The following is a 50800-nucleotide window of genomic DNA, read 5'->3' on the forward strand; positions in this document are numbered from 1 at the left end:
CGTCATTGCGAGCGCAGCGAAGCAATCCAGAATCTTTCCGCGGAGGGACTCTGGATTGCTTCGTCGCTTCGCTCCTCGCAATGACGGGGGATGGAGCGGAATAAGACAAACAAAGGAAACGCCATGATCGAATTCTTCTTCGACTGCTCCAGCCCCTGGACCTATCTCGCCTTCCACAACATCCAGCCGCTGGCGAAAGAGGTCGGTGCCGAGATCATCTGGCGGCCGATCCTGGTCGGCGGCATCTTCAATACGGTCAACCCCAGCGTCTATGCGCAGCGCGAGACGCCGGTGCCGCTGAAGGCGCGCTACATGAAGAAGGACCTCGCCGACTGGGCGCGCTCGGCGGGGCTTGCAATCAAGATGCCGCCGACGGTGTTCCCGGTGAACAGCGTGAAGGCGATGCGCGGCTGCATCTGGCTCGGCAAGGACATGGTGCCGTTCGCCACATCAGTGTTCGAGACCTATTGGGGCGGCGACAAGGATATCTCGCAGGACGCCGTGCTTGGCGAGATCTGCAAGAGGGTCGGCATCGACGAGCAGAAGTTTTTCGCCGGCATCTCGGAGCAGGGCATCAAGGACCAGCTCAAGGCCAATACGGAAGAGGTCGTCGCGCGCGGCGGCTTCGGCTCGCCGACGATCTTCGTGGGCAAGACCGACATGTATTTCGGCAATGACCGCCTGCCGCTGATCCGGGAGGCGCTCAAGCGCAGCAAGGCGAGCGCGGCCTGATGGTGCGCGCTGTCGTCTGCCGCGCGCTCGGCGCGCCCGAAACGTTGCGGCTGGAAGAGTTTCCATCGCGCGCGCTGAAGCCTGGCGAGGTGCGTGTCGCGATCCGCGCCGCGGGGCTCAATTTCCCTGACGTGCTGATGGCAGCCGGGGAATATCAGCTCAAGCCGGAGTTGCCGTTCACGCCCGGCATGGAAGCTGCCGGCGACGTGACCGAGGTGGGCGCGGAAGCGAGAGGCGTGGCGGTCGGCGACAAGGTCATCGTGAAGATGCGCCATGGCGCCTTTACAGACGAAGCCGTGGTGGCGCCTGCGCAGCTCACGCCGATGCCGTCGACCTTCGACTACGCGGAGGCTGCAACCTATCTCGCCGGCCACGGCACCGCCTATCACGCACTGATCGATCGCGGCCGCGTCGAGCCGGGCGAGGTGCTGCTGGTGCACGGCGCCGGCGGCGGTGTCGGCCTTGCCGCCGTCGAGATCGGCAAGATGCTGGGCGCGACCGTGATCGCGACGGCCTCCAGCGACGAGAAGCTCGCCGTCGCCAAGGCGCGCGGCGCCGATCATCTGGTGCGCTACGATCGCGAGCCGTTTCGCGATGCCGTCAAGCGCATCACCGACGGCCGCGGCGCCGACGTGGTGTTCGATCCCGTCGGCGGCGAGGTGTTCGAGAATTCGATGCGCTGCATCGCCTGGGGCGCGCGGCTGCTGGTGATCGGCTTTACCGGCGGCATCGGCTCGGCCAAGACCAACCTGCTGCTGATCAAGGGCGCCAGCGTGCTCGGCGTGCGCGCGGGCGAGGCGGTCCGGAAAAACCCTGTGCTCGGCGAGGTGCGCCTGAAGGCGCTGCTGCAATGGGCGGAGCAGGGCAAGTTGCGCCCGAACGTCTCGCACCGCCTGCCTCTGGAGAATTTTGCGCAGGCGATGCGGCTGTTGCTCGACCGCAAGGCGATCGGTCGCGTGGCGCTGGTGATGGAGTGACGGTGCCGTAGTGACGGTGCCGTAGGGTGGGCAAAGGCGCGCAGCGCCGTGCCCACCACCTTTCAACGATAGCGAAAGAACGTGGGCACGCTTCGCTTTGCCCACCCTACGAGAGCTGTGAAAACGTCACTTGTATTCCCGCTCCGTCCACCACGGAAAATAATCCGGCATATCGCTGGACACCTTGTTCTTGAACTGCGCCGGCCGCTTCTCCAGGAACGACACCACGCCTTCCTTCACATCCTCCGAACGGCCGCGGGCATAGATGCCGCGGCTGTCGACCTTGTGGGCTTCCATGGGATCGTCGGCGCCCATCATGCGCCACATCATCTGGCGGATCAGCGCCACTGACACCGGCGCCGTCTTTGCGGCGAATTCTTTTGCCAGTGCGCGGGCGGTCGGGAGGAGATCATCAGGGGGGACCACTTTGCTGACGAGGCGCCCCGCAAGCGCTTCCTGCGCCGGGAAGACGCGGCCCGAATAGCACCATTCCAGCGCCTGCGAGATGCCGACGATCCGCGGCAGGAACCAGCTCGAGGCGGCCTCGGGCACGATGCCGCGCTGGGAGAACACGAAGCCGAAGCGGGCAGCATCCGAGGCGATACGGATATCCATCGCGAGCTGCATGGTGACGCCGATGCCGACGGCAGGACCGTTCACCGCAGCGATGACAGGCTTGAGGCATTTGAAGATGCGCAAGGTCACCTGGCCGCCGCCGTCGCGCACCTGCGGATCGCTGTAATCGACCTTGCCGTCGGCAAAGCGTTTCACCGGCCCGCGCCGCGCGTCGCGATCGAACGTATCTGCACCCGACGACAGATCGGCGCCCGCGCAAAAACCGCGGCCGGCGCCGGTGACGATGATGGCGCGGACATTGTCGTCCTTGTCAGCGGCATCGAACGCGTCGATCAGTTCGGCCTGCATCTGCGCGTTGAAGGCGTTGAGCTTGTCGGGCCGGTTCAGCGTGAGGGTGAGGATCTGCTCGGCGACCTCGTATTTGATCGTCTCATACGCCATGGTGGTTTCCTTCCTTTGTTTCTTGCTCTTGATTTGTAGCACGTCATTCCGGGGCGCGCCCTCTTGGGCGCGAGCTATGATGCGCAATTGCGCATCTGAGAATCCATACTCACGATAGTGGTTATGGATTCCGGGCTCGTCGCTTCGCGACGCCCCGGAATGACGGTAGATGTTTAGCGCGCCGGCGGCTTGGGCCAGGGCTTCTGCGGCCCGCGCAGGCCCTCGAACGCCTTGGCCATGCCGAGCACGCCGATATCGTCGAAGCGGCGGCCGACGATCTGCACGCCGATGGGAAAGCCGTTGGCGTCGAAACCGCCGTTGAGGGAGACCGCAGGGTTCTCCGACATATTCCACGGCACGGTATAGCAGATGTGCTCGAACGGCCTCATGGGATCGTTGGTCGGCGAGGCCCATTCCGCGGGGTAGTTCACGTTCGGCGCGGTCGGCGAGATCAGATAGTCGAGCTCACAGAACAGCTTTGCCGCAGCGTTGCGGATCGCCATGGTCTGGTTGAAGCCGCGGATGACATCGACGCCCGACAGCTTCGCGCCGGACTCGCCCCACTTGAAAATATACGGCAGCACCTTGGCCTGTTCGGCGGGATTCAGCTTGGCGAGATCGTCCCACATCCGCGCGCGCCAGAAATTATCGAGGCCATCGAGCATCTCGCGGGTCAAGATGCCGTCGACTTCCGTCACCACCGCACCGGCGGATTCGAACGCCTTCGCGGCCTTCACTGCAACGTCACGGACCGGCCGTTCTGCCGGCAGGCCGACGCCGGCATCGAGCATCAACCCGATCCGCAGTTTGCGCGGCGACTTTTCCAGGCCCTTCCAGTTGAGCGGCTCGGCGGGCAGGCTCATGCCGTCGCGGCGGTCGGGTTTTGCGATCACGCTCATCATCAGCGCGCAATCGTCGACCGTGCGGGTCATGGGACCGGCGACGCGGCCGACATAGACAGGATCGATCGGCACGCGGCCGAAGCTCGGCTTCAGCCCGACGAGGCCGCACCAGCCCGCGGGCAGGCGGACCGAGCCGCCGATATCGGTGCCGAGATGCAACGGACCATAGCCGGCCGCTGCGGCAGAGCCTGCGCCCGCGCTGGAGCCGCCGGGATTCTTGGAGAGGTCCCAGGGGTTGCGCGCGAGCGCGTGGAAGCTGGAGAGCCCCGAAGAGAGCATGCCGTAATCGGGCATCGTGGTCTTGGCGAAGATGATGGAGCCGGCCTCGCGCAGCCGCGCCGCGGGCGGGGCGTCCTTCTCGGCCGGCACAAGCTTGACGCTGGCGGCGCCCAGCGGCACCGGAACGCCCTTGGTCGCGATATTGTCCTTCACCGTCACAGGCACGCCGTCGAGCGCGCCTGATGGTTCGCCGCCGCTCCAGCGCGCGGTCGAGGCCTTTGCGGCCTCGCGCGCGCTGTCGGGATCGAATGCATAGAGCGCCTTCAGATGCGGTTCCCACGCAGCGACATGCGTGAGCACATCCTCCAGCACCTCGCTCGGCGAGAACTGTTTTGCCCGATAGCCCGCGATCAGATCGACCGCGGAGAGATCGTGCAGCGAGGTGACCGCCTCTTCGACGCTCTTCTTCTGCATTGCTAGCCCACCGGCATGCGCGTTTCGACGATGCGGGCGAACATGCTGGCGCCGATCGGCAGGATCTTGTCGTCGAGCACGAAGCCGGGATTGTGCACCGGCACCTTGCCGTCATGGCCGACCCAGAAATAGGCGCCGGGAATGGTCTGCAGCATGTCGGCGAAATCCTCGCTACCCATCTTCGGCTGGGCGCGGGTGATGACGTTGGCGGGGTCGACGATGGTGCGCGCGACGTCCTCGACGACCTTGGACTGCTCGACCTGGTTGATCAGCACGTCGAAAGTGTCGCGGATATCGACGTCGATTACGCATTGATATGCGGCCGCGATGCCGGCGCTGATCGTGCGAATGCGTTCGGCGATCAGAGTGCGGACTTCCTTCGAGAAGGTGCGGATGGTGCCGCAAAGATGCGCGTCACCGGGAATGACGTTGTAGGCGGAGCCCGCATGGATCTGGGTGATCGACACGACGGCGGCCTGCAGCGGCTCGACGTTGCGGCTGACGATGGTCTGGATCGCCTGCGCCAGCGTGGTCGCGATGATCACCGCGTCCTTGGAGCGCTCGGGCATCGCGCCATGCGCGCCGTAGCCGGTGATGCGGAGATCGAAGAAGTCGGCGCTGGCCATCGCGGGCCCGGGCAGGATCGCGATCTCGCCGTGGTTGAGATCGGGCGCGTTGTGCAGGCCGTAGAGCTCGTCGCACGGGAACTTCTCGAACAGCCCGTCCTTGATCATGGCGCGGGCGCCGCCGAGGCCTTCCTCGGCCGGCTGGAAGATCAGGTGCACGGTGCCGTCGAAGTTCCTGGTTTCCGCGAGGTAACGCGCGGTGCCGAGCAGCATGGTGGTGTGGCCGTCATGGCCGCAGCCGTGGAAGCGGCCGGGGATCTTCGAGCTCCATTTCAGATTGGTGTTCTCTTCCATCGGCAGCGCGTCCATGTCGGCGCGAAGCCCGATGCGCTTGCTGCCCGAGCCCTTGCCCTTGATGACGCCGATCACGCCGGTGCCGCCGAGACCGCGATGCACCTCGATGCCCCAGCTTGTCAGCTTGTCGGCGACGATGCCGGAGGTGCGTACTTCCTCGAAGCCGATCTCGGGATGGGCGTGGAGGTCGCGCCTGATGGCGGTGAGTTCGTCGGCATAGCCGTCGATGCGTTCGAGCGTGGGCATGTGGTCCTGTCCGGTTAGCGTGAGGGGGGATTGAAAACGGGGCCGTTCGGCTTGATGCGGATGCCCGGACGCAGGCGCGTCCAGGGCAGCGAAGCGGTGTCGGCCGGCATCGCGCCGGGCGCGGCGCAGATCATCAGCTTCTCCGCGATCGGCTCGAAATCGGCGCGGAAGTGCACCGAGCTCTTGTTGACCAGAATTTTTTGTTCGGTCGGCTCGACGCCGACGTAACGATACATCGCCTGGTCGGCGAGTTGCGCCTTGTGCGAACTCACGACCACACGGACATCGCCGATGCGCAGGCACGCGGAGGGGCCCATCTCCATCTCGCGGCCGCCGTAATAGGGGCCGGTCGCGATGAAGCGGCCATCGGAGAGGTTTTCGACGACGAAGGTCCCGCGGTAGGGCTCGTCGCCGGGAATGCCGGACTTGCCGCCGAGCGACAGCGTCACGGTGGCGCCGACGCCGGCCGCATGCGCGGCCTTGGCAGATTCCGGGTCGTAGATCGCGCCGGTCGCAGCGCTCGCCTTGTTGCGCACCAGCGCACGCAGCATGCCGGTCGTGTCGGAGTCGCCGCCGGCGCCGGGATTGTCCTGGGTGTCGGCGATGATGATCGGCTTGTTCGCGCTCTTCGCCAGTTCCATGGCGTGGCGCACGCCATCGTCGGGGGACCAGATCTTGCCGTCGAAATCGTCCTCGTGGTTTTCGATCAGCTTGACGATCGCGTCCGCCGCGCGGTCGGCGTCCGCTTGCGTCTTGCCATAGGCGAACACGCTCGGCCCGCAATCGCGGAAATCGGCGGCCGGGAAGCCCGGCGCGAACGACAGCGTCGGAACCGTGTCGCTTTCGAGCGCCGCGAGCTTTTCGTAGATGCCCTTGGTGGGAAAGTCGTTGGTGCACTGCCAGCTGATCGCGATCAGGAACGGCAATTGCCGGAACGATTTTGCAAAGCGCTGCTTCGTCTTCAGCAGCAGTGCGAGATGCCTTGCCGAGGCGCGGCCGGTCTCGGCCATGTCGACATGCGGATAGGTGCGGTAGGCGATCAGCGCGTCCGCATGTTCCATCATCTCGGGTGTGACGTTGGCGTGCAGGTCGAGGCTCGCGACCAGCGGAACATCCTTGCCGATGACGCGGCGCACGCGTGCCAGAATCTCGCCTTCGCCGTCGTCGAGATGCTCGGTCACCATCGCGCCGTGCAGGTCGAGATAGACCGCATCGATCGGCCCGGCGGCTGCGATGCCGTCGACCATGACCTTCACGATGCGTTCGAAGGCGTCCTTGGTGACATGGGCCGACGGGCTCGCGGCGCAGGCGATCGTCGGAACCAGTTCCCAGCCATTGGCTTCGGCGCTGTCGACGAAGCCGGCCAGCCCGACATTGATGCGCCGCATGACCTTCAGCACATCGGCGCCTTGCGTCATCGCAGGCCAGCCGCCGCCATGCTGGAAGTCGGCGAACGTCGCCTTCGTCGGCGCGAAGGTGTTGGTCTCGTGCAGGAAGCCGCCGACGGCGATACGTGTCATCAACTCAAGTCCGGGCGATTGAAAGTGCGCGACGTTAGCCTTGGCTTCGCGAGGAGAGCAAGGCGAGAGGCCATCGCGCCGCGCATGGCCTCAAGCTGTTTTGGGAATGTGTGCCGCGCACACCGTCATTGCGAGCGCAGCGAAGCAATCCAGAGCCTTTCCGCAGAGGGATTCTGGATTGCTTCGCTGCGCTCGCAATGACGAGGGATGGACCTACGCGCTCGCCGCCACGCCTTCCGACACCGGCCGGAAGTTCGCAAAATCCCAGCCGCGGCCGGGAGCTGCCTCCAGCAAGGCCCTGGTGTAGGCCTCCTTCGGATGCGTCAGCACTTCGGCGGCCGGGCCCTGTTCGACGACACGGCCGTGCTGCATCACCACGACCTCGTCGCAGATTTGCGCCGCGACACGCAGATCGTGGGTGATGAACAGGATCGCGATGCCGAGTCGCTTCTGGATTTCGTCGAGCAGTTCAAGCACCTGGGCCTGCACCGAGACGTCGAGCGCGGAGACCGCTTCGTCCGCGACCAGCACGTCCGGATCGAGCGCGAGCGCGCGGGCAATCGCAATGCGCTGGCGCTGGCCGCCCGAGAACTGGTGCGGATAGCGCGAGACCGCATCGGCGGGCAGGCCGACCAGCTCGAGCAGCTCGCGGGCGCGCTTCATCGCGTCGGCATGCGAGGTGCCGTAGTTGACCGGGCCCTCCGCGATGCTCTCGCCGACGGTGATGCGCGGGTTGAGCGAGCGGTAGGGATCCTGGAACACGATCTGGATCTTCTGCCGGTGCGGCTGAAGCAGACGGCGCGAGATGTCGGAGATTTCGCGGCCGGCCAGGCGCACTCCGCCGGAGGTCGGATCGATCAGGCGGACGATGCAGCGCGCCACCGTCGACTTGCCCGAGCCGCTCTCGCCGACGATGCCGAGCGTGCGGCCCTTGCGCAGCGTCAGCGTGACCTTGTCGGCGGCGACAACCTCGCGGCCTTTGCCGAAGAACGCGCGCTCCTTGTAGACCTTGCTGAGGTCGTTGGCCTCCAGCACCACCGGTTCCCTGGTCTCGGGCCGTGCCGCGCGCGGCACCAGGCTCGGCACCGCGGAGAGCAGATTGCGGGTATATTCCATGGTTGGATTGCGCAGCACGTTGTCGAGCGGGCCGGTCTCGACCAGACGGCCCTGCCGCATCACCGCGACGCGGTCGGCGATCTCGGCGACGACGCCCATGTCGTGGGTGATGAACAGCACGGCCGTGCCGTGATCGCGCTGGAGGTCGCGGATCAGGGTCAGGATCTGCTTCTGCGTGGTGACATCGAGCGCCGTCGTCGGCTCGTCGGCGATCAGCAGCTTCGGCTCGAGCACCAGCGCCATCGCGATCATGATGCGCTGGCGCTGGCCGCCGGAGAGGCGGTGCGGATAGGAGGCGAAGATGCGCTCGACCTGGGGCAGGCGGACCTGCTCCATCATGTCGAGGATGCGCTTCTTGCGCGCCTTGGCATCGAGATTGGTATGGGCGCGCAGCACCTCGTCGATCTGGCGGCCGACCGGCACGACCGGATTGAGCGCGGTCATCGGCTCCTGGAAGATCATCGCCATCCGCGTCGCGCGCAGCTGGCGCAGACGGCGGTCGGTCGCGGTGAGGATCTCCTCGCCGACCAGCTTGACGCTGCCGCCGGTCGGAACCAGCGTGCCCTTCGGCAGCAGGCCCATGGTGGTGAGCGAGGTCACCGACTTGCCCGAGCCGCTTTCGCCGACGAGGCACAGCGTCTCGCCTTCGTGCACCTGGATCGAGATGCCGTCGATGATCTTTGGCCCGCCCGGCTTCTTGCCGACGGAGACGACGAGATTGTTGATGTCGAGGATGGGGGTGGTCGTCACTTGATCGCTCATCACTTGCCTTCCCGCTGCTTCATGCGCGGATCGAGTGCGTCGCGGGCGGCGTCGCCGATCAGATTGATGCTGAGGATGGCGATCGAGAGCAGCAGGCCCGGCCAGAAGATCAGCGTCGGCTTGAGCTGAAAATACTGGCGGCCCTCGGCCATGATGTTGCCCCAGGTCGGCGTCTCCGGCGAGATGCCGGCGCCGAGGAAGGAGAGGATGGCCTCGGTGAGGATCGCGGAGGCGCAGACGTAACTGCCCTGCACGATCAGCGGCGCGATCGTGTTCGGCATCAGGTGCCGCCACATGATCTTTGGCAGGCTGGAGCCGACCGAGATCGCCGCTTCCACATAGGGCTCCTCTCGCGCAGACAGCACGACCGAGCGAACGAGACGCGCCACGCGCGGGATTTCCGGGATGGTGATGGCGACCATCACGGTCCAGATGCTGGCGCCGGACAGCGACACCACCGCGATCGCGAGCAGGATGCTCGGCATCGCCATCAGGCCGTCCATGACCCGCATCAGGACGGAATCGACCAGCTTGAAGAAGCCGGAGACGAGGCCGATCGCAAGGCCAATGACGATCGCCAGGATCGCCGAGCCGATGCCGATCAGCAGCGAGATGCGGCCGCCATAGATGACGCGCGAGAGCAGGTCGCGGCCATAGGCGTCGGTGCCGAGCAGGAACTGCGCCGAAGCGGGCTTCAGCCTTTGCGAGGGTGCCAACTGGACTGGATCATGCGGCGCGATCAGCGGAGCGAGAATCGAGATCAGCACGATCAGCACGAGGCAGACCGTGGCCGCCGCGATGATCGGCGTCGAGGTGAGGAATCCGAAGCGCGGCCGCAGCGGCGACGTGATCGGAATGGACGACTGGGGAAGGGTATCGACCGACATTGTTGTTCTTGTCCTTAGCCCTAGTACCGGATCCGGGGATCGAGCAGCGTGTAGGCGACGTCGATCAGCAGGTTGACGACCACGTAGATCAGCGACGTCAGCAGGATCATCGCCTGGATCACGGGGTAGTCGCGCGCCAGCACCGCATCCACCGTGAGGCGGCCGATGCCGGGGATGTTGAACACGCTCTCGGTGACGACGACGCCGGAGATCAGCAGCGCAAAGCCGGTGCCGATCACGGTGATCACGGGGACGGCGGCGTTGCGCAGCGCATGCCGCATCATCACCGCGACCTCGTTGATGCCCTTCGCGCGCGCCGTTCGCACGTAGTCCTCGCCGAGGACGTCGAGCATGGCCGCGCGCGTCATGCGCGCGATCAGCGCGATATAGATGAAGGAGAGCGCGCAGGTCGGCAGGATGATGCGCTCGAAGAACGGCCCGAAACCGTTAAAGATGCTGCGGAAGCCCTGCACCGGCACCCAGCGCAGATCGATTGCGAACACCTCGATCAGGAGATAGCCGACCACGAACACCGGCACCGAGAAGCCGAGCACGGAGAGGCCCATCACGAAGCGGTCGATCCAGGTGCCATGCTTCCACGCCGCGATCACGCCGAGCGGAACGGCGACAACGACCGCGAGGATGATGGTGGAGAGCGCGATCGAGATCGACGGCTCGACGCGCTGGCTGATCATCTTGATGACCGGCAAATTGGAGATCAGCGACGTCCCGAGGTCGCCGTGCAGCAGCTTGTTCACCCAGGTGATGAACTGCACGATCAGCGGCTCGTTGAGGCCGAGCGAGTCGCGGATGCGCTCCAGCCGTTCCGGCGTCGCGTTGTCGCCGGCGAGAATGGCGGCGGGATCGCCCGGCGTCAGCCGCAGCAGCAGGAACACGAACAGCGCGACGACGCCCATCACGGGCACCGCGGCCAGTACGCGGCGAATGAGATAACCTAGCATGCACCTATCTCCGGCTGCGGAACTTGCGGGGCTCCAGGGCACCCGTGGATTCGATCGTGTCTATCATGCGCGCCTGTCATTCGGGCTGGGAAAGCCGGCCGGAGATGCCGACTTGTCGGGGCAAATTGTGTGCCAAGGGCAGGGCGGTCGCAAGGGGCGGCCCGGTCATCGGTATCGACTACTCAGGATGCATGACGCAGCTCTCGCTCAACCCCAAGTGACGGTGCGGTCGGTGGTGCGTTAAGCCCGCGCCAGCCGTCGATGGTCCCGGCAATCATCTGCGCGGTCGCGGCCGACAGCGTCCAGCCGAGATGGCCGTGGCCGGTGTTGAAGAACACGCCGGGCATCCGGCCCGCGCGCACCACCGGCATCATGTTCGGCATCATCGGCCGCAGCCCGGCCCATGGGATGACGCGCGAGGTCTCGACGGCGGGGAAGTTGCTGCGGACCCAGTCGACGAGTGGCTGCACGCGGTCGGCGCGGATGTCGCGGTTGAAATCGTTGAATTCGGCGGTGCCGGCAACGCGAAAACGATCGGAGCCGAGTCGGCTGGTGACGATCTTGGCGGCCTCATCCAGCAGGCTGACGGTCGGCGTCGCGTTGCGGCTCTCGGGCGTATCGAGCTGCACGGTGATCGAATAGCCCTTCACCGGATAGACGTTGACGCGCTCGTCGAGCAGGACGGCGAAGTGACGGCTGGCGACGCCGGCGCAGACCACGACACCGTCGGCCTTCATCATGCCGCGCGCCGATGCGGCGGCATCGCTCGCGGAGAGATCAGCCCAGCCGATGACGAAGCCGCCGCCGGCCTGGGCAATCGAGTCGATGTTGACCTCATGGATGAAGGTCGCGCCGCGACGCTTGCAGGCCTCGGCGAGCCCGCGGGTAAACTTGTGGATATCGCCGGTCGCATCCGACGGCGTGTAGAAGCCGCCATAATAGCTTTTGCGCAGCGTCGGCTCGATGGCGCGGATTTCCTCCGAAGTCACTGGATGCCGATCAAGTCCGCCTTCCTGCAACAGCCCATTGACGCTCAGGCCGGATTCAAAGCCCTTCTTGTCGTGATAGATGTGGAGAATGCCGCGGCGTTCGAGATCGAACTCGATGCCTTCGCGCGCCGCGATCTCGAACAGATATTTGCGGGCTTCGATCGCGAGCCGCGTGGTCTCGATCGTATTGGCGCGGTAGTTGCCGATATTGGCGACGAACTCGCTCATCCAGGAATATTTGTGCCAGTTCGGCCGCGGGTTCATCAGCAGCGGCGCATCGCGCCGGAACATCCAGCGAAGGCCTTTGAGGATCGTCGCGGTGCTGTTCCACACTTCGGCATTGCTGGCGGAGAGCTGTCCGCCATTGGCGAAGGAGGTCTCCATTGCGGCATAGCGGTGCTTGTCGAGCACCGTCACCTTGTAGCCGCGTTCGAGCAGGGCATAGGCAGTCGTCACGCCGGTGATGCCGGCGCCGATGATGGCGATGTGGGTCATGTGAGTAGCGGGGCTCCCGTGAGTTAGAGTCGGCTAACCGCCGGCCACAAGGCCGTTGGCGGCGCCCCATCTGTCACGGTTACCTGAGAGCTTGATCCGGCGCTCAACCTCGGGCGAGGTCAGCTTTCGGACTATCCCCTTCGGTGGACGTCACGACCACATTGGCCGTGCCGTCTCTCTCCAGATCGTCCTGACGATACAGTCCTTTTGCCTGAGAGTTTCCGGGGCGGTTGCTCCGTCGGCGCCGCAAGGAGGGCCAAAACCCCCATTGCGATCTCTCCCGCATCGTCGCGTGGACGGTCGAGCAGTACGATGCGCCTCATTTTTAGACAAGGCTAAATTTCAATCGCGCCTGCCAACGCATTGTGCAGTGCGAAATTGAATCAATTTATTCCAGTGTCGCCAGCAGTCCCGCCATCAGCCGGCCGCGCTCGACCAGGCTATCCACCTCGATGAACTCCTCCAGCGTGTGGCCGTTGCCGCCGCGCACGCCAAGGCCGTCGAGCGTGGGAATGCCCATCGCGCCCGTGAAGTTGCCGTCGGAGCCGCCGCCGGAGCTCGCATGGGGCAGCTTCGCGCCGAGCTGTTCGGCGATGCCGCGCGCCTTTTCATAGAGCGCCATCGTGCCGGCATCCGGCTCCCACACCGGCCGCGTCACCCCGCGCGTCACCTTGAAGGTCACGTCGTTCGCCGTGCCCGACAGCGCCAGCATCCGCTCGACGCCGCGGTCGAGATCGGCCTGGCGCTTGGCCATCGACAGCGCCTCGCCGGTGGCGGTCGTGGCAACGCAATTGACCCATTGGCCGCCATGCACGACGCCGACCGAGAAGGTGCAATCTTCCGTCGTCATCGCGTCGATCGCGAGAATCTGCCGCGCCATCTCGCGGATCGCCGAGCGTCCCGCCGAGAGCGTCGCGCCGGCGTGACTCGGCCGGCCCGTCGCCTCGAGATTGAATCGCGCGATGGCGTAACGTCCGGTGGTGACGCCGTTGTCGGCGCGGCCGGGCTCGGGCACCAGCACATATTTGTTGCGCGCGGCCTCCGCCTCGATGATGTCGCGCGTCGAGGGCGTGCCGACTTCCTCGTCCGGGGTGAACAGGATGGTGATCGGCAGCGGTGTCGTGAAGGACGCGCGCGCCAGCTGCCGGATCGCTTCGAGCGAGAGGTAGTTGCCGCCCTTCATGTCGTAGATGCCGGGGCCGTAGCACTTGTTGCCCTCGCGCCGCCATTTCAGCTTCTCGATGGTCCCCACCGGGTGGACGGTATCCATGTGGCCGGCGATCAGGATGCCCGGCTCGCCCTGCTTCGGGTGGGGAAAGCGCGCGCGGACGACGCCGCCGAAGCCCTGGCGTCCGCCGATGCGTTCGATCGTCGCACCCATGATCGCCATATCCCGCGCCGCGATATCGAGCATGCGGTTGACCGCGCCCGCATCCCAGGTCGGGCTTTCGCACTCCACCCAGGTGCGCAGACCCTCGAGCATCGCCTCGGAATCGAAGGGAAGATTGGCTGGATTCATCTCAATGTCTCTCAAGCTGCGAAAGATGGAACGCGCATTGCATTGGCGCAGGGCAGGACAACCGGAGAGCCTTGTAGAGCCAAACCGATCTTTGTGGAGCCCGTGCGCGCGCCGCTTGGGCTTGCAGCGAAACCGGATTGACGCGCTCAAGACTGTCTGCAAGTCTCGAAAAGATAAAGGCATTGCATGAGCTTAGTTCGCCTAAAGAACGAACGGCATGCTCAACCAATAATCCGCCTTTGACCAGTTTCACGTCAGGAGAAACTTTCTATGTTCCACATGATGCGCCGGGGGCGTCGCGCGTTCGCCTCCAAACTTGCGCTGTCGGTCGTTGCGCTTTCGACGGCACTGGCCTCGCCCGTGCTCGCGGCAGGCAAGACCATCACCGCGGTGATGCATTCGGATCTGCGTATCATCGATCCGATCTTCACCACCGCCTACATCACGCGTGACCATGGCTACATGGTCTACGACACGCTGATCTCGACGGATTCGAACTTCAAGATCCAGCCCCAGATGGCGGACTGGAAGATCTCCGACGACAAGCTCACCTACACCTTCACGCTGCGCGACGGCCTCAAGTGGCACGACGGTGCGCCGGTGACGGCGGAAGATTGCGTTGCCTCGCTCAAGCGCTGGGCCGCGGTCGACGGCATGGGCCAGAAGCTCATGGACTTCACCGCCAGCATCGAGGCCACCGATGCCAAGACCATCACGCTCAAGCTGAAGGAGCCCTACGGCCTCGTGCTCGACTCCATCGGCAAGCCGTCTTCGCGCGTCGCCTTCATGATGCCGAAGCGCCTGGCCGAGACCCCGCCGGACAAGCAGATCCCGGAGCAGATCGGCTCCGGTCCCTTCAAGTTCGTGCAGTCGGAATTCCAGCCGGGCGTGAAGGCGGTCTACGTCAAGAACACCGACTACGTGCCGCGCAAGGAGCCGGCGAGCTGGGTGTCGGGCGGCAAGGTGGTGAAGGTCGACCGTGTCGAGTGGATCACCATGCCGGACTCGCAGACCGCGGTGAACGCGCTGCAGTCGGGCGACATCGACTTCATGGAAAATCTGCCCTACGACATGCTGCCGTTGCTGGAAGCGAACAAGGAGATCACCATCGAGGTCTCGAACAAGTTCGGATTTCAGACGCTCGGCCGGATGAACTTCCTTTATCCGCCGTTCGACAACGTGAAAGTGCGGCGTGCCGCGTTTCTGGCGATCAACCAGAAGGACGTTCTCGACGCACTGGTCGGCAACGCCAAATATCAGAAGATCTGTGGCGCCTTCTTCGTGTGCGATACGCCGCTGGCGACCGAGGTCGGCGCGGAGACGCTGGTGAAGGGCAACGGCATGGCGGAGGCCAAGAAGGCACTCGCCGAGTCGGGCTATGACGGCACCCCGGTCGTGATCATGGCGCCCGGCGACGTCACGACGCTCAAGGCGCAACCGATCGTTGCGGCCCAGTTGCTGCGTGAAGCCGGCTTCAAGGTCGACCTGCAAGCGACCGATTGGCAGACGGTGGTGAGCCGGCGCGCCAGCCAGAAGCCTCCGAAGGAGGGCGGCTGGAACATGTTCTTCACCAACTGGGTCGCGGCCGACGTCGCCAATCCCATCGCCAATCTCTCGATCGGCGGTCAGGGCAAGAAGGGCGGCTGGTTCGGCTGGGCCGAAGACGCCAAGATCGAGCAGCTCAAGGACGCCTTCGTCCGCGCGCCCTCGATCGACGAGCAGAAGAAGATCGCCGCCGATATCCAGAAGGAAGCCTATGAGCAGGTGATCTACATTCCGCTGGGGCAGTACCTTCTGCCGAGCGGCTGGCGCAAATCTCTGAGCGGCGTGCTCGACGGCCCCGCGACGCCGCTGTTCTGGAACGTGGACAAGTCCGAGTAAGGCGAAGGTGCGCAAGCGCGCCTTCTATCCCGACCAATATGCGGCGCCGCTGTCATCAGCGGCGCCGCTCGCCAACCGCTCGCTCGCCAGGAGAACTTAATGTTCCAACTCGTGCGTCGGGGGCGTCGATCGTTCGCCTCCACATTTGCGCTTTCAATCGCGGCGCTTGCGGCACTGGCCTCGCCAGTCCTTGCCGCCGGCAAGACCATCACTGCGGTGATGCATTCGGATCTGCGCATTCTCGATCCGATTTTCACCAGCGCCTACATCGTGCGCGACCATGGCTACATGGTCTACGACACGCTGCTCGCCACGGATTCGAACTTCAAGATCCAGCCGCAGATGGCGGACTGGAAAATCTCCGACGACAAGCTGACCTACACCTTCACGCTGCGCGACGGCCTGAAGTGGCATGACGGTACGCCGGTGACGGCGGAAGATTGCGTTGCCTCGCTGAAGCGCTGGGCCGCGGTTGACGGCATGGGGCAGCAGATGATGCTGTTCACCGCGAGCATCGAGGCGACCGACCCCAAGACCATCACGCTGAAGCTGAAGGAGCCCTACGCGCTGGTGCTTGATTCGATCGGCAAGCCATCGTCGCGCGTCGCCTTCATGATGCCGAAGCGTCTTGCCGAGACGCCGGTGGAAAAGCAGATCCCCGAGCAGATCGGCTCCGGCCCGTTCAAGTTCGTGCAGGGCGAATTCCAGCCAGGCGTGAAGTCGGTCTACGTCAAGAACACCGACTATGTGCCGCGCAAGGAGCCGGCGAGCTGGACCGCCGGTGGCAAGGTGGTGAAGGTCGACCGCGTCGAGTGGATCACCATGCCGGATGCGCAGACGGCGTTGAACGCGCTTCAGTCGGGCGACGTCGATTTCATGGAGAATCTCGCCCTCGACATGTTGCCCACCATCGAAGCCGACAAGGGGCTCAAGGTCGACATCCTGAACAAGTTCGGATTCCAGACCGGCGCGCGGATGAACTTCCTCCATCCGCCGTTCGACAACGTCAAGGTCCGCCGCGCGGCATTCCTCGCGATCAAGCAGAAGGACGTGCTGGATGCGCTGATCGGCAATCCCAAGTTCTACAAGACATGTGCCGCGGCTTTCATCTGCGACACGCCGTTCGCGACGGAGATTGGCGGCGAGACGCTTGCGAAGGGCGGCGACATGGCCGCTGCCAGGAAGGCGCTGGCCGAATCCGGTTACGACGGGACGCCTATCGTGCTGATGGCGCCGGGCGATGTGCTGACGCTGAAGGCTCAGCCGATCGTGGTGGCCCAGCAACTGCGCGACGCCGGCTTCAAGGTGGATTTTCAGGCGACCGACTGGCAGACGGTGGTGAGCCGGCGCGCCAGCATGAAGCCCCCGAAGGAGGGCGGCTGGAACATCTTTATCACCAACTGGGTCAGCGCCGACGCGTCCAACCCGATCTCCAACGTTGCCGTCGGCGGTCAGGGCAAGAAGGGCGGCTGGTTCGGCTGGGCGGAGGATGCCAAAATCGAGCAGCTCAAGGACGATTTCGTCCGCGCTGCCACGCTCGACGATCAGAAGAAGATCGCGGCCGAGATCCAGAAGGAAGCCTACGATCAGGTGCTGTACATGCCGCTCGGTCAGTTTCAGATTCCGAGCGCATGGCGGAAGTCGCTCACCGGCGTGATCGACGGCCCGGCGACGCCGGTGTTCTGGAACATGGACAAGTCGGAGTAAGGCAAGTTGGACTGAAGGGAGCGTGCCGCACCTTTCGTCGCGATCATCACGCGGCGCCGCTGTCATCAGCGGCGCCGTTTTCGTTGTTGTCTTCGCGTTGGCTTAAAGCGGTAGAGCGCGAGCAGCGGACTGCGGAGTAGCGCCGCGCTTCAGCAACGGCTGTCGCGTAGGCTTTCGAGGCCTTCGCTTGCGAAAGGCACGGTGAATGCGGCCTGCTCGGCGGGCAAGTCGGAACGATCCGCCGCCTGTCGATCGGGGGCGTGGCGGTCTTTGCGCTGTTCGGGTTCCATCAGGCGGCCTTTCGAATTGCTGCAGTACAACATCGATGCCGCCGGGAAGTTCCTCAACTTGTCGGGCGATGATGCGGCTTGAACAGCCGTCCCTTCTCGACCACCAGCACGATGGCGAGCGCGGCCAGCGTCGACAGGAAGAAGCCGACCGAGAAGGGCAGCAGCGTGCCGTCGAAGCTCTGGCCGATCGCCATGCCGACCACGATGCCGATCAACGTCGTGATCGAGCCGTAGAGCGAGGAGGCGGTGCCGGCGATGTGGCCCTGCGGCTCCATGGCGAGCGCGGTGAAGTTGGCGACCATCATGCCGAACGAGAACATCATCAGCGCCGAGAGCGCCATGAACAGCGGCAGCGGCAGCATGCCGAGGCATTCCGTCAGCAGCATTACGGCGGCGACTGCGGTGTACAGGCTCAGCGCGCCGTGCGAGATCACGCGCATGCCGAGGGTTCCGACAAACCGGGCGTTGAGGAAGCCGGCGACGGCGGTGCCGGCCGCGATCGCCGCGAAGGCGAGCGGAAAGTAATGCCCGAGGTGATAGATGCCGGTGAACACCTGCTGGGCCGAGAACACATAGGCAAACAATGCGCCCATGACGCTGCCGGCCGCGAGTGCGTAGCCGATGGTCTGACGATTGCTCACGGTCTGCCAATAGGCCGCGAGCACGTCGCCCGGCGCGAGCGACCTGCGCTCGGAGGCCGGCAGAGTCTCGGGAAGCCGCATCACCGACCACGCCAGCGCGAGCAGCCCGTAGAGCATCAGCACGACGAAGATGCCGCGCCATTGCGTCACCAGCAGCACCGCCTGTCCGAACGAAGGCGCGATCACGGGCACCGCGATGAAGATCATCATCGCCAGCGACATCACGCTGGCCATGCGGCGGCCGACATAGCAGTCGCGGACGATCGAAGTCGCGATCACGCGCGTCGCCGAGGTGCCGAAGCCCTGCAGCGCGCGCGCCAGCAGCAGCGTCTCGAACGAGGGCGCGGCAACCGCCAGCACGCTCGCGACCGCATAGACCGCCATGCCGCCGAGCAGCACCGGGCGACGTCCGAAGCGGTCCGACAACGGGCCCATGACGAACTGGCCGGCGCCGAAGCCGATCAGGAAGGTCGAGAGCACGAGCTGGAGATGGTTGGCGACGGGGATCTTGAATGCCGTCCCGATATTGGGCAGCGCCGGCAGCATCATGTCCATCGCGAGCGGATTGAGCGCCATGATGGACGCGATCACGATGACGAATTCGGGAAAACCCATGGGCCGGTGTCCCGAGGACACCCAACTGTCGGCATTGACGTCGGACAAGAAGCTCACCTCTGATTGAGAGGCATATCTATCTCTGATGCTGCGCCGCACAACCCATGTTTTGGGATGGCTGTCAGGCGGGGTGAAGGGCACCAGGCGCTTTTATCGCCATCTGCCGGTAACAATGTTGTATTCGGCGGGAGTAGAGGTGATCTATCGGGAAGGGGCCTCTTGCAAGCCTTCGCGCGGCGACGTCTGCTGCGTCGTGTAGAGGCTCAGATACGTACCGGTGTAGGCCTCCTTCCAGCCTCGCTCGGCGACGAGGAAGTGCCTCAGCTGTTCGTGCCCTCTGATCCAGAGCACCGCATCGATCCGGTATTTCCTGATCACCGCGTCCCAGGCGGCCTCGTCGATGTCCCACCGGACCAGCTTGAGATAGTCGCGGAGCAGGTCGTCCGGATAGGCGGTCGCCGCCCGGCCGTCGACGAACATGGGCACCGACCCGTGCGTGCGAAAGATCAGGAGCCCGCCGGCGTTCCAGTGGTTGAGCACGCGCGAATGCGTGGAATGCGCCAGGAGATAGCCGGCGTCCTCGTCCGAGAGCATATCCGGCAGCGCCAGCGCCGGTCTCACCTGGATGAAGGCGAGCGGCAGCACCAGCACGCCCACGAGACCCGCCGCCAGCATCGCACGGCGGATGTCGGGCCGCGACAGGCGTTCGGGCAACAGCCGGTCGATGTGAAGCGCCATCGGGACCGCCGAGAAGATGAAGAAGAAGGCGATGTATCTGAACTGATAGAGGCCGAGAGCCAGGAAGAGCCATGCGAGCAGGCGTGGCTCCAATGGAATCGGCTTTGAGTTGCGGTAGCGCAACTCGAGCGCGACGAACGCCAACGCGTAGGCGATGCCGGGAATGCTTCCCGGCAGCTCCATGTTGTGGAAATAGGGACGCCATTCCCCGATATTGGCCTGGATGAAGTGGCCCATCGTCGACATCACGCCATCGTAGATGTGCCATCCCAGCGGATTGACGAAGATCGCGGCGAAGCATCCCACGCCCGCGAAGCAATAGTTCCGGAAGTTCGCCCAATCCCGCCGCAGTAGGGCAACGCCGGCAAAGACGCCGATGATGGGAAAGGCAAGCACGAAGCCGCCATGCAGATTGACCCACAGCACCATCATCACGGGCAGCAGGAACCATCCGCGCCGCCGCAGGCATTCCCCGTAGAAGATGACCGCGAACAGCATGGTCGCGAGGTTCGGTGATGCCGCGAGATAAGTGTTCGGCGCGGCCTCATAGCAGGGGTAGAGCAGGCAGGTGGCGAAGACGGTGATGCCAGCCGCCGCGGCAGATGCGCCGCCGCGCAAGGCAGCGAAGGTGAGATATCCGACGATGATGGCGCCGCAGGCGACGACGAGCAGGACGATCCCGGCGAAGCCCGCGTGTTGATACAGCACGCTGGCAAGCACGTCCCAGAGCCACGATAGATTGTACCACCGCTTGTCACCCAGGGTGAACGACCATGGGTCCTGAAATGGAATCGCGCCGCGCTCCCTGATCAGGTCGCCGGCGGCGATGTGCCAGCCGAGATCGTAATGGCTCAGCTGGATCGGCCCGTTCGAAAGGTAGAACACAGACAGGAAAGCGATCAGGAAGAGGTAGACCTCGCGCCCGTGCAGGTGGCGTCCGAACGCCGTGGGCGCCCCGCCAATCCCGGAGTGGGACCAATTCTCGCGCGCGTCCATGAGAGCTCTCACCATCGAAGCCGGTCGTCCCAAGCCTCGCGTTTCCCTGAGGCCCGCGGTTGCAGGCGCAGATCTCATTCGCTTTAGGGAAAACGGTCTAAAGTGGAGTAAAGGCTGGTTGTGCTTGACGGGTTCCTTACTGCGAACGGCGTGTTGGTAAACGAATGGTTGCGCAGGTGGCGTGCGTCCGTAGCCTTTGTCGCACGGATCACGCCGACAGCAGGCTCAAGGTTCGTGCTGGGCAAGATGTTCGCGCCGGGCAACCTCCCTGTTGAGATTTGCCCGATAGGCCAGATAGGATCGCACGATCTCCCCGACGACCTTGGCATTTGCCCCGTCAGGCTTCTGACCCGTGACTTGGCTGAAAAGAATTCCCGGCGCCTTGGAGTCAATCGAAGCGGTTGCATCCTTTGCCGAAGCGCTGATGCCGCCAGCCGAAATCGCGACGCCGGGAGCGACGGGTTGCGCACCGAGCACTTCCAGGGCGGAAACGACTGCCATGAACGTATCGGCGTTGGCGACCATCTCCTCATATCTTCCCCGACTGAGCGCGCCGTTGAGATAGGCTTCGCAAAGCCGGAAGTAGCCGTCCCGCAACATTTGCACCGTGTGATTCCGGAAGCCGATCGACGCGGCCGATTCCGACATGCCCCCGGCAAGACCGCCGGAGCCGCTGCCCTCGCCAGTCGGCATGGCCACGTTGGCGTTCGCGGACAGCACGGCTGCCTTGGCGACGAGTGCATCCGGACTTGGCTCGGAGCATGTGACCCTTGTCGGGGTCGCGCCGTGACTGCTCTGGCGATTTCCAACCAGCATCATGCGCTGTTTCGCATCGATGCTGAGGGTATCGACGCCGCCGACATTGTCGATGCGGTGAATGACACTGTCGCAGGCGGCCAGCGAAAAACCTGACAGCACGGCCGCGGCGACGGCACTGGACCGAAATGAAAAACGCAATGTCCCCTCCACAGCAATGACTATGGTGGCAAATTCACTGTTCGTGCATAAATGGTAGTTGAAAAATTTACGATCTTAGGATGCTGCACTCTGATTCGTTTTGCAATAGCTTGTGAAGAGACGGGGGAAAGGTTTTTTGGATTTCTGTCGAACTGTTGCTCACACAGCTCAACTGTCATCTACAGCGCCGCGCGCATGGCCGGAGGCAAAGGAGAGACGTGCGGGCCGGCGGGAGGTATCAGCGGACCAGGAGGCCGCTACCACTCAAGGTGGCAGGATTTTTGCTACGCTATCCGTTGCCAGAATGGCTCCGGAGGACTGTGATGCTCTCGACGCAGCGCTCGCTTGCGACGGCCCAGCTCGGCCGCAACAGCTTCGAGGAGATCTTCGAGTCCCGGACGCCCTTGCGCGAGGCGGCGCTGGAATCGTTTCGCCGCAGGAACGCGGTGCTCGACGGGATCTTCTACGACATCGGGAAGGTGACGCATGAGGAGGCCCGCGAAACCGCGCCCTGGCTGGCGCGCGAGGGCGCCATCCTGATCGTGCCGCCATCCCACGCCGGATCGCTCAAGCTCTGCAACACCGTGGAAGATTTCGCCAATGCCGGCGGGTCGAATGTCCATGTGCTGGCGGTGGCCGGCGTCGGCAGTTCGGCGCTGGGCGCGGCAGCCTTCGCACGGAATGTCGCCGACGCGTTCGACGTGACAGTCGCTGCCGTGGTGTCCGGCTACGGTCTTGCGGATCTGCTGACCGAGGCGCTTGGCGGCTGGTTCTGGTTCGGCACGCTCAACCGCCTGCGCCATCAGTTCGAGGAGCTGGACGACATGAGCCGGGCGCTCAACCGGCCCGAGACGCTCAGTCCGCCGACATCGCCACTCGAACTCGGCCGAGTCAGCCTGGATACCAGGACGGTGATGGCCTTGCTGAGCGACGATCGCTTCAGCTTTTCGCTGGTGACCGGACACTCCAAGGGCAATCTGGTGATCTCGGAGGCGCTGTACGAATTGAAGGAGCGGCCTGCAACCGAACAAAGCATTCCAGGCGACAAGTTCTGGATCGTCACGGTGTCGGCCGCGGTCGCGATGCCGCCGCGATACAAGAAGATCATCGACGTGATGGGCACGATCGACGGCTTTGGCGCCCTCAACTCGACGCCGGGAATCTCGATCGAGAAACCGTGCCCCTTCAGCTGGCACCACACCAACACGGATCTGCCTTTTCACCTGCCCGTCACGAAAGTCTTCAGGCAGCTCAGGGACGAGCGGGGTGTCACGGTCTGAGCCGCGCCGCGAAGCGAGATTCCGTCGTGCATTGAGGCGAAAGGCGCCGGGTTTGCGCCATCCGCCGTCCTCGCCCGGTCAGCTTTCGTGGTGCGGGCAGCCGGGGTCGAACCGGCACAGCGCTTGCGCACCGAGGGATTTTAAGTCCCTTGCGTCTACCAATTCCGCCATGCCCGCTTGATCCAACGAGATCAAACACTTAAGTCCAGCTCCGGCCGTCTGGAATTGGTGCTTCGCGGGCCGGGTGGGTGGTTCTTCCTTAAGCGAGCCGGCCGCACAAGGCAAAGCCTCAATCCGGACATCTGTTGCTGCTTTAGGCATTCTCAATCCACGGGGACTATTCATCCGGCATGACTGTTTCGCTTTCCTCATCCCCGCGCGTCCGCGGCGCGCTCGTTGTGCTGCTCGCGGGCTTCGCGCTGTCCGGCTGCGCCGGCATGAGCGAGACGGTCGCTCCGGCCTTCGCCGACCCCGGCAAATACGAATTGTATGACTGCAAGCAGCTCGAGGGCGAGCGCAAGGCGCTGGCCGCCCGTACCGCCGATTTGCAGAAGCTGATGGACAAGGCGGAGACCGGGGCCGGCGGCGCCGTCGTGTCCGAGCTCGCCTATCGCAACGACTATGTCGCGGTGCGCGGCTCGGCGCAGCTTGCCGAAGACGCCTGGCGCCGCAACCGGTGCCGGGAGACGCCGCCCAATGCGGCACCGGCGACGGCTGCGCCGCAGCGGCCGGACATAAAGCCCGCGCCGAAACGCTAAGGCTTCCGCATCAGGGCCGCCAGCCGTAGATCCAGTCCTGCCGCGCCAGCATGCGGTCCGGGCCGAGCGCGCGGATCGCAAGGTCGCGCGCGATCGCGAGCGGTCCGCCGAGATGATAGATGCGGCCCTGCTGCCGCGCGGTCCTCTGCACCCGCCGCACCCGCGCCTGGCGCGCGCGGCCATATTGCTTCAGCGCCGCATCGATGCCCGCGGTGCTCTCGGCGGCTTCGAGGCTCACATGCCCGGCGAGCACAGCGGCGTCCTCGATCGCCATGCCGGCGCCTTGCGCGGCAAAGGGCAGCATCGCGTGCACGGAATCGCCGAGCAGCGCCACCGGGCCGTCGCTCCACGGGCAGCCGTCGGGCACGCCGAACAGCGCCCATTTCCGCCAGCTGTCGACCGCGGCGAGCATCATCCGCGCCTGCGGCGGCCAGCGTGGCGCGGCGAAGGCATCCATCACCTCGCCGGGATCGCCAGGCGTGCTCCAGCCCGGCCTGTTCCAGGTGCCCGGCAGCACCGCGACCACGTTGATCTGGCGCCCACCCGCGATCGGATAGGCGACCAGATGGGCGTTCGGGCCCATCCAGAGCTGGACCCGCCGCGCGGTAAAATCCTTCGGCAATTGCGTGGCGTCCAGCGTGCCGCGCCAGGCGATCAGCCCGGAGAAGCGCGGCTGCACCTCGGGAAACAGATGCTGGCGCACCGTCGACCAGATGCCGTCGGCCCCGATCAGCGCGCTGGCAAGATCGCTGCGGCGAATCGTGCCGCTGCGATGGACCACCGTCAGCCCCTTGGCGTGAGGCGCGACGTCTTCGAAGGTCGCACCCAGCTTCAGGTCGATGTCGGGATGGTCGGCAACGGCACCGGCCAGTGCCGATTGCAGATCGGCGCGGTGCACCACCCAATAGGGAGCGCCGGCGCGCGCTGAGGCGGCTTCACCCAGCGGCATGCGCAGCAGCTCGCCGCCGGCCCGCGCGCTCATGATCGAGACCGCCTCCGGGACGACGGCGCGCAGCTTGAGCCGTTCGGCAAGACCGAGCTCGACCAGCACGCGGCTGGCATTGGGGGAGAGTTGCAGGCCGGCGCCGACGTCCTCGAGACGCTCGGCCTTTTCCAGCACGACGATGCGGAAGCCGCGGGCCGCGAGCGCCAGCGCAGCGGTTAGTCCACCGATGCCGGCACCGGCGATGACAATCGTTCGGGAGAGCGCCACCCCTGACCGATGGATGCGGTCAGGCCACCTTGTCCTTCAGGACGCATTCCGGCGGACGGGCTTCACCGGCCTTCAAATCCGTGGCGAAGCGGTACAGCGTCGAGCAGTAGGGGCAGATGATCTCGTTGTCGTTGCCGAGGTCGAGGAAGACGTGCGGATGGTCGAACGGAGGATTGGCGCCCACGCACATGAACTCTTGCGAGCCGATCTCGATGACGGGGACACCGGCATCGTTATGGAAGTGCGGGACGACATGATCGGACATCGTAACTCATCCTGGAGTGGCAGTGGCGGCAGACACAATCAAAGCTGACGCGGTATCTTTTGCGACGCCGCGGACCATACTGGGGGGTACGGGTGATTGCTAGTCCAGTGGAACCGAAAGGTCCGCATTGCCCCATGCTCATTTGCTCATGCAAATTCGACACAATCTTGTCGCCCCAGAGAAGCCCTTCTTTCGTCGGGGACGTTGTGTCGCAATTTTGGCATACTATGTCTGTGGGACGCGTGCATTTGCGACGAAAGACGAATCATCAGGCGCAGGATCTCAAGGACCGTCCGGGTTTTCCGCATGAAATGGCTGCGAATCACCTCTGCGTTGACCGGTATTGCCGCATGCAGCTTCCTGCTCGCGCAGGTCGCGCCGCACGCCCGTGAAGCCGGTGCGATCCTCGCCGCGAGGGACGATCCTGCCGCCCTTTCCGAGCTCAGGCTCGATGCGCTGCTGCGGCAGAATGACCGCCTGGTCCAGGACAATATCGAGGCCGCGCTCGCATCGGGCGACGCTGACCTCGCGGACAGTTTCGTCGCGCTGGCACGCGACCGCGGCATCGCGCTGCCCGACGAACTGCTCAATCGCGTGAGCGAGGCGGTCAAGGACGAGAACTCCACGTCACACTTCGCCAAGCGCTTCGCCACCGGTCTCGTCACCGGCACCGCCGACGATGTCGCGAGCCTGTCCGGAACGGTGGCCGGCGATCTCTTCGTGATCGGCGACGTCAGGGACGTGGTCCGCGAGGGCAAGCACCTCGCGATGGGCGAGGACACCGACCATCTGGTGCTCGGCCTTGCGACCGCGGGCCTTGCCGTGACGGCGGTGACTTACGTGTCGGTCGGCGGTGCCGCGCCCGTGCGCGCCGGGCTGACGCTGGTCAAGGATGCCCGCAAGGTGGGACGGCTCGGTGAGGGGCTTGCGGCATGGGCCGGCCGCTCCGCGCGCGAGGTGGTGGATGCGCCGATGCTCCAGAACGCGGTCGCCAAGGGCTCGGTGTTCCGCCCCGGCGAGACCGTGAGCGCGATCAAGGCCGCGTTCCGCGTCGAGAAGGCCGGGGCGCTGGTCCGGCTCGGCAAGGACGTCACGCGCGTCGCCGAGAAGACCGGCACGCGCGGCGCCATGGATAGCTTGCGCATCGCCGAAGGCCCGAAGGACGTCGCGCGCGCGGCCCGGCTTGCGGAAGCGCAGGGCAGCAAGACCCGCGCGATCATGAAGCTGCTCGGCCGCGGCGCGCTGCTGCTGATCGGCGGCGCGTTCAACCTGACGATGTGGCTGTTCGGGGCGGCGCTGACGTTGTTCGGCCTGCTGTCCTCGATCAAGGCCACCACCGAGCGGCTGACGCAAGGCTGGTGCGACCGCAGACGGGCGCGGCGGCTGCGCCGGGCGCAGGCCGCCGCCGAAGCCACTCTGGCAAGTGCGGCCGCCGCCTGAAGCGCGATCGTCGCGCCTCAGGTTATAGTTTGGGCATGATCCTGCCGGAAAACCGCTGCACACTTTTCCGGATCATGCGCTAAGATCACTCATCCCCCCAACGACTTGCGGAACTGCTGATGCCGAGCTTTCACAACGGCGCCGTTGAAATTGCCTATCTCGACGAAGGCGAGGGCGATCCGATCATCCTGGTGCACGGCTTTGCCTCGAGCAAGAACGTGAACTGGGTCTATCCGACCTGGGTCTCGGAGCTGCGCAAGAACGGCCGCCGCGTCATCGCGCTGGACAATCGCGGCCACGGCGAGAGCGCCAAGCTCTACGAGCCCGCGCAATATTCCATTCCCACCATGGCCGGCGACGTGCTGGCGCTGATGGATCACCTCGCGATCCCGCAGGCCGACATCATGGGTTATTCGATGGGCGGGCGGATGACGGCCTGGCTCGGCCTCAACGAGCCGCAGCGGCTGCGCTCGGCGATCCTCGGCGGCATCGGCATCGGCGGCCTGATCGAGGGCACCGGGCCCGGCGAGAACGTCGCCAAGGCGCTGGAGGCGCCGTCGCTCGACGACGTCACCGATCCCGTCGGCCGCACGTTTCGCGCGTTCGCGGATCAGACCCGCTCGGATCGCGTCGCGCTTGCCGCCTGTCTGCGCGGCACGCGCGACCTCATGACGAAAGAACAGGCTGCGCGCATCGACGTGCCCGTGCTGATCGCGGTCGGCTCGACCGACGACGTTGCAGGATCCGCGAGCGCGCTCGGCGCCATCATTCCCGGCTCGGAGGTGCTCGACATTCCGAACCGCGACCACATGCGCGCGGTCGGCGACAAGGTCTACAAGACCGGTGTGCTGGATTTTCTCTCACGCCGCGGCTGAGGTCTCGTCCGCGGGTTCGTCATCGCCGAACGCGCGAAACAGCGCCATCAGCACCACGAAGGTCGCAACCCACACCATGCGCGCGCCGTAGCGGTCGTGCGGGCCGGAGATGACGGCGCAGATGAAGGCGTTGCCGAGCAGCGCCAGCGTCACGGTCGCGGCCAGCAGCGTCAGATCGTCCAGCCGGCGCTTTGCGAGTGCGTGTGCGAGCAATGCGACCAGCCCCAGCATCGAGGTCAGCGCGACCGGCACGTGCAGCCGGTTGACGATGCTGAAATCGAGGTCCCAGTTCTGCTGGCGCGCCGCGCGCATCGGCGCGGCCTGGGCGGGGACGTAGCGCTCGATGATGCCGCGGGTGTGCGGGATCCAGCCATTGGTGCCTTCGCCGGTCGCCACATGCAGCAATTGCTGGCCCATCGCCCGCAGCGCAGCGCCGGCCTGCCAGGCCGGATAATCGGCGAGCGATTGCACGACGATGGTGCCCATCTCGTCGTTCATGCCTTCGAAGCGGCCGAGCGTGTTGAACATGCTGTTGCCCCACAGGAACTCGTCGGCGCTCGCCGGCAACTGGTTGCGATAGGGACAGAGCTTGAAGTTCTCGCGCGGGCAGCGGTCATTGAGGAAGCGCGCGACGATGCCGTCCTGCATCATGCGGCCAAAGGCGACGCCGTAGCCGCCGGGCGTCCAGGCCCATCTGCCCGACAGTGCATGGTTCGCCGACACCAGCATCGCTGCGCCCACGACGATGGTCAGGCTCGCCTGCGTCAGTCCGGCAGTGGGCAGACGGCGGCGGACGAACGGCTGCACCATCCATCCGGCGATGCAGAGCCCCAGCAGCACGCCAAGGGTGGCGCTGTGGGTCGCGGCGGCAAAGGCGGTGAAGACGAACAGCGCGATCTTCTCGAGCGTCGACGTTCGCTGCCCGCCGACGACCAGCAGGAACAGCGACAGGATCGACAGCCCCGCAAAGATGTCCGTGAGCAGCATGCTGGCGAGCCAGGGCAGCGCGGTCGACAGGATCAGGAGCAGGCTGATCGCGACGAAGCGGAAGGTCTGCATCATCGAGAGCACACGGAGCGTGAGCTGCAGCAGCCACAACGTCACCAGCGACTGGACTGCGATGTTGATCCAGAACCCAAAACTCTCGCCATAGTGCAGATAGAGGCCGAACACGGTGGAGCGGCTGGGCACGAGATAACCTTCGTACCACCGCGCCAGATAACCGCCGGTATCCCACTGCAACAGCGGATAGCCGTTCCAGAACGCCGGCGCGATCATCAAAAGTGGCAAGGCGAGAGCGGCGAGCCGCAGCCATAAGGTATTAGCGGCGCGCGCGCGCAAATGGTCGGTGGTGGTGGTCAAATCCGCTCCGTCGTCGCCCGGGACCATGCCCGCAATAAGGGTTGGGGGAGAATTCACCAATAGTTTGACGCTGGCCGGCTTGAATTTGCCAAAAGCCTGACCATTTCTAGCCGACCTTGCCGCCTGGGGGCGTCAAAAGAAACTGTTGTGTTTCAACGCGTTGGTAGGTTTTCGCGGGGACAAGGTGCTGTTCACTCTCAGGCAAGCCCATCAGGACTTTGCCGCCTAGACTGTGCTATAGAGCCCGCAAAACGAGCCCATCGAACGAGCAGATCCCAGAGAGAAAACTCATGGCAGTGCATCAGGTCAATCCGGGAGGAAAGCTCGCATCGCTCGATCCGATCTGGGATCGGATCCGCGGCGAAGCGGAGGACATCGTCCACCGCGAGCCCGAGCTTGCGACCTTCATCTATTCGACGGTGCTGCATCACAGCCGCCTGGAAGATTCGGTGGTCCACCGTGTCGCCGACCGGCTCGATCACGCCGCGCTGTCGGGCGATCTGGTGCGCCAGACTTTCGATGAAGCGCTGCGCGACGATCCCGATCTCGGCAACGCCTTCCGCGCCGATCTCGTCGCCGTCTACGACCGCGATCCCGCGACCTCGCGCTTCATCGATCCCTTGCTCTACTTCAAGGGCTTTCACGCCATCCAGACCCATCGCCTCGCGCACTGGCTCTGGCTGAAGGGCCGCAAGGATTTTGCGTATTATCTCCAGAGCCGCGCCTCGGCGGTGTTCCAGACCGACATCAATCCCGCCGCGCGCATCGGCCGCGGCATCTTCCTCGACCACGCCACCGGCTTCGTCTGCGGCGAGACGGCTGTGATCGAGGACGACGTCTCGATCCTGCACGGCGTCACGCTCGGCGGCACCGGCAAGGAGAACGAGGACCGTCATCCGAAGATCCGCCATGGCGTGCTGATCGGGGCCGGCGCAAAAATCCTCGGCAACATCGAGATCGGCCATTGCGCGCGCATTGCCGCAGGCTCGGTCGTGGTCAAGCCCGTGCCGCACAACGTCACGGTCGCGGGCGTGCCCGCCAAGATCGTTGGCGAGGCCGGCTGCGCCGAGCCGTCGCGCACCATGGATCAGATGATCAACGCCATGGGACTTTGACATGGGACTTTGACATGGGACTTTGAGAAGGGGCTTTGACTCGTCAGTTGCGGGCCGGATTTTCCGGCCCTTTTCGTCCCCAAATTCTTTGGCAATTCGTGCTGGCGGTTCGCCGCGTCTCGTCCTAAAACGCGGCCAGCCAATTTCGATCGGAGACTTGCCGTGGACGTCAAAGAAGTCAGAAAGCTTGACGCGTACCTGAAACGCGTATTCGGCAATCCCAAGATCCGCGTCGTGCCGCGGCCGAAGAAGGACGATTCCGCCGAGGTCTATATCGGCGAGGAGTTCATCGGCGTGCTGTTCGTCGACGACGAGGACGATGATCGCTCGTTCCAGTTCCAGATGGCGATCCTCGAAGACGATCTCGTCGATCAGGAATAGTTGACGCCCTTCACCTCGCCCCGCTTGCGGGGAGAGGTCGGATTGCATCGAAGATGCAATCCGGGTGAGGGGGACTTTCCGCGAGTCTAACTGCTACCGTCTCCGGGGAGAGTCCCCCTCACCCCAACCCTCTCCCCGCAAGCGGGGCGAGGGGGCGCAGCCTCCCTGCTGATGCACTCTGGATTGCTTCGCTGCGCTCGCAATGACGAGGGGCCCTTCACCGCCGCGCCGTCATCGACGCCGCCACCGCGCGCAACTCGCCGACGAATTCCGCGATCGCCGGATTGCGTCTTTCCCCGGTGCGAAACGCGACGAAGATCCGCCGCGTGATGATCGGGCGGATCTCCTTGAGGCGCAGCGTGCCGATATGATCGCGCCCGCGCAGCCCCGGATTGATCGAGACCGAGCAACCCGCCTCGACCATGGCCCGGACCACTTCAAAGCTGTGGCAGCGGGCATTGACGATGGGATCGAAGCCGGCATCGCGGCAGGCACCGACGATCACGTCCGAATAGGTCGCGGACGTCGTGTCGAGCACCCATCGCTCCGTCGCAAGCTCGGGCAGCGTGAGGTGAGGCCGCTCGGCCAAAGGATGGTCGCGCGGCAGCAGGACGTGGAGATGATCGTCGAGAAGATGCAGCATTTCGACCTGCGTCTCCGAGAGGCTCGCTGACGTCGTGAGGTCGTCGACGATCGCGACGTCCGTCTGCCAGGCGCGCAGCGCGGCGAGGCTGTCGTCGGGCTCGAGCTCCTCGAAGATCGTCGCCAGATCCGGGAAGCGCGTCGACATCGCGCGGATCGTCGGCGGAATGAGCGAAGCGGCGATGGAGGGAAACGCCGAGACGCGCAATTCGCCGGCGACGGTCTTCTTCAGCTCCGCAAGATCGGTCTTCGCTTCCTCCAGGATGCCGATGACCCGCCCGGCATGGTCGACCAGCCGCTGTCCCGCCGGCGTCAGCCGCACGCCGCGGCCCCTGCGTTCGACCAGCTCGACCCCGGTCTCGTCCTCGAGCTGTGCGATTTGCTGCGAAACCGCTGACGGAGAGATCAGCAGGGCTTCGGCCACCGCTGCCATTGTTTTTCGCAGCGAAAGCTCACGAAGCGTGCGGAGTCGGGCGAAATCCATCTGGCAGCTCCAGCAAATGCCTAGAACGCAATCATGCATATTTTCTAATGTATATGGAAAAATTAATTAAGTAGACCAGAATTGTTTTGCCCCTGTAGCCTTCACGTCCAGAGCAGTTCGGGCGCTTCACAAGAGGAGCAAATCCCAGGCCCGGCTGAGATGAGTGACGACGACAACAGAGGGGTTTTCGGATGGCTCGTTCCAAGTTTCTGGTCGCTGCGCTGGCCGCGGCATCGCTGTGGGCATCGGGCGCATCCGCCGGCGTCCTCGACAACGTCAAGCAGCGCGGCGTCCTCAATTGCGGCACCGACAACACCGCCCCCGGCTTCGGCTACCTCAACACCAAAACCGGCAAGATCGAAGGATTGGACGCCGATTTCTGCCGCGCCATGGCCGCGGCCGTTCTCGGCGACGCCAGCAAGGTCAACTTCGTCATCGTCACCGACAAGAGCCGCTTCAACGCTCTTCAGACCGGACAGGTCGACGTCGTCTTTGCACATACGACCGTCAAGCCGGTGCGCGAATCCGCTGTTGGCATCGATTTCCTGCCGATCAATTTCTACGACGGCACCGGCATGATGGTGAAGGCGGCATCCGGCGTGAAATCCGTCGCGGAATTAGACGGCGCGACGATCTGCACGACGCAGGGCTCCGGCACCGAAGCAACGCTTGCCGCCTTCGTCCGCGTGCGCGGCTTCAAGACCACCAAGGTTCTCACCTTCGAGAATCTCGAGAAGCTGTTTGGTGCGCTCCAGAGCGACCGCTGCAACGCGATGTCGACGGACAAATCCGCGCTCGCGGCCTGGCGCGGCAACTCGCCCAAGCCGGACGATTACACGATCCTGCCGGAGACGCTGAACAAGTCGCCGTTCGCCGGCTTCGTCATCGCCAACGATTCCAGATGGCGCAATCTGCTGCGCTGGGCGACCTTCGCGCTGTTCCAGGCGGAGGAGTGGGACATCAATTCGGCCAATCTCGCCGACCGGATGAAGGACGAGACCGCCTTCGTGCAGAAATTCCTCGGTGTGAAGGACGGGTTCGGCAAGGACTTTGGCGTCGCCGACGATTTCGTAGCCAGCATGATCAGGTCCGTCGGCAATTACGGCGAGATCTACGACCGCAATCTCGGGCCGAAGACTCCATACTTCATCGATCGTGCCGGCACGCCCAATGCGATGTGGACCAAGGGCGGCGCCGAGTACTCGCCTCCGTGGAACTGAGCCACATGAGGCGAGCCTGACAGGCTCGCCTCGACCTCGGGAGAGCGTCGTGAGCACAGAGATCGCCGAATATCACAGCATCCGGCCGGCGCGGCGCGGCCTGCTGATCGCGTCCAAATGGCTCGTGCAGGCCGCGATCGTGATGGTGGTGGCGGGCCTCGTCATCTGGCTCGGCCTTGCGGTTCGTGAGGCACTGGCTCGCAAGGGCATCCAGTTCTCGTTCGGCTATCTCGGCAATGTCGCCAATTTCAGTCTCAGCGAAGGTTTTGTTCTCTCACGCGAGGGCAACTGGCCGGTGCTGGAGCTGTTCTCGCCGTCCCACAGCAATCTCCAGGCGCTGCTGGCAGGCCTTTGGAATTCGCTGAAGGTCGCGCTCTCGGCGATCGTCCTCTGCACGATGTTCGGGACGCTGGTCGGCATCGGCCGGCTCTCGACCAACTGGCTGGTGCGCAACCTCTGCTTTGGATGGGTCGAAGCCATCCGCAACACGCCGCTGCTGATCCAGATCGTGTTCTGGTATTTTGCGGTGGTCCTGCGGTTTCCGCCCGCCAATGCCGCGTCGAACTGGTTCGGCGGTCTTCTTGCCAGCCGTTCGGGTGTGTTTTTCCCTGGCATTGCGATCTCCGAGCGCGCGAGCATCGGCTCCTGGGGATTGCTCGCCATCACCTTCGCCCTGGTCATCGCCTGTGTCGCTCTGCGTGGATTGCGGCTCCGGCTGATCCTGTTGGCGGCTGCGCTCTCGGTTCTGGTCGCAACCGCTGTCGTGGGCTTCCCCCTCGGCCTCGACCTGCCGGTCGCGACGCGCTTCGGTGCGCGCGGTGGCTTTGCGATTTCACCTGAGATGACGGCGCTTCTGATCGCGATCGTCGTCAACAGCTCCGCCTATGTCGCCGAGATCGTCCGCGGCGCGATCGAATCGCTGCCAAAGGGGCAATGGGAGGCCTCGGCCTCGCTCGGATTGTCGCGGTCACACACGCTGCGCGACATCATCCTTCCGCAGGTCTTCCGGATCGTCCTGCCATCGCTTGCCAACCGCTACATCAGCCTGACCAAGGACACCTCGCTCGGGATCGCCATCGGTTTCCCCGACCTGTTCAACGTCTACGGCACCGTCTCCAACCAGACCGGGCGCAACCTCGAAGGCGTTGTGATCGTGATGCTGACCTACCTCGCGCTGAGCTGGATCATCAGCGCCTGCGTCAACGGCCTCAACGCGCGCGTCAACGGACGGAGGGGGCGATGAGCACGCTCGCGCTGCATTGGGTTCACCGCAACCTCTTCGCCAAGCCGTTCGATGCCGCGTTGTCGCTCGTCGTCATCCCGCTGCTGGCCTGGGCGGTCTATGCCTTTGGCCATTGGGCACTGATCGATGCGCATTGGCAGGTGGTCGGCGGCAGCTTCAAGGTTTTGATGGCCGGCATCTATCCCGCCGACCAGTTGTGGCGGGCATGGTTCGCCGTCGCGATACTCTGCGCGATGTTCGGTGCAGGCCTCGGCCTTTCGGTTCGCCCGGGGCGAGCCGCGTTGACGGTCGTGGCATCGCTCGCGATCCTGATCGCGGCCGGGGTGGCCGCCGCGATCAATCCGCATGCCGGTGTAGTCACGGCCATCAGTGCCGTGCTCGGCATCGCGGCATGGATCGGCGTCCATCACGCGGCCGTGGACCAGCGCATCGTGCTGTCAGGGCTCCTTGCAGGGGTGGTCGCGATCTTCGTCGTGCTCTCGCCGCCGGGCTTCGAGGTCTGGGGTGGTCTCTTGCTCAGCGTCGTCCTGACCATTGCGGTCTCGATCCTGACCCTGCCGTTCGGCATCCTGCTCGCGCTCGGCCGGCAAAGCCGCGTCACCAGCCTGCGCCTGATCTCGACCGCCTATATCGAGACGATGCGGTCGGTGCCGCTGATCCTCGTCGTCTACTGGATCTGGATCATCGTGCCGCTGCTGGCGCCTGATACGTCGGTGCCGGGCCTGCTGCGGGGCATGGCCGGCTTTGCGCTGTTCTTCGCAGCCTATGTCGCCGAATATGTCCGCAGCGGACTTCAGGCGGTCCCAAGGGGGCAGATCGAGGCAGCGCGTTCGCTGGCGATGAACACCTGGACGCTGAATGTCGAGATCGTCCTGCCGCAGGCGCTGCGGGTCGTCATTCCCTCGCTGGTCGGACAGATCCTCGACATCTTCAACGGCGCGACGCTGGTCTTCATCATTGGCCTCACTGATTTCCTGCGCGCAGGACAGATGATCCTTGCCGATCCCCAGAACAGCGGCCGGACCTACGAGATCTACGTTTTCCTGTTCGCCGTGTATCTCGCCATCGGCGGTGCCATCACCTACGCCTCGCGCCGCCTCGAAGCCCATCTCGCAAGGGGATCACGATGACCGCCATCCAGAGTGCGTCGCGCGACGCCATCGTCAGCATCGGCCATCTCAACAAGTCCTTTGGCGCGTTCCATGTCCTGAAGGATGTCGATCTCGACGTCGGCCGCGGCGAAGTCGTCGTCATCATCGGCGCCAGCGGCTCGGGGAAGTCGACCCTGATCCGCTGCGTCAATGGCCTCGAGATGTACCAGAGCGGCCGCCTCACGGTGGACGGCTTCAGCATGCCGACGGAGGCCGATCGTGCGATCGGCGGCGAGAAGGAGCTGGCCAGGATCCGCAAGGGCGTCGGCATGGTGTTCCAGCAGTTCAACCTGTTTCCGCATATGAGCGCGATCGACAATGTCGCGATTGCACCGATCCGGGTTCGCGGCCGCAAGCCTGACGAGGCGAGGGCGAATGCATTGCGCCTGCTCGATCGGGTGGGCCTGCGCGACCACGCCCACAAGCTTCCAGCCCAGCTCTCCGGCGGTCAGCAGCAGCGCGTCGCCATCGCGCGGTCGCTGGCGATGGAGCCGCACATCATGCTGTTCGACGAGCCGACCTCGGCGCTCGACCCCGAGATGGTCGGCGAGGTGCTCGACGTCATGCGCGAGCTCGCGCGCGAAGGCATGACGATGATGATCGTGACTCACGAAATGGGCTTCGCCCGCGAGGTCGCCGACCGCGTCGTCTACATCGATCACGGCCGCATTCTGGAGATCGGCACGCCGGCGGAGATCTTTGACCGGCCGACGCACGAGCGGACCAGAACCTTTCTCTCGCGCGTGCTTCGTCACTGACGAAGCGGCCGCAATCGACGCCACCGCAAAATTCCGATCACCTGGAAAGAGGATGACACATGTCAATTTCGACGGGCGCAGCCCAGGCCCTTGCCACCGACCTCAACTGGCACAGCTTCTTCGGTGCCGATGCCCATCAGGCCGGCGCTGACGTCGTCGCGCTGATCGACCAGGATCGCAAGAGGGAGGCGCTGTCCCTCAACATGATCGCCTCGGCCTCCTATGCGCCGCTTGGCCTGCGCCAGATCGAGGGGACTCATCTGGTCAACCGCGCACCGATGGGGCTGCCGGGCCGGCGCAGCGTCGCCAATTGCGAGGAGCTCGACGCGATCGAGAACCTCGCGATTAACAGGGCGAAGGCGATCTTCGGCGCCGAATACGTCAACGTGCAGGCACTGTCGTCGACCATTGCCAATGTCGCCGTCCTGCGCGCGATCCTGCCAACCGACGGCGCCCGGCTGCTCACCTTCGACGAGCTCGCCGGCGGCCATGTCAGCCACGGCGCGATGCGTCATATCACGGGCGGGAACCGCGAGGTGGTCTCGTTCGGCGTGACCCGCACCGGCGCGGTCGATCTGGACCAGGCCCGCGATCTCGCGCGCAAGACGAGGCCGCACGTCCTGCTCGCGGGCCCGTCGTCGTATCCGCGCGAGATCGATTTCGCGGGATTGAAGACCATCGCGGACGAGGTCGAGGCGCTGCTCTTCACCGACATCGCCCATGTCGCCGGCCTGATCGCGGCCGGCCTTCATGCCAATCCGGTTCCGTACTCCGACGTCTCCACGAGCTCGACCCAGAAGACGTTATGCGGACCGCGCAACGGCGCCTTTGTCTTCGCCAGGGAGCGTTTTGGCGCCGCCATCGACGCCGCAATCTATCCCGGCCTGCAAGGTCCCGCGGCCTCGAACATGATCGCGGCGCGGGCGGTGCAGATGGAGATGATCACCCGACCGGCCTTTGCGCAGTTGATGCGCGATGTCGTCGCCAATGCAAAGGCGTTCGGTGCGGGCCTGGAGGAGGGCGGCGTCGAGCTTTACACCGGCGGCACGGACTCGCACATGATCATGGCCTATACCGGCGAGAGCTGGACGCAGCCGGAGTTGGTCGCGGGCCTCGGCGCTTACGGTGTGATCGGCAACGCCATGCGCGCGCCAGGGCTATCGGGTGAGCCGCGTACCGCGTTCCGGTTCGGCAGTATCGCGCTGACGATCCGCGGCTTCGATGCGACCGAGGCAGGAAACCTCGGGCGCGAGGTTGCGGACATTCTGCGCGCCGGCCCCAGCGCTCCCGTTGATGCCGCGCGGCTGCGTCGGCTGAAGGATCTGGCGAACGCCCATCCCATCCCGTCCTTCGTCGATTGATCCTGCAAATAGAGCCATTGATCATGAATCGTCCCTACGACGTTGCTGCAATCCGCAGCCAGTTTCCCGTGACCGAGCGCCTGCTCTATCTCGATTCCGCCCACCAGACGCCGCTCGCCACCAGCGTTCGCGAGGCGCTGCTCGGCTTCTATCGGGAAGGCAGTGAATTCGGCGGCCCCAAGCCGGTCTGGCTCGATCGGGTCGAGCAGGTTCGTGCCCGCGCGGCGAAGCTCCTCAATGCTGCCCCATCCGAGATCGCTTTCACCAAGAACACGTCCGAGGGCATGAACATTGCCGCCAACGCATTGCCGCTCGTAGCGGGCGACAATGTGCTGCTGGTTGAAGGCGACCATCCCAACAACGCCTATGCCTTCCTTAATCTGCGCCGCAAGGGCGTCGAGGTTCGCTTCGTGCCACTGACGGGCGAGACGGCGCGTGCCGACATGTTTGCGCCCCACATCGATGCCCGCACGCGCGCGATCTCGCTCTCGCACGTGACCTTTCACGCGGGGCACCGTTTCGACATCGACGGCATCGGCGCCCTCTGCGCCGAGAAGAGGCTCTATTTCGTCATCGACGCGATGCAGTCGATCGGTGTCGTCCCGCTCGATGTCGCCAAAAGCGGAGCAAGCCTGATCGGGGCGGGCTGCCACAAGGGGCTGCTGGTGCCGCAGGGCCTCGGCATCCTCTATTGCCGGCAGGGCCTCGACGAGCTCCAGCCGGCCTATTTTGCCATGTCCAGCCTCGCTCATCCGCCCGGCGACTACATCGCGCGCGCGGACAACATGACGCCGAAGCCGGACGCCGGGCGCTTCGAGATCGGCAATCTCAATCTGCCCGACATTCATGCGCTCGACGCCTCGCTCACGCTGATCGAGAGCGTCGGCCTGTCCGCCATCGAGGCGCATCTCTACGATCTCGGCGACCGCCTGATCGGGCGCATGGACGATCTCGGCGTCCGCCTCGTGGGGCCGCGCGACCGCGCCGATCGCTCGCCGCACATCTACGTGCTGGATCTGCCGGCGGATGCGTGGGCCGACTATTTTGCGAGCCGCAACGTGCGCGTGTCCCCGGAGCGTGACGGCATCCGCGTGTCGTTCGGCCTGTTCAACACGGCGGAGGATGTGGACCGGTTCGCGCAGGTGATCGCCGAGCGCGGGATGTTGCCGGCCCGCGCGGGCGCGGCTGCGTGAATATCATGGATGTATCGAGCGAAGCTAAGTCTTCGCCGCGCGACGGCCTCTGGTGTCCCGGACGCGCTGCAACGCTCTTGGCGTTGCTGCGCTGCGTCCGGGGCACGCATGGTCAATCGAGGCGCGCCCTTTCCACATCGTCGTTGCGAGCCGTATGCGCCCGAGCATCCGGGCGCCGGACCGTTCAAGCCGGCTGACCCATGATGACATCGTGCACCTGTTTTGCCCGACGGGTCAAGTCATAATTCGAAAAATACGAAATGGCAAAAAATACGAAGTCATGACAGAGGCTTGGCTACTGTGCATGGGGTTGTTTTCGTATTTTTGTCTTGAGTCGCGCACTCAGCCCCTCGGCCCGCGCAGCTGCGCCGTCAGCCTGTCCATCGCCTGCGCCGCGTCGCGCCATTGCGACAGCCAGCTGCGCGGAAAGCGGAAGGTGAGGTCGGCGCCGCCGACGCGGCGCTCGGACAGGCACATGCCGGGCGTGGATGCATCGCGCGTGCAGCGCGCGGTCAGCGCGGGGCTTGCGGCCGAATAGAAGTCCTCGCTGCCGTAAGGCGTCTCGGCGCGGAACGTCCGCATCGTCAGCCCGTCCTCGGGCGGGGTCGTGGCCTGGTCGAGATAGCGCGGATAGATCGTGGCCGTGCGCTGCTCGGGCGAGAGCGCATCGTGATGCGCCGCGATCGACAGGAAGATGCGGTCGATCGGCTGCATCGTCGTTTCCACCGCATCGGCGGTGACGTGTTTCGGCGCGCCGGGTGGCTCCAGCGAGGGATAGAGGAAGTCGAGGTCGATGCGCTCCTGCGGTCCGGAGTGGCGCTGGATCTTCATCCGGATCGCGGCTGCCGGCAGGTTGAACAGCGTGCCGCCGACGCTGACCGGCAGCTTGTCCGGCGCGCTCGCGCCGCTCGTGCCCCAGGTCGGCCACAGCAGATAGGCGACCAGCGCGATCGCGCCCACCGCCGCAGCTCCGCCGAGCACGATCGGCACGACATGCGCCCGGGTGCGGAGAGAACGAGGGGAGGCTGCCGAAAACACCGTCATGATGGAAGCGCGCGTGGGACCTGAAGTCGGCCGGTGGCCGACGAATCAGCGGCGAATATGCCATGCGGCGGCGAATTCGCGCAGCGTTCCCGGCTGCAGGGACCGGGGAGGGCCCTGCGTGGGCCGGGCGGCGGCGTTAACCTTCGCTTAAGGATAATGTAGCGTTAACCCGCACTCTTTGTCACAGGAAGGTACCTCGCGTTGCGTAAGGGCGGACCGTTCCGATGACACCTGAAGCTCTCAATACTTTCTTCTCGATCTGCATCGGTTTCGCGCTCGCGGGCGCGCTCGTGAGCGGATATCAGGCCGCCACGCAGCGGCCGGCCGGCTTCGGCCTATTGCAGGACGGCGTGGCGCCGAGGACGTTCGCGGCGGTGCCGTTCCTGGTGTTCGCGGCGCCCTTCATCATCATGCGCAACACGCTGCGTGGCATGCGGGTGGAAAGCCGCCGCGTGGAATTCGTGATGATGGCGACCGTCATCGCCGGCTTCTGGAGCATGATGAGCGGCACCTTCTTCCTGATGACGCTGCGCGCGACCGGCGTGCTGGGCTGACACGCCTTCGAGGCCGCCCTTTGCTTCAGGGCCGCCGTTTCGCTATGGCTGGGTCAACCTGACAGGAGACCTTGATGGCGATCTACGAGCTCGACGGGCAGGCGCCCGATCTTCCCGCCGACGGCAATTATTTCATTGCCGAGACCGCCACCGTGATCGGCCGCGTGCGCCTGAAGCCGGGCGCCAGCGTCTGGTTCGGTGCGGTGCTGCGCGGCGACAATGAATGGATCGAGATCGGCGAGGGCGCCAACGTGCAGGACGGCTCGACCTGCCACACCGACCTCGGTTTCCCCATGGTCATCGGCAGGAACTGCACCGTCGGCCACAACGTCATCCTGCACGGCTGCACCGTCGAGGAGGGCGCGCTGATCGGCATGGGCTCGATCGTGATGAACGGCGCCAGGATCGGCCGCAACAGCATCGTCGGCGCAGGTTCCGTCATCACCGAAGGCAAGGAGTTCCCCGAGCGCTCGCTGATCATCGGCTCGCCCGCGCGCGTGATCCGCACGCTCGATGACGCCCAGGTCCAGAAGATGGGGAGCGCGGCGAGGTTCTATGTCGCCAACGGCCCGCGCTTCACGAAGGGGTTGAAGCGGATCGGCTGAGACGCCGATGCCGCCCCCGGGCTGGCTTTGCCGCGGTTCCGTACCGTAAAAATACCGGCGCGAACTTTAAGCCTCCGCTAGCGCTACAGGGGTACCGTGGAGCCTTCTCAACCACGGAGGCGGCGCCATGGACGCTGCGGCGCTGGGATCCCGGCTCGATGCCGGAACCCAACTTTTGAAGAAGTTTGTTCGTTTCGCGCGCGGCGCGGACACGCTCAGCGTCGCGGAGAAGGTCTACAGCATCGCCGGCTTCCTGGCGATCGTGACCACCTTCCTGCTCGTGATGTCGATCCAGTCGGTGCGCTTGCAGACGACCTACCGTCACATGCATGCCTCTTCCGCCGAGGCGGCGATCAGCGTCGGACGCATCAATACGCTGATCTACGCCATCGTGATGGAATCGCGCGGCATCTACATGTCCGCCGATCGCAGCGCGATGAAGCAGTTCGCCGACGGGCTGGTGCGCCGCAACCGCGAGCTCGCCGACGCCGTGAAGAACATGGAGCGGACCGTCGGCAACGACGACGCCGCGCAATTCGCCGGCTTCCGTCAGCGCATCGCCAATTTCATCGAGTTCCGCCAGGAGCTGATGCGGCGCGGGCTCGAGATCAGTGCGGCCGCAGCGCGCGAACTGGGCGACAATGATGCCAACCGGACGCTGCGCAACAAGCTCAACAGCGATCTCGAGACGCTCGAAGGCATCTACAGGGAGCGCGCCCGTCAGGCGGACGAGCTCGCCAACGAAAATCACTATGCCGCCGCCTATCTGTTCGTGCTTGGGCTCGCGGCTCTTCTTCTGGCGGGGCTGAACGTCGTCGTGATGCGCGGCTCGGTGGTCGGGGCACTCGCCGAGATCACGCAGGCGACCGACCGGATCGCGGACGGCGACGTCAAGAGCAAGGTGCCGCATCTGGGCCGTCACGACGAGATAGGGCATCTCGCGCGCGCCGTGCAGCATTTCCGCGATGCGGTGGCGCGCATCTTCGAGCTGGAAGAGCTCGAGCTCGGCACCGCGCAGGCGCGCGACGCGGCGATGACCGAGCGCGATCAGTTCAACGACAAGTACCAGGCCAAGAAGTGGCAGCTGTCGGCTGCGATCAACAGCATGCCGCAGGGCCTGATCATGCTCGACGCCAAGGCGAACGTGGTCGCGATGAACGGCAACTACCGGCGGATCTACAATCTGCCCGAGACGATCCAGGCCGGATCGACGCTCAAGGAAATTCTCCAGCACCGGGTCACGAGTGGCTTGTTCAGCGGCGACATCGAGAAATTTCTCGCGGCGGTGCTCGACCGGATCGTCAGGCGCGAGCCGGCGACCTCGGAAATTACCTTGAATGACGGTCGCATCATCAGGATCTACGAGCGCCCGATGGACGGGGGCGGCTGGGTGTCGGTGCAGGAGGACGTCACCGAGCAGCGTCAGCGCGAGCGCATTCTTCAGCGGATGGAACGCTTCCTCGCCACCATCATCGAGAACGTGGCGGAGGGCATCATCGCCAAGGATGCCCGCAACCAGCGCTACGTCTTCGTCAACAGGGCCGCCGAGAAGATGATCGGCATGTCGCGCGGCGAGATCATCGGCAAGACCGCGCGCGAACTGTTCTCGCCGGAGGCCGCCGAATTGATCGAGCGGCGCGACCAGCAGCTTCTGGCACAGAAGCAGCAGCTCGAGCCGATCATCGACACCATCGACAATCCCACCCGCGGGCGCCGCGTGATCTCGGCCCGCCGGGTCCAGATCGGCGGCGCGGGCGAAGAGTCCCACATGTTCGTGACCATGGTCGAGGACCGCACCGAGAAGATGGCGACGGCCGCCTAGCGAGCGAGGCGTCAGCTTCCCTCGGATTCGCGTGCTTCCATGGCGCCCGCGACCTTCTCGTGGCCGGCGGACCAGAGCGCATGCTCGTCGCTGCCGTTGAGGTAAGGATTGGCCTCGGCCGGGAAGTTTTCGCGCGCGGCGCGTTCGCCCTCTGCAAAAGGATCTCGATCGGTCATCGTGCTTTGGCCTTTCTGGCTTCGGAACGCGCGGCGGGCTTGTCCGCTTCACAACTGCGCCCAGCGCTCTTGCGCATCGCGGCCCTGGGGTCGATCGGGATGCCGTGCTTCTTCAACAGGTCGGCAAAGGCTTCGTCCGCGAACTCCTGAAACGTTGCCATCCTGTCGCGTCCCAATTGGCTGCCTCCTGGTTTCAAGCTGATCGAACGGCATTTGTTCCGGAACTGGTCTTCGCTGCAGCCGTTGATCGGTGAAGGAGAATTTCCAATGGCAGGATCGACCGCAACCGTTTCGATGAAGACCTTGATCGTGATCCTCAGTCTCGCCGCGATGCCGGCCGTCGCGTTCGCGCAAGCGACCGGCGGCACGGCCGGCTCCGGCGGATCGACTGGCGGCGTCGCCAACTCTTCCGCTCCGCCGCCTGGCACCAACAGCCTCGGTACCGCGCAATCATCCGGTGCGTCCCCCGGGGTCACCACGGGGAGCGGGGCAGGGAGCGCCGATGCGACGGTCAATACCGAAAACCGGATGCTCGACAAGAAGCTGAAGAGCATCTGCCGCGGCTGCTGATGCTCGCGCGGAAGTGAGGCAGGCGCGCTGTCACCAATGCCCTGATGACGCTAGCTTGGTCCTGCTTGAAGCGTGGAGCGTGTCCACGCGGAGGATCGAGTGATGTTACGGAAGATGATGATGGCGGCACTGGCCGTCGCGGTGGTCGGGCTGTCGGTGCCGCAGGCGGCACAGGCGCGAGGCGGTTTCGGCCATGGCGGTGGCGGCTGGGGTCACGGCGGCGGCGGCGGCGGCTGGGGCCACGGCGGCCACTGGCATGGCGGCTTCTGGCCCGGCGTCGCGATCGGGGCAGGCATCGCCGGTGCCGGCTACTACGGCGGCTATTATGGCTACGGCTCCCCCTATTATGGCGGTCCCTATTACTATGGTACCGGCTACGACGATGGCGGTTATGGCGGCTGCTACGTCGTCCGCAAGCGTGTGATGACGCCTGCAGGATGGCGATACCGCCGCGTCGACGTCTGCGAGTGAGGCGGGAAGAGCTGCGGGCCCACTAAAAAACAAGGTCGTTGACGCAGTATACCGTCAACGACCTTGCCAGCCCCGGACATTAAAATCGGCTCACGCCATCCGGTGACGGCGAGCATCGCTCGGAATCATACGGGCGAATGTGATCCAGTTCACAAGTCAGAAAATTAAGCCGGCGTGCAGAGGGCTGCTCTTAGCCGCGCGAGCGCTTGCGCGCGCTGGCATGGACGCGGTGGCGTGCCGGTTTCCTGCGGGTAACCGACGGCGTCTCGACCTCGGTGGCCCGGGCACTGGCAAAGGACTGGCGCAAGCCGTCGATGGATTCGTTCAGCGTCGTCACTTGCTCCGACAGGCGCTTGGTATCGGCCTGCTGGGCCGCGAGCAGCCGCTTCACGCTCTGGAGCTGATCCTGCACGACCTGGAGCTGGTCGATCGATTCCTGCTGGGTCGCCTCCAGCCCCTTGGTCTTTTCGACCAGCTGCTCGGAAGCCTGGGCGGTGCGCGCCTGGAGTTGTCGCGACGCCACCACCCGATCGGGCTCCGGCGCAGCGCCGGTATAGGCGCGCCAGATCGCGATCGAGGTCACGCCCGCGATCAGCAGGAGAAGGGCGGCGGCGGTCAGCGCGATCGGCTGGGCGCCAAGGCGAAGCAGGGGGTTGGACGGTGTGTCCTCTGCGAGATCGATCATCGCTGACAAAACCCAAATTGAAACTTGGTGAGTGGCGAAGACCGGCAGCCCGAAAGCGGCGGCCGGGGTGTCCCGAAAGTGTTACTGTTCAGCAACAATTGGGACCAAAAAGAGGCTGAAGGCCAAAAAAGCAGTCCGAACCTGGCTTTGCACCCGGGCATTCGTGCCGGATGGCGGGGATTCAGGGCTGAAACGACGAAAACGGCCCGGAATAGGTCTTCGAGCGTGGCGCCGCATAGGGCCCGAGCCGCGATGTCTTCAGCCCGAGCCGCACCAGTGATTCCGCCAGCGTCACCGCCGCGGCGACGCCGTCGACCACGGGCAGGCCATGCGTGGCGGCGAGTTCATTGGCGAGATCGGCCATGCCGGCGCAGCCGAGCACGATGGCTTCGGCACGGTTGTCGCGGATTGCGGCCGTGATCTCCGCGGAGATTTTTGCGAGCGCGTCGGCATTGCGCTCTTCCAATGAGAGCACCGGGACCTCTGCGGCGCGGACGCGGGCGCAGCGATCGGCGAGGCCGTACTTTTTCAGATTGTGCTCGAGCGGCACGATGGAGACACCCAGCGTCGTCACCACGGCAAAGCGCGCGGCGATCAGGCTGGCCATGTGGAAGCCGGCTTCGCCGATGCCGATCACCGGCGCCTTCGCCGCGGCGCGCGCGGCATCGAGCCCGGTGTCGTCGAAACAGGCGATGATGTGGGCGTCGGCGCCGTCGCGATCGGCGTCACGGATGCAGCCGAGCATGCCGGGGACGGCGAAGGCTTCGTCGTAGAACCCCTCAATCGAGACGGGCCCCATCGCGGGCTGTCGCGCATCGATCACCGTGTCGGGCAGGGCGACGCTGCGCGCCGCGGCGGCGATCTTCGCCGTCATCGTAACAGTGGTGTTGGGATTGACGACGTGAAGTCGCATCAGATCAGACAAGCCCTTTGCCGGCGTCCGAACCCTTGGCCGCCTGCCGCTTGTTGAGCACGTGGATGGTGCCGAGCGCAAGGCTGATCACCGTGAACGAGACGGCCGAGATCACGGTGCCGAGCGCATAGATGTCGGGATTCGTCACGGTCGTGGTGAGGCCCTGCAGATCCAGCGGCAGCGTGTTCACGGCCCCGATCGCCTGGCTGGAACGGGCGAGCTCGTCCCAGGACAGCGTGAAGCCGAACAGGCCGATGCCGATCACCGAGGGCAAAATGATCGGCAGCACGACGTGGCGGAAGGCCTGCCATGGCGTCGCACCGAGATCGCGCGCGGCTTCTTCGAGCCTGGGATCAAAGCGGTTGAAGATTGCGAACATGATCAGCAGCCCGAACGGCAGCGTCCAGGTCAGGTGCGCGCCGAGGCCCGAGGTGAGCAGGCCCATCGAAGTCTCGAAATTCTCGTTCCAGTGCGCCTTGATCAGATCGTCGATGATGCGGAATTCAAGGGAGATGCCGAGCGATGTAATAATGGAAGGAACAATAAGGCTCGCGATCGCCGAATAGAACAGGATGCTCTGTGCCTTGAACTTGCGGCGGAAGGCCATGCCGGCGGCGACCGACAGCACGACGGTGACGATCATCACGATGACGCCGAGCAGCAGCGAACGGCGGAAGGCCGCGCCGAGATCGACGATGCCGGTGCCCTGGAACAGTTTTGCGATCCAGAAGGTCGACACGCCGTTCATCGGGAAGGTGAGGCCGCCCTGCGGGCCCTGGAACGACAGCACGTAGATCGCGATCATCGGGCCATAGAGGAACAGCGTGTAGGCCGCGAAGAAGATCGCGAGCACGTAGAAAGAGCGCGGGCGTCCTTCTTTCATGCTCTAGAGCTCCTTCTTGATGTCGACGATGCGCGACATCATGGTGATGATCAGGAAGGTGATGATCAGCAGGATCACGGCATTGGCTGCCGCTGCCGGGAATTGCAGCGCGTTGACGCGCGTCTCGATGATCTTGCCGGCCGCCGCGATCTGCTGGCCGCCCATCACGCCGATGGTGATGAAGTCGCCCATCACGATGGTGATGACGAAGATCGAGCCGATCACGATGCCGGGCTTGGCGAGCGGAATGATGACGTTGACCAGCGTCTGGAAGCCGGTGGCGCCGGCGTCATAGGCGGCCTCGATCAGCGACTTGTCGATGCGCACCATGGAATTGAAGATCGGCACCACCATGAAGAAGGTGAAGAGGTGGACGAGTGCCAGCACCACGGAGAACTCGGAGAACAGCAGCCATTCCACGGGATGGTTGATCAGGCCCGTCTTGATCAGGCCGGAATTGACCAGGCCGTTGCGGCCGAGCAGTGGAATCCAGGCGATCATGCGGATCACGTTGGAGGTCCAGAACGGGATCGTGCAGAGCAACGACAATCCCATCTGCCAGGTCTTGGACTTGACGTGGAAGGCGAGGAAGTAGGCGACCCAGAAGCCGATGAAGAGCGTCATCGCCCAGACCAGGAAGCACAGCTTGAGCGTCTTCAGATAAGTCTTGCCGATCGTGCAGAGGTCGGGGAGCTGCGCGATGCAGCCTTCGAACGTATCGGTGTAGCCGCGGCCGGAGAAAGCCGGCAGCAGCTGGTATTCGTTGTAGTCCCAGAACGAGACGATCACGACGAAGACGAGCGGGATGAGGAAGAAGGCGAGAAACACCAGCATCATCGGCCCGGCCTGGAGCCAGGAGACGAAGGACGGCGACAGGCGCGTCGGCTTTGCGGCGCGCGCTGTGCCCGACCCCGGGATCAAGCCCGGGGATGCTTGTTGCAGAACTTCTTCCGACATGTCCATCACGCCGCGATGAATTCATTCCACTTGCGGACCATGTAGTCGTTCTCGTCCATCACGGCGTTCCAGCAGGCGACGCCGCCCATGCGGTCCTCGTAGGAGCCGCCGTCGCGCACCGCGCCGGCCTTCTCCAGCAGCGAGCCGTCGGGCGCCTTGATGTCCTTTTCGGCCGGCTTGCCTTCCATCCAGTAGGCCCATTCGTACGGCTCCATGTGCGCTTTCGCGGTGGAGAGCACGGCCGAGTAATAGCCCTGGCGATTGAGATAGGCGCCGGCATAGCCTGACAGGAACCAGTTGACGAACTCATAGGCCCATTCGAGCTTGGGACCCGACACGCCCTTGGAGACGCAGAAGCCCGAGGCCCAGGAGCGGTAGCCTTCCTTGAGCGGCTGGAAGGTGCAGGGGATGCCCATCGAGCGGACCTTGGTCACCGCCGGCGACCACATCGACTGAATGACGGTTTCACCCGATGCCATCAGGTTCACGCTCTCGTTGAAGTCCTTCCAGAAGGCGCGGAACTGTCCGGCCTTCTTGGCCTCGGTCATCACCTTCATGGTAAGGTCGATCTCTTCCTTGGTCATGTTGCCCTTGTCGGCATATTTGTGCTTGCCGGTGGCTTCGACGACCATCGCGGCATCCATGATCCCGATCGAGGGGATGTTGAGGATCGACGCTTTGCCCTTGAATTCGGGATTGAGCAGCTCGGACCAGGAGCTGATCGGCCGCTTGATCAGGTCGGGCCGGATGCCGAGCGTGTCGGCGTTGTAGACGGTCGGGATCAGCGTGACGAACTCGGTCGCCGAGGTCGCGAACTTCTTGGAGTCCTTGCCTTCGAGATACAGCACCTTCCAGGGCGCGGTGCCCTGGCCGCCGATCTTCTTGCCGCCGGGCGTCATGCCCTTGGTGAAGACGGGCGTGATGTTGTCGAATTCCTTGATCTTCTTGGCGTCGAGGGCAAGGATGTTGCCCGACGGCACCAGCTTCTTCAGCGAGAAATATTCGGTGTCCAGCACGTCGAATGAGTTCGGCTGGGTCATCACGCGCTTGGTGACGTCGTCGGTGGTCGCGGTGATGTATTCGATCTTGATGCCGGTGTCCTTCAGGCACTGCTTGGAGATATCGTCGCCCTCGTTCACGGCGGTGCCGAGATAGCGCAGCACCTTCGCATCGGCCGACTTCACATAGGGAAAGCCGGTGATGGCGCCGGAGCCGGCGGCAAGGCCTGCAAGACCCGCGGTGCCCTTCAATAGCGTGCGGCGGCTGACGCCGGTTGTCTTGGTCGTCTCGGTCATATCGCTCACTCCTCTGTGTTGCGCATTTTCTAAAACGAGGGCGCTATTGCAGGCGCTGCGCCTTGGCGGGATCCCAGGTGGCCAGCACGCGATCGCCCGGTCGGAACGGGTGAACGTCGAAGGCGGTCTCGGAAACGTGAGAGAACAGGGCGGTGCCGTCGTCGAGCGTCAGCGATACGGCGACATAGGATCCCTGGTACTCGGTCTGGGTCAGCAGCGCCGGCGCGCCGTAGGCGCCGTCAGTGAACGGCACGATGCCGAGCTGATCGGCGCGCACGGCGATGAGACTGCCGGCGTCGCTGAGGACGTTGTGGCCGCCGATGAAGCGCGCCACGAATTCGGTGCGGGGATGGTGGAAGATGTCGCGGGCGGTGCCCTGCTGCTCGATCCTGCCCTGGTTCATCACCACGATGTGGTCGGCCAGCGCCATCGCCTCTTCCTGGCCGTGGGTGACCTGGATGAAGCTGATGCCGAGCTCGCGCTGCAGCCGCTTCAATTCGCCCCGCATCTTCACCCGCAGGAACGGATCGAGCGCGGACAGCGGCTCGTCGAGCAGCAGGATCTGCGGCTCGGTGATCAGCGCACGGGCAAGTGCGACGCGCTGCTGCTGGCCGCCGGAGAGTTGTGCCGGGAGCCGGGCCGCATAGGGGGTCATCGCCACCAGCTCGAGCAATTCGCCGGCCCGCTTGTGCCTGGTGGCGCGGTCGATGCCGCGCATTTTCAGGGCGAATGCGACGTTGTCGAGCACCGAGAGGTGCGGAAACAGGGCGTAGGACTGGAACATCATCGCCGTGCCGCGCTTGGCGGGCTCGAGATCGGTGACGTTCTGCGCGCCGAGGATGATGTCGCCCTCGCTGACCGCCTCATGGCCCGCGATCATGCGCAGGGTCGAGGTCTTGCCGCAGCCGGAGGGGCCAAGCAGGCAGCAATAGGTGCCGGCGGGGATCTTGAGGTTGACGGTGTCGACGGCCAGCGTCGTGTCGTAGCGCTTGGTGACGGCGACCAGTTCGAGAGCGGCAGGAGTGGCCATGGCGTGTCCGAGGAGGAGCGATGTTGCGGTTCTCTCCGCAAGGTCCGTGCCAACAGCCCTCGGCCGCTAAAATTCCAGAACAATGAAGCGGAGTCAGATTGTTAGACCGAATCCGGCGTAGCGAGGCGGTTTGCCGCGTGGGCAATAGTCTGCACACAAAACGGGCGTAGATTGTATAATCTTTCGCCTGTGATTGGATACAGCTGCTCGACTAATATTCTCCGACCGAGCCCTCAAACCCAATCCGTCCAGCTGATGGCCGCCAAGACTCGACCGAAATCCGAAGCCCCAGACGTGAGCGATCGCGTCAGCCGGATCAGGGAGGGCGTGACCGCGGCGATCCTCGAGCATCGCCTCTTGCCCGGCACCAAGCTTGGCGAGGACGAGATCGGCGAGATCTACGGTGCGAGCCGCACGCTGGTCCGCACCGCGCTCCAGCAACTGACGCATGAAGGCATCGTCAACATCGAGAAGAACCGCGGCGCCTTCGTCGCGCGCCCGACGCCCGCCGACGCGCGCGAAGTCTTCGAGGCGCGCCGCCTGATCGAGCCCACCATCGTCGATCATGCCATCGACGCGGTCTCGCCGGCCTGGCTCGATCGGCTCCAGCGACACCTTGCCGAGGAGCGCGAGGCGGAATTGCGCGGCGATGCGCGCGCTTCGGTCCGGCTCTCCGGCGAATTTCACAAGCTCGTCGCCGAGATGAGCGGCCACAGCATCTATCTCGGCTTCCTCAAGGAACTGATCGCGCGCTCCTCGCTCATCATCCTGCTCTACCGCCGCCACGACACGCCGGCCTGCGGCACCGATCATCACGCCGGCATCGTTGCCGCGATCCGCAAGCGCGACAAGCAGGCCGCCCGTGCGCAGATGCTGTCGCACCTGAACGAGATCGAGGCCGAGTTGTTCTTGAAGGATCCCGCCGCCGCCGAGTTGCGGCTCGCGGACGTGCTGGGCGCGTGATCGGCGCAGGCGCTACGGATTACGCTGCCACGCCAAGTTCTTTCCGCACCAGGCTGACCCAGTAGGTGGAGCCAAGGGCGAGCACATCGTCGTTGAAATCGTAGAGCGGCGTGTGCAGCCGGTGGCAGGGACCGTCTTCGGCGCTGCCGTTGCCGATCCGGATGAAGGCGCCCGGACGCTGCTCCAGCATGAAGGCGAAGTCGTCGGCGCCGGTATTGAGCGGGATGTTGGTGTCGACGTTCTCGGAGCCGACGATGCCCGCGGCAACCTCGGCTGCGACCGCGACTTCCGCTGCGGTGTTGACCAGCGGCGGATAGCGGCGCTTGTAGACGACCTCGGCGCTACAGCCCTGGATTGCCGCGACGCCTTCGGCCAGTTGCCGCAGCCGCAGCTCGAGAATATCGCGTACTGCGGCCGAGAAGCAGCGCGCGGTTCCGGTGATCACGACTTCGGCCGGGATGACATTCGGGGAGCTGAAGGCGCCGGCGTGGATATGTCCGACGCTGAGTACCGCCGGCTCGACCGCCGG

Annotated in this window: 48 protein-coding genes, 1 tRNA gene and 2 riboswitches; of the genes, 22 read left to right on the top strand and 27 right to left on the bottom strand. The window is 64.7% G+C overall.

What is annotated here, in order from left to right:
* The first annotated feature begins 123 nt into the window (after window positions 1–123).
* Both PMI42_RS26830 and PMI42_RS26835 read left to right on the top strand, forming a co-directional pair.
* Window positions 124–732: a 2-hydroxychromene-2-carboxylate isomerase gene (locus PMI42_RS26830; protein ID WP_008139983.1), complete on the top strand. Its 609-nt coding sequence runs from the start codon at window positions 124–126 to the stop codon at window positions 730–732.
* Entirely contained in the window at window positions 732–1709 is a 978-nt protein-coding gene (locus tag PMI42_RS26835; RefSeq protein ID WP_008139987.1) for an NADPH:quinone oxidoreductase family protein, read from the top strand. The genes PMI42_RS26830 and PMI42_RS26835 overlap by 1 nt, the downstream gene beginning before the upstream one ends.
* Window positions 1710–1835: 126 nt before the next feature.
* Here PMI42_RS26835 and PMI42_RS26840 read toward each other — a convergent pair whose 3' ends face one another.
* The 9 genes from PMI42_RS26840 to PMI42_RS26880 all read right to left on the bottom strand — a co-directional run bounded on the left by PMI42_RS26840 (window position 1836) and on the right by PMI42_RS26880 (window position 13737).
* Window positions 1836–2726, bottom strand: a complete 891-nt coding sequence (locus PMI42_RS26840; protein WP_008139989.1) for a crotonase/enoyl-CoA hydratase family protein — start codon at window positions 2724–2726, stop codon at window positions 1836–1838.
* A gap of 173 nt (window positions 2727–2899) precedes the next feature.
* Entirely contained in the window at window positions 2900–4321 is a 1422-nt protein-coding gene (locus tag PMI42_RS26845; protein ID WP_008139991.1) for an amidase, read from the bottom strand.
* A 2-nt stretch (window positions 4322–4323) separates the two neighbouring features.
* The gene (locus tag PMI42_RS26850) at window positions 4324–5487 is read right to left on the bottom strand and encodes a M20 aminoacylase family protein (RefSeq protein ID WP_008139994.1); all 1164 of its coding nucleotides are present in this window, start codon (window positions 5485–5487) and stop codon (window positions 4324–4326) included.
* Window positions 5488–5501: 14 nt separating this feature from the next.
* On the bottom strand, window positions 5502–7007 hold the full coding sequence (locus tag PMI42_RS26855) for a M81 family metallopeptidase (protein ID WP_008139997.1): 1506 nt from the start codon (window positions 7005–7007) through the stop codon (window positions 5502–5504).
* Between the two features lie 213 nt (window positions 7008–7220).
* A complete protein-coding gene (locus tag PMI42_RS26860; protein WP_008139999.1) occupies window positions 7221–8885 on the bottom strand; it encodes an ABC transporter ATP-binding protein in 1665 nt (554 codons plus the stop codon).
* Window positions 8885–9772 (bottom strand): ABC transporter permease, encoded by an 888-nt coding sequence (locus PMI42_RS26865; protein WP_008140001.1) that lies wholly within the window; start codon window positions 9770–9772, stop codon window positions 8885–8887. The genes PMI42_RS26860 and PMI42_RS26865 overlap by 1 nt, the downstream gene beginning before the upstream one ends.
* A gap of 20 nt (window positions 9773–9792) precedes the next feature.
* Complete coding sequence (locus PMI42_RS26870; RefSeq protein ID WP_008140004.1) at window positions 9793–10734, bottom strand: ABC transporter permease; 942 nt, start codon at window positions 10732–10734, stop codon at window positions 9793–9795.
* A 182-nt stretch (window positions 10735–10916) separates the two neighbouring features.
* Window positions 10917–12218: a D-amino acid dehydrogenase gene (locus PMI42_RS26875; RefSeq protein ID WP_008140006.1), complete on the bottom strand. Its 1302-nt coding sequence runs from the start codon at window positions 12216–12218 to the stop codon at window positions 10917–10919.
* Window positions 12219–12286: 68 nt separating this feature from the next.
* Window positions 12287–12404: riboswitch (glycine riboswitch) on the bottom strand.
* 3 nt (window positions 12405–12407) lie between these two features.
* Window positions 12408–12511: riboswitch (glycine riboswitch) on the bottom strand.
* 95 nt (window positions 12512–12606) lie between these two features.
* Window positions 12607–13737, bottom strand: coding sequence for a M20/M25/M40 family metallo-hydrolase (locus PMI42_RS26880; protein WP_008140007.1), 1131 nt, complete (start codon window positions 13735–13737; stop codon window positions 12607–12609).
* A gap of 270 nt (window positions 13738–14007) precedes the next feature.
* On the opposite strand from PMI42_RS26880, the gene PMI42_RS26885 reads away from it, so the two are divergent.
* On the top strand, window positions 14008–15618 hold the full coding sequence (locus PMI42_RS26885) for an ABC transporter substrate-binding protein (RefSeq protein ID WP_008140010.1): 1611 nt from the start codon (window positions 14008–14010) through the stop codon (window positions 15616–15618).
* Between the two features lie 99 nt (window positions 15619–15717).
* Window positions 15718–17325, top strand: a complete 1608-nt coding sequence (locus PMI42_RS26890; RefSeq protein WP_008140011.1) for an ABC transporter substrate-binding protein — start codon at window positions 15718–15720, stop codon at window positions 17323–17325.
* Window positions 17326–17668: 343 nt separating this feature from the next.
* On the opposite strand, the gene PMI42_RS26895 is transcribed toward PMI42_RS26890, so the two are convergent.
* The 3 genes from PMI42_RS26895 to PMI42_RS26905 all read right to left on the bottom strand — a co-directional run bounded on the left by PMI42_RS26895 (window position 17669) and on the right by PMI42_RS26905 (window position 21562).
* Complete coding sequence (locus PMI42_RS26895) at window positions 17669–18919, bottom strand: multidrug effflux MFS transporter (RefSeq protein WP_008140013.1); 1251 nt, start codon at window positions 18917–18919, stop codon at window positions 17669–17671.
* Between the two features lie 153 nt (window positions 18920–19072).
* Complete coding sequence (locus PMI42_RS26900; protein WP_008140015.1) at window positions 19073–20605, bottom strand: hypothetical protein; 1533 nt, start codon at window positions 20603–20605, stop codon at window positions 19073–19075.
* Window positions 20606–20830: 225 nt separating this feature from the next.
* Window positions 20831–21562, bottom strand: a complete 732-nt coding sequence (locus PMI42_RS26905; RefSeq protein WP_008140017.1) for a hypothetical protein — start codon at window positions 21560–21562, stop codon at window positions 20831–20833.
* A gap of 323 nt (window positions 21563–21885) precedes the next feature.
* Here PMI42_RS26905 and PMI42_RS26910 point away from each other — a divergent pair, with 323 nt between their 5' ends.
* On the top strand, window positions 21886–22842 hold the full coding sequence (locus tag PMI42_RS26910; RefSeq protein WP_008140020.1) for a hypothetical protein: 957 nt from the start codon (window positions 21886–21888) through the stop codon (window positions 22840–22842).
* A gap of 88 nt (window positions 22843–22930) precedes the next feature.
* On the opposite strand, the gene PMI42_RS26915 is transcribed toward PMI42_RS26910, so the two are convergent.
* Window positions 22931–23019: transfer RNA gene (locus PMI42_RS26915), tRNA-Leu, on the bottom strand.
* Window positions 23020–23192: 173 nt separating this feature from the next.
* Here PMI42_RS26915 and PMI42_RS26920 point away from each other — a divergent pair.
* A complete protein-coding gene (locus PMI42_RS26920; protein WP_008140022.1) occupies window positions 23193–23600 on the top strand; it encodes a hypothetical protein in 408 nt (135 codons plus the stop codon).
* A gap of 10 nt (window positions 23601–23610) precedes the next feature.
* On the opposite strand, the gene PMI42_RS26925 is transcribed toward PMI42_RS26920, so the two are convergent.
* On the bottom strand, window positions 23611–24813 hold the full coding sequence (locus PMI42_RS26925) for an FAD-dependent monooxygenase (protein WP_008140024.1): 1203 nt from the start codon (window positions 24811–24813) through the stop codon (window positions 23611–23613).
* 19 nt (window positions 24814–24832) lie between these two features.
* On the bottom strand, window positions 24833–25078 hold the full coding sequence (locus PMI42_RS26930; RefSeq protein ID WP_008140025.1) for a zinc-finger domain-containing protein: 246 nt from the start codon (window positions 25076–25078) through the stop codon (window positions 24833–24835).
* A 306-nt stretch (window positions 25079–25384) separates the two neighbouring features.
* On the opposite strand from PMI42_RS26930, the gene PMI42_RS26935 reads away from it, so the two are divergent.
* The gene (locus PMI42_RS26935) at window positions 25385–26518 is read left to right on the top strand and encodes a hypothetical protein (RefSeq protein WP_008140027.1); all 1134 of its coding nucleotides are present in this window, start codon (window positions 25385–25387) and stop codon (window positions 26516–26518) included.
* A gap of 119 nt (window positions 26519–26637) precedes the next feature.
* Entirely contained in the window at window positions 26638–27393 is a 756-nt protein-coding gene (locus tag PMI42_RS26940) for an alpha/beta fold hydrolase (protein WP_008140029.1), read from the top strand.
* Here the strand turns inward: PMI42_RS26940 and PMI42_RS26945 are convergent.
* Window positions 27379–28755, bottom strand: a complete 1377-nt coding sequence (locus tag PMI42_RS26945; RefSeq protein WP_035966733.1) for a hypothetical protein — start codon at window positions 28753–28755, stop codon at window positions 27379–27381. The genes PMI42_RS26940 and PMI42_RS26945 overlap by 15 nt on opposite strands.
* Before the next feature lie 290 nt (window positions 28756–29045).
* Between PMI42_RS26945 and cysE the strand changes: the two genes are divergently transcribed.
* Both cysE and PMI42_RS26955 read left to right on the top strand, forming a co-directional pair.
* Entirely contained in the window at window positions 29046–29870 is an 825-nt protein-coding gene (gene cysE, locus PMI42_RS26950) for a serine O-acetyltransferase (protein ID WP_008140033.1), read from the top strand.
* A gap of 162 nt (window positions 29871–30032) precedes the next feature.
* Window positions 30033–30251: a DUF3126 family protein gene (locus PMI42_RS26955; RefSeq protein WP_007602550.1), complete on the top strand. Its 219-nt coding sequence runs from the start codon at window positions 30033–30035 to the stop codon at window positions 30249–30251.
* Between the two features lie 217 nt (window positions 30252–30468).
* Here PMI42_RS26955 and PMI42_RS26960 read toward each other — a convergent pair whose 3' ends face one another.
* On the bottom strand, window positions 30469–31377 hold the full coding sequence (locus PMI42_RS26960; RefSeq protein ID WP_008140040.1) for a LysR family transcriptional regulator: 909 nt from the start codon (window positions 31375–31377) through the stop codon (window positions 30469–30471).
* Window positions 31378–31568: 191 nt separating this feature from the next.
* Here PMI42_RS26960 and PMI42_RS26965 point away from each other — a divergent pair, with 191 nt between their 5' ends.
* The 6 genes from PMI42_RS26965 to PMI42_RS26990 are packed head-to-tail and all read left to right on the top strand — an operon-like array spanning window position 31569 to window position 38303.
* Window positions 31569–32597, top strand: coding sequence for a transporter substrate-binding domain-containing protein (locus PMI42_RS26965; RefSeq protein WP_008140042.1), 1029 nt, complete (start codon window positions 31569–31571; stop codon window positions 32595–32597).
* Between the two features lie 49 nt (window positions 32598–32646).
* Window positions 32647–33840: an ABC transporter permease subunit gene (locus PMI42_RS26970; protein ID WP_008140045.1), complete on the top strand. Its 1194-nt coding sequence runs from the start codon at window positions 32647–32649 to the stop codon at window positions 33838–33840.
* Window positions 33837–34970, top strand: a complete 1134-nt coding sequence (locus PMI42_RS26975; RefSeq protein ID WP_008140046.1) for an amino acid ABC transporter permease — start codon at window positions 33837–33839, stop codon at window positions 34968–34970. The genes PMI42_RS26970 and PMI42_RS26975 overlap by 4 nt, the downstream gene beginning before the upstream one ends.
* The gene (locus PMI42_RS26980; RefSeq protein WP_008140048.1) at window positions 34967–35749 is read left to right on the top strand and encodes an amino acid ABC transporter ATP-binding protein; all 783 of its coding nucleotides are present in this window, start codon (window positions 34967–34969) and stop codon (window positions 35747–35749) included. The genes PMI42_RS26975 and PMI42_RS26980 overlap by 4 nt, the downstream gene beginning before the upstream one ends.
* 59 nt (window positions 35750–35808) lie before the next feature.
* Entirely contained in the window at window positions 35809–37110 is a 1302-nt protein-coding gene (glyA, locus tag PMI42_RS26985) for a serine hydroxymethyltransferase (protein ID WP_008140049.1), read from the top strand.
* 23 nt (window positions 37111–37133) lie between these two features.
* The gene (locus PMI42_RS26990) at window positions 37134–38303 is read left to right on the top strand and encodes an aminotransferase class V-fold PLP-dependent enzyme (protein ID WP_008140051.1); all 1170 of its coding nucleotides are present in this window, start codon (window positions 37134–37136) and stop codon (window positions 38301–38303) included.
* Between the two features lie 342 nt (window positions 38304–38645).
* On the opposite strand, the gene PMI42_RS26995 is transcribed toward PMI42_RS26990, so the two are convergent.
* Window positions 38646–39347 (bottom strand): hypothetical protein, encoded by a 702-nt coding sequence (locus tag PMI42_RS26995; protein ID WP_008140053.1) that lies wholly within the window; start codon window positions 39345–39347, stop codon window positions 38646–38648.
* A 224-nt stretch (window positions 39348–39571) separates the two neighbouring features.
* Between PMI42_RS26995 and PMI42_RS27000 the strand changes: the two genes are divergently transcribed.
* From PMI42_RS27000 to PMI42_RS40135, 3 genes are all read left to right on the top strand, one after another.
* The gene (locus tag PMI42_RS27000) at window positions 39572–39901 is read left to right on the top strand and encodes a DUF6949 family protein (protein ID WP_008140054.1); all 330 of its coding nucleotides are present in this window, start codon (window positions 39572–39574) and stop codon (window positions 39899–39901) included.
* Window positions 39902–39975: 74 nt separating this feature from the next.
* A complete protein-coding gene (locus tag PMI42_RS27005) occupies window positions 39976–40506 on the top strand; it encodes a gamma carbonic anhydrase family protein (RefSeq protein ID WP_008140056.1) in 531 nt (176 codons plus the stop codon).
* Between the two features lie 127 nt (window positions 40507–40633).
* Complete coding sequence (locus PMI42_RS40135) at window positions 40634–42328, top strand: PAS-domain containing protein (protein ID WP_008140059.1); 1695 nt, start codon at window positions 40634–40636, stop codon at window positions 42326–42328.
* 11 nt (window positions 42329–42339) lie between these two features.
* On the opposite strand, the gene PMI42_RS40140 is transcribed toward PMI42_RS40135, so the two are convergent.
* Complete coding sequence (locus tag PMI42_RS40140) at window positions 42340–42504, bottom strand: hypothetical protein (protein ID WP_008140062.1); 165 nt, start codon at window positions 42502–42504, stop codon at window positions 42340–42342.
* Window positions 42501–42665, bottom strand: a complete 165-nt coding sequence (locus PMI42_RS27020; protein ID WP_008140064.1) for a hypothetical protein — start codon at window positions 42663–42665, stop codon at window positions 42501–42503. Before PMI42_RS27020 ends, PMI42_RS40140 begins: the two co-directional genes overlap by 4 nt.
* A gap of 106 nt (window positions 42666–42771) precedes the next feature.
* On the opposite strand from PMI42_RS27020, the gene PMI42_RS27025 reads away from it, so the two are divergent.
* Both PMI42_RS27025 and PMI42_RS27030 read left to right on the top strand, forming a co-directional pair.
* Window positions 42772–43074, top strand: coding sequence for a hypothetical protein (locus PMI42_RS27025; RefSeq protein WP_008140066.1), 303 nt, complete (start codon window positions 42772–42774; stop codon window positions 43072–43074).
* Between the two features lie 102 nt (window positions 43075–43176).
* Entirely contained in the window at window positions 43177–43545 is a 369-nt protein-coding gene (locus PMI42_RS27030; protein WP_008140068.1) for a hypothetical protein, read from the top strand.
* A gap of 190 nt (window positions 43546–43735) precedes the next feature.
* Here PMI42_RS27030 and PMI42_RS27035 read toward each other — a convergent pair whose 3' ends face one another.
* The 6 genes from PMI42_RS27035 to PMI42_RS27060 all read right to left on the bottom strand — a co-directional run bounded on the left by PMI42_RS27035 (window position 43736) and on the right by PMI42_RS27060 (window position 49308).
* Window positions 43736–44230, bottom strand: coding sequence for a hypothetical protein (locus tag PMI42_RS27035; protein ID WP_008140071.1), 495 nt, complete (start codon window positions 44228–44230; stop codon window positions 43736–43738).
* A 181-nt stretch (window positions 44231–44411) separates the two neighbouring features.
* Entirely contained in the window at window positions 44412–45143 is a 732-nt protein-coding gene (locus PMI42_RS27040; protein ID WP_008140073.1) for an aspartate/glutamate racemase family protein, read from the bottom strand.
* A gap of 4 nt (window positions 45144–45147) precedes the next feature.
* Window positions 45148–46026 (bottom strand): ABC transporter permease, encoded by an 879-nt coding sequence (locus tag PMI42_RS27045; protein WP_008140074.1) that lies wholly within the window; start codon window positions 46024–46026, stop codon window positions 45148–45150.
* A 3-nt stretch (window positions 46027–46029) separates the two neighbouring features.
* The gene (locus tag PMI42_RS27050; RefSeq protein WP_008140076.1) at window positions 46030–46989 is read right to left on the bottom strand and encodes an ABC transporter permease; all 960 of its coding nucleotides are present in this window, start codon (window positions 46987–46989) and stop codon (window positions 46030–46032) included.
* Entirely contained in the window at window positions 46989–48278 is a 1290-nt protein-coding gene (locus PMI42_RS27055; protein WP_008140079.1) for an ABC transporter substrate-binding protein, read from the bottom strand. The genes PMI42_RS27050 and PMI42_RS27055 overlap by 1 nt, the downstream gene beginning before the upstream one ends.
* 43 nt (window positions 48279–48321) lie before the next feature.
* Window positions 48322–49308 carry an ABC transporter ATP-binding protein gene (locus PMI42_RS27060; RefSeq protein WP_008140081.1) on the bottom strand — a complete coding sequence of 329 codons (987 nt, stop codon included), beginning with the start codon at window positions 49306–49308 and terminating at the stop codon, window positions 48322–48324.
* Window positions 49309–49563: 255 nt separating this feature from the next.
* On the opposite strand from PMI42_RS27060, the gene PMI42_RS27065 reads away from it, so the two are divergent.
* A complete protein-coding gene (locus tag PMI42_RS27065) occupies window positions 49564–50271 on the top strand; it encodes a GntR family transcriptional regulator (protein WP_008140083.1) in 708 nt (235 codons plus the stop codon).
* 19 nt (window positions 50272–50290) lie between these two features.
* On the opposite strand, the gene PMI42_RS27070 is transcribed toward PMI42_RS27065, so the two are convergent.
* Window positions 50291–50800: M20/M25/M40 family metallo-hydrolase (locus PMI42_RS27070; protein ID WP_008140087.1), on the bottom strand; the 510-nt coding region annotated here is incomplete at its 5' end.

Source organism: Bradyrhizobium sp. YR681 (genome assembly GCF_000282615.1).
Taxonomy (GTDB): Bacteria; Pseudomonadota; Alphaproteobacteria; order Rhizobiales; family Xanthobacteraceae; genus Bradyrhizobium.

Bases quoted from the DNA above. Each gene is read 5' to 3' on its own strand.
- PMI42_RS26830 (WP_008139983.1), top strand. From the start codon at position 124: ATGATCGAATTCTTCTTCGACTGCTCCAGCCCCTGGACCTATCTCGCC.
- PMI42_RS26835 (WP_008139987.1), top strand. From the start codon at position 732: ATGGTGCGCGCTGTCGTCTGCCGCGCGCTCGGCGCGCCCGAAACGTTG.
- PMI42_RS26840 (WP_008139989.1), bottom strand. From the start codon at position 2,726: ATGGCGTATGAGACGATCAAATACGAGGTCGCCGAGCAGATCCTCACC.
- PMI42_RS26845 (WP_008139991.1), bottom strand. From the start codon at position 4,321: ATGCAGAAGAAGAGCGTCGAAGAGGCGGTCACCTCGCTGCACGATCTC.
- PMI42_RS26850 (WP_008139994.1), bottom strand. From the start codon at position 5,487: ATGCCCACGCTCGAACGCATCGACGGCTATGCCGACGAACTCACCGCC.
- PMI42_RS26855 (WP_008139997.1), bottom strand. From the start codon at position 7,007: ATGACACGTATCGCCGTCGGCGGCTTCCTGCACGAGACCAACACCTTC.
- PMI42_RS26860 (WP_008139999.1), bottom strand. From the start codon at position 8,885: ATGAGCGATCAAGTGACGACCACCCCCATCCTCGACATCAACAATCTC.
- PMI42_RS26865 (WP_008140001.1), bottom strand. From the start codon at position 9,772: ATGTCGGTCGATACCCTTCCCCAGTCGTCCATTCCGATCACGTCGCCG.
- PMI42_RS26870 (WP_008140004.1), bottom strand. From the start codon at position 10,734: ATGCTAGGTTATCTCATTCGCCGCGTACTGGCCGCGGTGCCCGTGATG.
- PMI42_RS26875 (WP_008140006.1), bottom strand. From the start codon at position 12,218: ATGACCCACATCGCCATCATCGGCGCCGGCATCACCGGCGTGACGACT.
- PMI42_RS26880 (WP_008140007.1), bottom strand. From the start codon at position 13,737: ATGAATCCAGCCAATCTTCCCTTCGATTCCGAGGCGATGCTCGAGGGT.
- PMI42_RS26885 (WP_008140010.1), top strand. From the start codon at position 14,008: ATGTTCCACATGATGCGCCGGGGGCGTCGCGCGTTCGCCTCCAAACTT.
- PMI42_RS26890 (WP_008140011.1), top strand. From the start codon at position 15,718: ATGTTCCAACTCGTGCGTCGGGGGCGTCGATCGTTCGCCTCCACATTT.
- PMI42_RS26900 (WP_008140015.1), bottom strand. From the start codon at position 20,605: ATGGACGCGCGCGAGAATTGGTCCCACTCCGGGATTGGCGGGGCGCCC.
- PMI42_RS26910 (WP_008140020.1), top strand. From the start codon at position 21,886: ATGCTCTCGACGCAGCGCTCGCTTGCGACGGCCCAGCTCGGCCGCAAC.
- PMI42_RS26920 (WP_008140022.1), top strand. From the start codon at position 23,193: ATGACTGTTTCGCTTTCCTCATCCCCGCGCGTCCGCGGCGCGCTCGTT.
- PMI42_RS26930 (WP_008140025.1), bottom strand. From the start codon at position 25,078: ATGTCCGATCATGTCGTCCCGCACTTCCATAACGATGCCGGTGTCCCC.
- PMI42_RS26935 (WP_008140027.1), top strand. From the start codon at position 25,385: ATGAAATGGCTGCGAATCACCTCTGCGTTGACCGGTATTGCCGCATGC.
- PMI42_RS26940 (WP_008140029.1), top strand. From the start codon at position 26,638: ATGCCGAGCTTTCACAACGGCGCCGTTGAAATTGCCTATCTCGACGAA.
- cysE (WP_008140033.1), top strand. From the start codon at position 29,046: ATGGCAGTGCATCAGGTCAATCCGGGAGGAAAGCTCGCATCGCTCGAT.
- PMI42_RS26960 (WP_008140040.1), bottom strand. From the start codon at position 31,377: ATGGATTTCGCCCGACTCCGCACGCTTCGTGAGCTTTCGCTGCGAAAA.
- PMI42_RS26965 (WP_008140042.1), top strand. From the start codon at position 31,569: ATGGCTCGTTCCAAGTTTCTGGTCGCTGCGCTGGCCGCGGCATCGCTG.
- PMI42_RS26975 (WP_008140046.1), top strand. From the start codon at position 33,837: ATGAGCACGCTCGCGCTGCATTGGGTTCACCGCAACCTCTTCGCCAAG.
- PMI42_RS26980 (WP_008140048.1), top strand. From the start codon at position 34,967: ATGACCGCCATCCAGAGTGCGTCGCGCGACGCCATCGTCAGCATCGGC.
- glyA (WP_008140049.1), top strand. From the start codon at position 35,809: ATGTCAATTTCGACGGGCGCAGCCCAGGCCCTTGCCACCGACCTCAAC.
- PMI42_RS26990 (WP_008140051.1), top strand. From the start codon at position 37,134: ATGAATCGTCCCTACGACGTTGCTGCAATCCGCAGCCAGTTTCCCGTG.
- PMI42_RS26995 (WP_008140053.1), bottom strand. From the start codon at position 39,347: ATGACGGTGTTTTCGGCAGCCTCCCCTCGTTCTCTCCGCACCCGGGCG.
- PMI42_RS27000 (WP_008140054.1), top strand. From the start codon at position 39,572: ATGACACCTGAAGCTCTCAATACTTTCTTCTCGATCTGCATCGGTTTC.
- PMI42_RS27005 (WP_008140056.1), top strand. From the start codon at position 39,976: ATGGCGATCTACGAGCTCGACGGGCAGGCGCCCGATCTTCCCGCCGAC.
- PMI42_RS40135 (WP_008140059.1), top strand. From the start codon at position 40,634: ATGGACGCTGCGGCGCTGGGATCCCGGCTCGATGCCGGAACCCAACTT.
- PMI42_RS40140 (WP_008140062.1), bottom strand. From the start codon at position 42,504: ATGACCGATCGAGATCCTTTTGCAGAGGGCGAACGCGCCGCGCGCGAA.
- PMI42_RS27020 (WP_008140064.1), bottom strand. From the start codon at position 42,665: ATGGCAACGTTTCAGGAGTTCGCGGACGAAGCCTTTGCCGACCTGTTG.
- PMI42_RS27025 (WP_008140066.1), top strand. From the start codon at position 42,772: ATGGCAGGATCGACCGCAACCGTTTCGATGAAGACCTTGATCGTGATC.
- PMI42_RS27030 (WP_008140068.1), top strand. From the start codon at position 43,177: ATGTTACGGAAGATGATGATGGCGGCACTGGCCGTCGCGGTGGTCGGG.
- PMI42_RS27035 (WP_008140071.1), bottom strand. From the start codon at position 44,230: ATGATCGATCTCGCAGAGGACACACCGTCCAACCCCCTGCTTCGCCTT.
- PMI42_RS27040 (WP_008140073.1), bottom strand. From the start codon at position 45,143: ATGCGACTTCACGTCGTCAATCCCAACACCACTGTTACGATGACGGCG.
- PMI42_RS27045 (WP_008140074.1), bottom strand. From the start codon at position 46,026: ATGAAAGAAGGACGCCCGCGCTCTTTCTACGTGCTCGCGATCTTCTTC.
- PMI42_RS27050 (WP_008140076.1), bottom strand. From the start codon at position 46,989: ATGGACATGTCGGAAGAAGTTCTGCAACAAGCATCCCCGGGCTTGATC.
- PMI42_RS27055 (WP_008140079.1), bottom strand. From the start codon at position 48,278: ATGACCGAGACGACCAAGACAACCGGCGTCAGCCGCCGCACGCTATTG.
- PMI42_RS27060 (WP_008140081.1), bottom strand. From the start codon at position 49,308: ATGGCCACTCCTGCCGCTCTCGAACTGGTCGCCGTCACCAAGCGCTAC.
- PMI42_RS27065 (WP_008140083.1), top strand. From the start codon at position 49,564: ATGGCCGCCAAGACTCGACCGAAATCCGAAGCCCCAGACGTGAGCGAT.